Origin of the sequence: Neotabrizicola shimadae, assembly GCF_019623905.1 — a bacterium.
In the GTDB taxonomy this organism is placed as follows: domain Bacteria; phylum Pseudomonadota; class Alphaproteobacteria; order Rhodobacterales; family Rhodobacteraceae; genus Neotabrizicola; species Neotabrizicola shimadae.
In genome coordinates this window covers 677,735-734,627 of sequence record NZ_CP069370.1, presented here as the reverse complement: position 1 = coordinate 734,627, position 56,893 = coordinate 677,735, and the positions used below count along the sequence as shown (strand labels likewise).

Sequence of the window (56,893 nt, the reverse complement as noted above, 5' to 3'; positions counted from 1 at the left end):
GCAGATGGCAAGCGCCGACTGACGGCAGCCGGAAAGCGGGGTCAGACGATTTTCTGACCGGTCTTCGCCCAGTCCTTCAGGAACTGGTCCAGACCCTTGTCGGTCAGCGGGTGGCTCGCCAGCGACTTGATGACATTCGGCGGCGCGGTGATCACATCCGCGCCGATCAGCGCGCATTGGGTGACATGGTTCACCGTGCGGATCGAGGCGGCCAGGATCTCGGTCTTGAAATCGTAGTTGTCATAGACGGTGCGGATGTCGCCGATCAGCTCCATACCGTCCATGTTGATGTCGTCCAGCCGGCCCACGAAGGGCGAGATGAAGGTGGCCCCCGCCTTGGCGGCGATCAGCGCCTGGTTGACGCTGAAGCACAGGGTCACGTTCACCATGAAACCCTCGCCCGACAGCACCTTGCAGGTCTTCAGCCCGTCCCAGGTCAAGGGCACCTTCACCGCGATGTTCGGCGCGATGGCGGCCAGCTTGCGGCCCTCGGCGATCATGTCCTCGGACTTGGTGGCGACCACTTCCGCCGACACGGGGCCGGGAACGATCGAACAGATTTCCTTGGTGACTTCCAGGATGTCGCGGCCCGATTTCAGGATCAGCGACGGATTGGTGGTCACGCCATCCACCATGCCCAGGGCGTGAAGCTCGGCAATCGCCTCGACTTCGGCGGTATCGACAAAGAATTTCATGGATGCTGTTCCTCTAGGCGGTTGCGGCCGGACGCCCCCGCGTTTACCCCAAAGGTTCCCCGAACGAAAGGCGGATGCGAGCGCTCACATGGCCGACCGGACCTATGCCACGGGCGATCTGGTCGGCGTGCTGACCACCGAGCCGCTTGGCCGGATCCTGGATTACCGCGCCCCCGATGGCGGCTGCGGCGACGGCGATTTCGTCGAGGTGCCGCTTGGCCCGCGCAAGGTGCTGGGTGTGGTCTGGGGCCCCGGCCGCGGCGATTTCGACCCTGCGAAGGTCCGCCCGGTCTCGCGCCTCCTCGACGCCCGGCCCATGCGCGCCGAACTCCGCGCCTTCCTCACCCGCGCCGCCGACTACACGCTGACGCCGCTCCCCGCCATGCTGCGGCTCGCCACCCGCGCCCCCGGCCTCTTCGACCCGCCCGCCATGCGCCGCATCCTGCGCCCTGGTGCGGGCGACCCCACCCGCATGACAGAGGCCCGCGCCCGCGTGCTGGATGCGCTGGCGGCCTTCGGCGGCGCCCCGGTCACGCAAGCGGAGCTTTGCGCCGAAGCCGGCGTCACCCCCGGCGTCATCAAGGGCCTCGTGGCGCAGGGCGCCATCCGCGAGGAAGAAGCCCCCCGCGACCTGCCCTACCCGCCCCTCGACCCCGCCGGCGGCCGCCTCGTCGGCGCGCAAATCCCCGCCGCCGACCACCTGGTCGCCGCCGTGGCCCAGGCCGGCTTTTCCGCCACGCTCCTGAAGGGCGTCACCGGCTCCGGCAAGACCGAGGTCTATCTGGAAGCCGTGGCCGAAGCGATCCGCGCCGGCCGCCAGGCCCTTGTCCTCTTGCCCGAAATCGCGCTCACCGCCGATTTCCTCACCCGCGTCCAGGCCCGCTTCGGCGCCCGCCCCGGCGAATGGCACTCGGGCGTCACCTCCACCGAACGCCGCCGCCTGTGGAAGATGGCGGCCGAGGGCGGCGTGCAGATGGTCGTCGGCGCCCGCTCCGCCCTGTTCCTGCCCTTCCAGGACCTCGCCCTGATCGTCGTCGACGAAGAACATGACACCTCCTACAAGCAGGAGGAAGGCGTTCTCTACAACGCCCGCGACATGGCCGTCCTGCGCGCCTCCATCACCGGCTGCCCCGTCGTCCTCGCTTCAGCTACCCCCTCGCTGGAGACCTGGGTCAATGCCGACCAGGGCCGCTACCACCGCATCGACCTGCCCGCCCGCTTCGGCGAGGCGGTGCTGCCCGACCTGCGCACCATCGACATGCGCGCAGAAAAACTGGACGCCAACCGCTGGATCTCCGCCCCCCTCGCCCAGGCCATCCAGGACCGCATGGCAAAGGGCGAACAGTCGCTCCTCTTCCTCAACCGCCGCGGCTACGCCCCGGTCACGCTCTGCCGCGCCTGCGGCAACCAGGTCGGCTGCGACCACTGCGATGCCCGCATGGTCGAACACCGCTTTCTCAAACGCCTCGTCTGCCACCAGTGCGGCGCCACGAAACCCATCCCCCAGGCCTGCCCCTCCTGCGGCGCCGAAGGCCGAATGGCCGCCGTCGGCCCCGGCGTCGAACGCCTGGCCGAGGAAGTGGCCGCCCGCTTCCCCGAGGCGCGCACCGCCATCCTCTCCTCCGACCTCTTCGGCTCGGCCCGCGCGCTGAAAGAGCAGATCGAGACGATTGCCGAAGGCGGCGCCGATATCGTTATCGGCACCCAGATCGTCGCCAAGGGCCACAACTTCCCGCTTCTCACCCTCGTCGGCGTCATCGACGCCGATCTCGGCCTGCAAGGCTCCGACCTGCGCGCCGCCGAACGCACCTTCCAGCTCATGCGCCAGGTCTCGGGCCGCGCCGGCCGCGCCGAAAAGCCCGGCCTCGCGCTTCTGCAGACCCACCAGCCAGAACATCCCGTGATCCGCGCCATCCTGGGCGGCGAGGAAGATGCCTTCTGGCGTGCTGAGGCCGCAGGCCGCCGCGCCGCCGGCACCCCGCCCTTCGGCCGGCTCGCCGGCATCATCCTGTCCTCGCCCGACCTCGCCCAGGTCTTCGACACGGCAAACGACCTCGCCCGCCGCTCAGAACCGCTCACCCGCATCGGCGCCCAGGTCTTCGGCCCCGCCCCGGCCCCCATCGCCCGCGTCCGCGGCCGCCACCGCGTGCGGCTCCTGGTCAAGGCCGAACGCACCACCGCCCTGCAATCCGCCCTGGCCGAATGGGTGGGCCAGATCCGCCTGCCCGCCAACCTGCGGCTCGCCATCGACATCGACCCGCAAAGTTTCCTGTGAACACCCCGCCCGTGGCTTAGGAAACGCCTAACCCACGATACCGCTTTCCCTGCTTTATCCTTCGCCCTGACCGATGCAGGATCGGGCAGCGAACAGGAATGTCCGGCCAGACCCAGCCCCGCTGCGCTCAGGATGCGCCTTCGGTGCAGACAAGGCCCGGCATTTCCGCCAGCATGACACGGCCAATGTCACAGCCGAGGGAACCATGACCCGCCACGACACCGCCCTGACCCCGCTGGACGAGCTGCGCGCCAATGTCGCCCAGCCTTTCGAACGTGCCCGCGCCATGCCGAAATCGGTCTACACATCGCCCGAATTCGAACAGGCCGAACAGCGCCACATCTTCGCGCGCGAATGGCTCTGCGCCGGCCGCGCCGATGCGCTGAAAGAGCCGGGCGATTACATGACGATGGAAATCGCGGGCGAACCCGTCATCATCCTGCGCGACCGCGACGGCGCCCTGCGCGGCCTGTCCAACGTCTGCCGCCACCGCATGTCCACCCTGCTCGAAGGCCGCGGCTCGGTGCGCAGCATCGTCTGCCCCTACCACGCCTGGACCTACAACCTCGACGGCAGCCTCCGCGGCGCCCCGGCCATGTCGCTCAACGAAGGCTTCTGCAAGACCGACGTGGCCCTGCCGCAGGTCCGCGTCGCCGACTGGCTGGGCTGGATCATGGTCACGCTGAACCCCGATGCCCCCGACCCGGCCCTCGCCCTGAAGGATGTCGAAAACCTGGTGGGCTACCTCGACATGGCCAACTACCAGGAACACTTCCGGCAAGAGTTCCGCTGGCACACCAACTGGAAGGTGCTGGCCGAGAATTTCATGGAAAGCTACCACCTGCCGGTCTGCCATGCCGAAACCATCGGCGGCACGGTGGACCTCATGAAAATGACCTGCCCCGAAGGCTTTCCCACCTTCAACTACCACTGGATCGTCAAGAACGACAGCCTGCCCCTGACGCTAGCCCATCCCTCGAACACTCGGCTCCAGGGCGACGAACGCCGCATCACCTGGCTCTTGTCGATCTATCCGGGCCTCTTCATCACGCTCACGCCCGGCTATTTCTGGTATCTCAGCCTCACACCCGACGGGCCGGGCCATGTGAAGGTGCTCTACGGCGGCGGCATGAGCGCCGACTGGTGCGCCGACCCCGAGGCCAGCCGCCATCTCGACCAGCTTCGCCTGCTGCTGGATGACGTCAATCTCGAAGACAAGGGCTGCGTCGAACGGGTCTATCGCGGCCTCTGCGCCGGCCTGTCCGAACCCGGCGCGCTCAGCCACCTCGAACGCCCGAACTTCGAATTCGCGCAATACATCGCCAGCCGGATGCCCTGATCCGGCACCCCTTTCTGACAAGACCGAAGGACGTCATGGCCCATACCCGCCACCGCAAGTTCAACACCCGCGACACCTACCCCGAACAGAAGCTCGACAACGACCTCTGCCAGGCCGTGGTGGCGCGCGGCACCACGATCTTCCTGCGCGGCCAGTGCCCGCAGGATCTGGATACCGCGAAGAACATCAACAGCCACGACCCGGTGGAACAGACCCACAAGGTCATGCAGAACATCCGCCAGCTGATCGAGGAATGCGGTGGCCAGATGGAGCATCTGTGCAAGGTGGTGGTCTATCTGACCGATGTGCGCCACCGCGAGGCGGTCTATCGCACCATGGGCGAATACATCCGCGGCGTGCATCCGGTCTCGACGGGCGTGGTCGTCACCGCACTCGCCCGCCCCGACTGGCTTGTGGAGATCGACGCCACCGCCGTCATCCCCGACTGACCCGCCCTGCCCTGAACCTGCACTGAACCAGCACCGGCCGCCCGAGGTTCACACCCCAGGCGGCAGGGCAATCCAAGAGCCACCATGACCTTCTCGCTTCTCGCCCGTTGCCCTGAGACCGGCCGCTTCGGCATGGTGATCTCGTCCTCCTCGCCCGCCGTGGCCGCGCGTTGCGCCCATGCGCGGGCCGGGGTGGGCGTTGCGGCCAGCCAGAACATCACCGATCCCGCGCTTGGTCCGGCGCTGCTGGATGCGCTGGCGCGCGGACGGTCAGCGCCCGAAGCCATGGCCGAGGTGACGGCCATCGCGCCGCATATCCAGTATCGCCAGCTTCTCTGCGTCGATGCCGCCGGGCGCACCGCCCATTGGTCGGGGGAACGGATCCTCGGCACCTGGGGCGTGGCCGAAGGCGATGGCGCCGTGGCCGGCGGCAATCTTCTGGCCCATGACGGCGTTCCTGCCGCGATGGTCGCGGGCTTTGCCGCCGCGCGGGGCGACCTCGGCGACCGGCTGGTCGCGGCGCTGCGCGCCGGGCGTGATGCCGGGGGCGAGGCCGGGCCGGTCCATTCCGCCGGCCTCCTGATGGTCGATGCGGCAAGCTGGCCCGTGGCCAGCCTGCGCTGTGACTGGCTGGACCAAGGCTGCCCGATCGAAGCCGTCGCCCGCGCCTGGGATGTCTATGCCCCGCAGATGGCGGCCTATGTCCAGCGCGCGATGGACCCACGCGAGGCGCCCTCCTACGGTGTGCCCGGCGACGAATAGCGCCGCTTCCGTCCGCGCTCCGGCGCGGCTAGTCTCGCCCCCCATGCCCCTGCGCTTCACGCTTCGCCAGCTGGAATACCTGATCGCCGTCGCCGACACCGGCTCGGTCACGCTTGCCGCCGAGCGGGTGAATGTCTCCGCCCCCTCCGTTTCCGCCGCCATCGCGCAGCTGGAAGAAGGCTTCGGCCTGCAGCTCTTCGTGCGCCGCCATGCCCAGGGCCTGTCGCTGACCGAGGCCGGCCGCCAGTTCGTCGCCGCCGCGCGCCCGGTCCTGGGGGCCGCCGCCGGCCTCACCGACCGCGCGGCCGACATCGCTGGCCGGGTGGCCGGCCCCCTGGGCGTGGGCTGCCTCGTCACCTTCGCCCAGGTCGTGCTGCCGCGCCTGCGCGCCGAATTCCGCGACCGCTTCCCCGAGGTGGAGTTCCGCCAGGCCGAACACGATCAGGCCGCCCTGTTCGAGGAACTGCGCGCCGGCCGGCTCGACCTCGCCCTGACCTACGACCTCGGCCTTCCGCCCGAGCTCACCTTCCTGCCGCTCCTGTCGCTGCCGCCCCACGCGCTCCTGCCCCCCGGCCACCCGCTGACCGGCCGGCAAGCCGTCACCATGGCCGACCTCGCCCCCGAACCCATGGTGCTGCTCGACCTGCCCTTCTCGACCGACTATTTCCTCGGCCTCTTCACCGCCCACAAGCTCCGCCCCCGCGTGACCGAGCGCACCACCGACATGGGCGTGATGCGATCCATGGTCGCGCGCGGCTTCGGCTATTCCATCGCCAACATCCGCCTCGCCACCGACCTTGCCCCGGACGGCGGCCGCATTACATGCCGACCCATCGCCGATGCCGCGTCCATCCGCCTTGGCCTCCTGGTCGCCGGCGGAGCAGAGGCGCGCCGCACCGTGCGCGCCTTCATCGACCACTGCCGCGCCACCGTCACCCCCGCCTCCCTGCCGCCCTTCACCCCATGACCGCCCTTCTCGTCGCCCACGGCCAGCCCTCCGACCCCGGACCCGCCGCCCGCGCGCTGGATGCGCTGGCGGCCAAGGTCGCGTCCCACCTGCCCGGCCGCGAGGTCCGCGCCGCCACCCTGGCCGAACCCGGCGCGCTGGCCCGCGCCGTGGCAGGCCCGCCCGGCACCGTCCTGCCGCTCTTCATGGCCTGCGGCTGGTTCTCCGAAACCCACCTGCCCACCCGCCTGGCCCAGGCCGGCGGCGCCGCCTGGCACATCCTGCCCCCCTTGGGCTGCACGCCAGAGGTCCAGGACCTCACCGTCACCCTCGCCGCCGAGGCCGCGGCCGAAGGCGCCACCGCCCTCATACTCGCCGCCCACGGCTCGGGCCGCAGCCCGATGCCCGCCGCCGTCACCCGCCTTGTCGCCAGCCGCGTGTCCCGCGAAACCGCCATCGCCCGCGCCGAGGCCGCTTTCCTCGAACAGGCGCCCCGCCTGTCAGACATAGCGGGCAGCTTCCCTGAAACCACCGTCTGCCTGCCCTGGTTCGCGGCCGAGGGCGGCCATGTCGCCGAAGACCTGCCGGAGCTTCTGGCAGAAGGCGGATTCCGCGGCCGCATCCTTCCGCCCGTCGGGCTCGATCCCCGCCTGCCCGCGCTCATCGCCCGGTTGCTCGCCCGCCAAATGTAAAGCCTGCCAGGTGTAAAGCCTGCCAGGTGTAAAGCCTGCCCTAGGCCGCCGCCTTCAGCGCCGCCAGGCCGTCGCGCCACATCTCGGGCAGGCCCTCGGCCAGCGCCGCTGCCGCCGGCTCGTTGCCGCCCCGCAGCGCAGTCTCCAGCCGCCGCAGCCGGTCCGCCAGCCGCAACAGGCCAAAGCCCGCGCTGCTGCCCGCCAGCCGGTGACAGGCCGCGATGCGTGCCGCCGGCGGCCCCTCGGCCAGCACGGCCAAAGCGGCCATCCCTTCGGATTCCAGCGCCGCCACCAGTTCGGCCAGGCGTGACGGCCCCAGCTGCCGCGACAGCGCCGCCAGAGTCGGCGCATCGGCCTTGGCCGGCAGCGCCGCCGCCGCCCGCGCCACGGCCCGCGCCATCATCGTCTCGGTCACCGGCTTGATCAGGCAATCGTCGATGCCCGCGGCGCGGAACCGCTGCCGATCCTGCGGCAGCGCATGGGCGGTCAGCGCCACGATCCGCGCTCCGCCCGACGGTCCATCGCCCGACCGGATACGCCGCGCCACCTCCACCCCGTCAATGCCCGGCATCGAGATGTCGGTCAGGATCAGGTCGAACGCCCGCGTCTCAGACAGGGCCAGACCCGCCCGTCCGTCCTCCGCCTCCACGACGCGGTGCCCCGCCCCTTCCAGAAGCCGCACGGCAAGCACCCGGTTGATCCGGTTGTCCTCGATCACCAGGACCGACAGCGCCGCAGGCGCCGCCACCGCCGGCATCGCGGGCACTTCCGCCGCGCCGCCTGCTCGTGGCATCGGCACGCGCAGCCAGAACAGGCTCCCCTCCCCCGGCTCGCTTTCAACACCCACGGTGCCGCCCATCGCCCCCGCCAGCCGGCGCGAGATCGCAAGCCCCAACCCCGTGCCCCCCGCGCGGCGGCCATAGCTCGTGTCCAGCGTCACGAAATCCTCGAACACCCGTTCCAGATCCGCCTCGGCAATGCCGTCGCCGGTGTCGATGACGCGAAATTCCACCAGCCCCTCGGCCTCGCCCGGCCCCGGCGGATGCCGTTCCGCCTCCAGCGTGATCGCCCCGTCGCGTGTGAACTTCACCGCATTGCTCAGAAAGTTCAGCAGCACCTGCCGCAACCGCTGCGCATCGCCCCGCACCCGGCCGATCCGCCCCGCGGGATGCGAAAGCGACATGCGGTTGCCCGCCGCCGTTGCCAGCGCCGCCTGGCTCAAGAGGCAATCCTCCATCAACAGGTCGGCATCGAAGGTCTCCGTGGCCGGCACCACGGGCAGCGCCTCCACGCGCGACAGATCCAGCACCGAATTGACGTGGTCCAGCAGTATCTTGCCGGACACCCGCATCATCGACACCAGGTCGCGCTGGTCCGGTCGCAGCGGCGCATCGTCCAGAAGCGCCAGAGAGCCGAGCAGCCCGTTCAGCGGCGTGCGCATCTCGTGGCTCATCACCGCAATGAAATCGGCCTTCGCGCGCTCGCCGGCAAGCGCCCGGTCCCGTGCCTCGCGCAGCGCGTCCTCGTTCTGCCGCCGGTCCGAAATGTCGCGCACAAAGGCCACCGCCACCGAGCCCGACACCAGCCCCGTTGCCGCCAGCGCCACCTCGACCGGCAGGCGCGCGCCATCCTTGCGCGTCACGTCCAGTTCGATACGGAACGGCTCGATCTGGCCGTCCGCCGTCTCGATGGCCCGCCGCGCCAGCGCCAGCCGCTGCAATTCGTCCAGTTCCGGCGGAAAGAACATCGTCATGGCATTTCGCCCGACGACCTCTTCGCGCGCATAGCCGAAGATCCGCTCTGCCGCCGGGTTGAACTCCACGATCCAGCCGCCCCGGTTGGTCACCACGATCGCATCGGCCGAGGTCTTGATGATCGTCTCCAGCCGCAGGTTCGCGGCCTCCACCTCCCGCGCCTGGCGCTGGCCCATACGGTACTGGCGCAGCATCCCCACCAGCAGGGCCGCCATCGCCAGGATCAGAAGGCCGGTCAACACCGCCAGGCTCACAAGCGTGGCCTGTATCCCGGTGCGCCGCTCCTCGGATTGCGCAGCAAATTCCGCCAGCGCCACCAGCGTCATGCGCCGCGTCGCATCGCGCACCCTGGGCAGGTTCTCGGCCAGCGGCGGCAAGGCATCGCGCAGATTGCCGCCTGGACCGTCGATCGCCTTTGCCGTCTCGATCAGAAAGGTCTCGACCATGCTGTAGGGCCGCGAAAACTCGGGGATCTCCAGCAGCGGCCCATAGGTCTCGCTCGACCGGATCAGGTCCATCCGGCTGTACAGGATGTCGAACCACTGGCGCACGGGCGCCAGGTCGGCCTCCGGCCCTGCTTCCTGCGCGGCGGCCACGGCCAGCATCAGCTTCAGCGTCTCGACCTCGCTTTGCAGAACCACCCATTGCGCATTGTCCGAAGCCGAATCCTGCAAGGCGCGCAGCCTGTCGCTCACCTGCAGTGCCAGCAGCACCATGCCCAGCAACAGGGCGGGGATCAGCACCCCCACGATCACCAGCCGCGGCACCCACCGGCTCAGCCGACTGTCCGTCGCCATCCCGCTCCCCACCGCTGCGCCCTGACGGCCAATCCTGCCACGGCGGGCTTAACTTGGCCGGAAATGATGCTAGGGTCGCCGCCGAACAACGGATGCGCCCCCGAATGAAACTGCTGATCGCCGACGACCACGACCTTGTCCGCGAAACCCTGGCAGCCTTTCTTGTTGCCGAAGGCATGTCGATTGTCGACACCGTGGCTTCGCTGGACGATGCGCTGAAGGCCATGGGCGCATCAGCCTATGATCTGGTGCTTCTCGACTATGCCATGCCGGGGATGCGCGGCCTGGCCGGCCTGGCCGAGGCGGTGGACCTTTCGGCCGGGCGCCCGGTCGCGCTCATTTCCGGCACGACCTCGCGCGACCTGGCCGAAGCCGCGCTGAAATCCGGCGCTGCCGGCTTCGTGCCCAAGACGCTCGGGTCCCGCGCCATCGCCGCCGCGATCCGCCACATGGTCTCGGGCGAGGTCTTCGCTCCCATCGGCCTCCTCTCGGACGAGGCCCCGGTGACAGGCGACCTGTCCGCCCTCACCCGGCGCGAGGTCGATGTGTTGCGCGGCCTCTGCCGCGGCCTGTCGAACAAGGAAATCGCCCGCGACCTCGACCTGCAGGAGGTCACGGTGAAGCTCCACGTCAAGACGCTCAGCCGCAAGCTGGACGCCCGCAACCGCACCCACGCCGCCATGATCGCGCGCAGCGCGGGGCTCAGCTGAGGGCTCGGCAAGAGTTAAGTCCAAGTTAAGACGCCCGCGCAACCCTTTGAAATCGTTGCACCGGGAAAGGCGTCCGAGCTCGGACGCCCTCAGACCGTATACAGATACAGGTCGTAGTCCACCTCGGACACCGTCCGCATCACCCGGGCATATTCCGCGGCCTTGATGGCCGTGAAGGTCCGGTGCATGTCCTCGCCCAGGGCCTCCTTCAGGAAGGCCGAATTCTTCGCGGCCTCGATCGCCATCCGCCAATCCACCGGGATCGCCGGCGCATCCTCGCCGCCCTCATAGCCGTTGCCCGTGGTCTCCGGGCCGGGGTCGATCTTGTTCTTCAGCCCGTGCCGGATACCCGCCAGAACCGTGGCGGCCACCAGGTAGGGGTTCGCATCCACCCCAGCTGGGCGATGCTCGATCCGCCGCGCCTTGATATCCCCGGCCGGAATCCGCAGCGCGACCGACCGGTTGTTCACCCCCCAGGTCGGGCTGACCGGCGCATAAGACTGGCTCGCAAACCGCCGCCAGCTGTTGGCATGGGGCGCAAAGACCAGCATCGACTCGCCCATCGTGGCCCGCAGTCCGCCTAAAGCGTGAAGGATGGTCTCGTTCCACTTCCCCTCTGCCGCCTCGACAAAGACGTTCCGCCCCGAAGCGTCCCGCATCGAGACGTGGAAATGCATCCCCGACCCGGCATAGACCTCGTTGGGCTTGGCCATGAAGCAGGCCGTCACCCCATGCAGCCGCGCCTGCATCCGGACGATCCGCTTCAGCCGGATCAGGTCATCCGCCGCCTGCATGACGTCTTCCCGGTAATGCAGGGTCAACTCGTACTGGCCGGGGGCGTATTCCGAGATCATGGTCTCCGCCTTGATCCCCGCCTTCGCTGCCCCGGCATAGATGTCGTTGAAGAGCGGCAGCATCCCGTGCAGGTGGTCCACCGAATAGACCTCGGTCTTGTGGCTCGCCCGCCCGTCCAGCACGTCGGCCGCCGGCTGCACCTTGCCATCCGCCCCGCGCTGGTTCGACAGCAGGAAGAACTCCAGCTCGAACGCCCCCGCCGGATACAGCCCCTCCGCCGCCAGCGCATCCACCTGGGCCTGCAGGGCATGGCGCGGGTCCGAGGTCATCTTGGCGCCCTCCAGGTCGTACATCGACATGAAAAGCTCGCCACGCGGAGGCACGGTGCCGTGCAGCGGCACCAGCGTGCCGGGGATCGGCCAGGCGCGCAGGTCGCCGTCGCCCTGATCCCAGATCAGCCCGGTCTCGTGAACATCCTCGCCGCAGATGTCGAGCCCGAGGATCGAGATCGGAAGATGCCGGCCCGACTTGTACAGAGACAGCAGCTCATGCCGGCGGATGATCTTCCCCCGGCCGATGCCGTTCGAATCGTGCAGCACGATGTCGAAGGCCTCGATCTCGGGGTGGGCGGCAAGGAAGGCCTCGGCTTCGGCAACGGTCGAGCCGGAGGGGCTGGCGGTCAGGGTCATGTCGTTCATCTTCTGCAAAGGGCAGGCATCTCAGCCGAAAAGCTCGGCCATCACATCGTCGAAGGCGGCCACAAGCCGGTCGACCTGCCGTTTTCGCGTGGCTGGGCTGATCAGCATCATGTTGTGGAACGGTGCGATCAGGCAGCCGCGGTTCAACAGCGCCACATGCACCGCCAGCTCCACCTGCGGCACATGGGCGCCCGCCGCCTCGGCCCCATTCTTCAAGGGTCCCGGCGCACAGATGAATTCGACCCGCGCGCCCACGCGCACCACATGCCAGGGCGCCTTGTGCCGCTCGATGGACTTGCGCAGCCCGCGGCTCAGCCGCTCGGCCAGCTTTTCCATGTGCTCATAAGCCTTGGGCGTCATCACCTCGCCCAAGGTCGCCTTCAGGCAGGCGAACTGCATCGGGTTGGCCGAAAGCGTTGTGCCCATGCCGGAATGGCCGCTTTCGCGGTCGGCATTGACCACGCGGTAGCGTTCGGCCACCTCTTCCGTCATGCCCCAGACAGAGGTCGGCATCCCCCCCGCCACGCATTTGCCCACAACGAACATGTCGGGCGACAGCGAATGGACACGGGTGTAACCGCCAAGCCCCGACGAGATCGTATGCGTCTCGTCGATGATGAGAAGCGCCCCGTAGCGCCGCGAGAGCGTCCGCAGTCCGTCATGGAAACCCGCATCCGGCAGCACCATGCAGGAATTGGTCATCACCGGCTCGGTCAGGATCGCGGCCACGTCGCCCTTGGCCAGCGCCGCTTCAACCCCTGCAAGGTCGTTGAACTCCACGCAGACCGCGCCCCCGGTCAGGTCGTTGAACTGGCCCAGAAGGCCGGGGCGGTTGATGGTGTGGCCGGCCTCGTCCAACGTCACCATCGCGTCGTCCACGGTGCCATGATAGCAGCCGTTGAACACCAGGATCTTCGGCCGCCCGGTCACGGCGCGGGCAACGCGGATGGCAAAGCGGTTGGCATCGGTCGCGGTGGTGGCGATCTGCCAGCGGAAATCCCCGAACCGCTCCACCAGAAGCCGCCCGGCCTCCAGCGCCTCTTCGGTTGGCAGCATGTAGGTCAGGCCCCGCCCCGCCTGCCGGCGGATCGCGCGCGCCACCGGCTTCGGGGAATGGCCGAACATGCTGCCGGTATCGCCCAGGCAGAAATCCTCGACCCGGTTGCCGTCGATGTCCACCAGTACCGCGCCCTCGGCCTTGGCGACCAGCGGCAGATGCGGCATCGGCCAGTCCTTCATCCAGTGCAGCGGCACGCCATCCAGATAGACGCCCGCGCCACTGGCCAGCGCGGCCTGGGCCTTGGGATGCGCCTCGGCAAACCGCTTCGCCTCGCGGTCGGCAAGGGCTTCAAGACGGTCGCGGGATACACCGGCAATCAGATCGGTCGGCATGGGGCACTCCTTCGTCTCGCCCTCTATGCCTCGCGATTTGATCAAATTCAAGCGCGACAGAACGGCCCAAGCGCCCTTGCAGTTTCTGTTCCAAGGCGTCCTATGGGGGCTTCACACCCCCGCCGCCACGCCAGCCGCAGGCGCTCCGGCCTGCTCAGCCCTTCACATCCGCCGCGGCCGCGATCACGGCCTCGGCGATGAAATCCAGCTCGTCCCGCGTCAGGCGCACCGGCAGGCGCACGTCGCAGGCCCGCATCAGCATGGCGCGGGTCTTGGGCAGTTCGGGCAGATCACCCAGGAACTGCCAGTTCCAGTAGGCCCGCGCATTGCCCTCCGACAGACCGAAGACCTGGACCGAGACGCCGCGCGCCTTGGCCGCCGCCTGGAAGCCAAGCGCCTGCGCATCGGTCCAGTCGCCCGCCAGGTTGAACTGGATCGAATCGGGCGCGCGCTCTTCCGGCGCCAGGGGTTCGGGCACGCTCAGCCAGGGGCATTCGTTCAGCCGCGCCGCCACGTGATCATGGTTCGCCCGGCCCTTTTCCACCCGTTCCGCCACCAGGGGCAGCTGCGGCCGGATCACCGCCGCCGACAGGTTCTGAAGCCGCTGGTTGTACAAGGGCAGCTTGTTCTGCCAGTGGCCAAAGCTGTTCTGCAGGCCTGGATGCTTCTTCCAGTTCTGCTCATAGGCGCCCGACATGATGACCGCCCGCGCGGCAATCTCGGGATCGTCGGTGATCAGCATCCCGCCTTCGCCCGCATTCACCAGCTTGTAGGACTGGAAGCTGAAGCAGCCGACGCGGCCCAGGGTGCCGATCTTCTTGCCATGCCACAGCGTCCCAAGCGAATGGGCCGCATCCTCGATCACCGGCACGCCGGCCGCGTCGCACAGCGCCATGATCGCATCCATGTCGCTGGTATGCCCGCGCATGTGACTGATCATCACCGCATCCGCACCGGGCAGCTTGGCGGCGAAATCCGCCATGTCCACACGGTAGTTGTCGCCCACCTCCACCAGCACCGGCACACATTCGGCATGGACGATCGAGGACGGCACGGCGGCAAAGGTAAAGGCCGGGATCAGCACCTTCGCCCCCTTGGGCAGATCCAGCGCCTTCAAGGACAGGAACAGTGCGGCCGAACACGAGGCCACCGCCAGCGCGTAGCGCACACCCATCAACTCGGCGAATTCGGCCTCCAGCAGGGCCACCGGCGCCCCTTCCGGCGCGGTGTAACGGAACAGATCGCCCGACATCAGCAGCCGGTCGATCTCGGCCCGGGCGGCCTCCGGGATCGGTTCGGCATCATGGACATTGGGGGCAAGGGTCTGTCCGTCGGGGGCCATGTGCAGCCTTCCTTAATCTGTCTTTTCGGAATGCTGTAAATCACCCCTGCGCGACTCGCCAGTGGCAATCGCATGACGGGCGGATGACGCAACGTCTGCCAGCCGCCCCCCGCTCAGATCAGAAGCCCTGCCGCCCCCTCGCGCCGCAGAAGAAACACCTTCGTCTCGACCCCACCCGCGGCGGAAAATCCGCCCAGGCCCGTGGCTCCCAGCACCCGATGGCAGGGCACGATCACCGGCAGCGGATTGGCCCCGCAGGCCTGACCGACCGCCTGCGCCGGCACGCCAAGCCGCCGGGCAATCGCGCCATAGGTCGTGGTCTCGCCGAAGGGAATGGCCAGCATCGCGCGCTGCACCTCGCCCGTCAGCCCGGCAGACAACGCCAGCGGCAGGTCGAACACCTGCCGCACCCCCGCGAAATACTCGGCCAGTTGCGCCGCCGCCCGGTCCAGCAGGTCCGACCCGCCCTCCGGCTCCGCCCGAGACCAGGTCAGCCGCACCAGCCGCCCCCCGGCCTCTTCCACCAACAGCGGCCCCACCGGCGAGGCGACCGAAATCCTCATGCCCCCCGCCCCTCCGCCAGGGGCCGGAACGCCTCGCGCAACATGTCGGCCAACCCCTCCACCGCGGGCGAGGTCCCCAGAGGGTTGCGCCGCAATATCACCCGGGCCGAGTCGATCATCGGAAATCCGTCCGCAGCCGTCAGCTCGCGGCACCCCGGCGGGATGGTCGAACGCGAGATGGCGACAATGGCCAACCCGTTCGTCACCGCCACCCGCAGGGCGCCGGCATCGTTGCACTCGAAGGCCACGCGCCAGTCGAAACCCTGCATGTCCAGCGACCGCGCCGCAAAGTCGCGCCACCACTCCGACCCGATATAGGTCGCCACCGGCACCGGGCGACGCAGATGCTGGTCATGCGCCGTGGCGGTGGCCCAGATCGTGGGATCCACGCACAAAACCTCGCCTTCGGCGGTATAGGTCCAGTCGTAGATCACCGCGATGTCGATCTCGTCGCGCGCCAGCGCCTCCAGAAGCCGCTCGGTATGGTCGCAGCGCACCGAAACCGCCACATCGGCGTGGCGCTCGTCAAAAGCCGCCAACGCGCGGGGCAGCACCGTGCCGGAATACTCGTCCGGTATGCCCACCCGCACCGGGCCTGACAGCGGCTTTTCCCGCACCGCCTGCGCCGCCTCGTCCAGAAGCGCCACCACGCGACGCGCATAGGGCTCCAGCTGCCGCCCGCGCGGCGTCAGCTCCACCCCGCGCGGCAGCCGGTCAAACAGCGGCTGGCCCAGGCTTTCCTCCAGCCGCTTGATCTGCAGGCTGACGGCCGATTGCGTGCGCGACAACAGATGCGCCGCCGCCGTGACAGACCCGCTGTCCGCCACGGCCAGGAAAGACCGCATCAGGTCGCTTTCAAGCGGCGCTTGCATGAGCCGAACCATAAGTCGAATTCATGTCACCCATCAACTCTATTCGTTTGTCAAATGCCGCTCCCGCACCCATATGCAGGTGGCAAGAAGGAGTACCGCCATGTTGACCCGCCTGATTTCGCTGATGCAGCTGCGCCGCTCGACCGCGTTCCTGCTGGAGCGCGGGGATGACCGGCTTCTGGACGATATCGGTCTCAACCGCGCCGACCTCGAGGCCATGCACCTCGGCCTCGACCCGATGGCCGACCGCGCCAGCCTCCTGCGCCTGCATTCCCTTCCCTCGCGCCGCGCTCTCCCTGTGGCGGCGTAAGGTCTCATCGCGGGGGTCGCCCCCCGGCGCCCCCGCGAGTTTTTCCGTCAAACACACCCAGGCCCCGGCACCTGCCGGGGCCTCGGCGTTTGCGGCTCCCGTCTCGACAGATGCCGCCCCCGGCCTGCGCCGGGGCGGCACCGGTTCAGCCCAGAACCTCGTTGCAGCGTGCGCAGGTGCCGGCGTGCTTGTGGCTGCCCACATCCGGCAGCACCTTCCAGCAGCGCTCGCATTTCTGACCCTCGGCAAGCCTAAACTCGACATACCGAGCATGTGGCAGACTGCCTTGGTGCGAGGGACCTCCGGGTGGTACGCCCTGCTCGATCGTGATCCCTGACGTTATGCAGAAGTCCGCGAAGTCCTTCCCGAACTCTGCTGAGCCGCCGAAATGGTCGAGCATCGCTGCATCGGCGGCGAAATAGACTATCGGATGTGCCTCCAAGCTCGAACCGATGACCTTTTCCTGCCTCTTCGCTTCAAGCTGTTCAGTGACTTCCTTGCGAACTTGACGCTTGTACGCAACGCTGTGCCCCAGCGTCGGATCGAGCCATTCCGCCGGCGTGTCAGGCATATCCACCAGATGCACCGATGAATCTTCTCCCGGGAAGCGGCACAACCAGACTTCCTCCATTGTGAACACCAGAACCGGCGCCAGCCAGGTCACCAGGCGGTGGAACAAGAGGTCCATTACCGTGCGGCAGGACCGCCGCCGCAGCGACGCGGGCGCGTCGCAGTAAAGCGCGTCTTTGCGGACATCGAAGTATAGCGCCGACAGGTCGCTCGTGCAGAAGGTGAACAGCTTCTGGAACACGCCCTGGAAGTCATAGGCCGCATAGCCCGCGCGTACCTCGGCATCCAGTTCCGCCAACCGGTGCAGCACCCAGCGTTCCAGTTCCGGCATCTCGCTCGGGTCCACGCGCTCTGCCTCGGTAAAGCCCGCCAGCGCCCCCAGCATGTAGCGCAGCGTGTTGCGCAGGCGCCGATAGCTGTCGGCCACGCCTTTCAGGATCTCTTTCCCGATGCGCAGGTCGATGGTGTAGTCCGACTGGGCCACCCAAAGCCGCAGGATATCGGCGCCGTATTCGTCGATCACCTGTTGCGGCGCCACGGTGTTGCCAAGCGACTTGGACATCTTCATGCCCTTCTCGTCCAGCGTGAAGCCGTGGGTCAGCACGCCGCGATAGGGCGCACGGCCCTTGGTGCCGCAGGCCTGCAACATCGAGGAATGGAACCATCCCCGATGCTGGTCGGTGCCTTCCAGATACAGGTCGGCCAGCCCGTCCTCGGTCCCGTCCACCCGGTCGCGCAGCACGAAGGCATGGGTGGAGCCCGAGTCGAACCAGACGTCCAGCACGTCGAAGACCTGTTCATAATCGGACGGATCGACGATGCCTTTCAGCACCTCTTCCTTGAATCCTTGCACATACCAGACATCTGCGCCCTTCTCCTCGAAGGCGGCGGCGATGCGGGCGTTCACCTCGGCGTTCCTCAGCAGGAAATCCGCGTCGGTAGGCCTTGCCCCCTTCTTCACGAAACAGGTCAGGGGCACGCCCCAGGCCCGTTGCCGCGACAGCACCCAATCCGGGCGCGCCTCGATCATCGAATGCAGCCGGTTGCGGCCCGTGGCCGGGGTCCAGGTCACAAGCTGGTTGATCGAGTTCAGCGCCCGCTTGCGGATCGTGTCGCCATAGGTGCTCATGCCGTCATCCAGCGACTTGTCGATGGCGACGAACCACTGCGGCGTGTTGCGATAGATCAGCGGCGCCTTCGACCGCCAGCTATGCGGATAGCTGTGCTTCAGCTTGCCCTTGGCCAGCAGCGCGCCGGCATAGGCCAGCTGCTTGATGACGCTGACATTCGCCGGACCTTCCTTGCCATCGGGCTGGATGATCGCCTGCCCGCCGAACAGCGGCAGGTCCGCGCGATAGCTGCCGTCGGGTTCGACGTTGTAGGTCATCGGCAGACCGAACTTCAGCCCCAGCTGATAGTCGTCATCGCCGTGCGAGGGCGCGGTATGCACGAACCCCGTGCCCGCATCCTCGGTCACATGCTCGCCCGGCAGCATGGGCACGTCATAATCCCACTCGCCGTTGCCGCCTTCCACGCCACGGAAGGGGTGGTCAAGAACAAGTCCCCGGAATAGGGAGCCATCGATCCCGCGAACGCGCGTCCACTGCTCGACCTTTGCTGCGGTCTTAACGCTATCCGCAAGCGCGTCGGCGACAAAGATTCGTTCACCGATGAGCGCCGTTGAGTTTTCTCCAACGGAGTCAACGCGGTAAAGGCCATAGGTCACGCCGTCATTGTAGGCTACTGCTCGGTTTTGTGGGATTGTCCACGGGGTCGTTGTCCAGATAACGATCGATGCGTCAGCGAAGTCAGGCGCAAACCTGTTCATCTCGTCAAGTGAAAGCAGGTCATTGACGTGTCTGTCTCCTGGCCAAGTCAGGCCATTCGAGACGGGCACAAGGGCGTCCGGCCGGAAACCCTTGACCTTGAACCGCACCCAGACCTGATGGCTCGTATGGTCGTGGTACTCCACCTCCGCCTCGGCCAAGGCAGTCTTCTCCACCGGCGACCACATCACCGGCTTCGAGCCCTGGTAAAGCGTGCCATTCATCAGGAACTTCATGAACTCCTGCGCGATCACCGCCTCGGCGTGGTAATCCATCGTCAGATAAGGATCGGCCCAGTTGCCTGTCACGCCCAGGCGCTTGAATTCCTCGCGCTGGATGTCGATCCAGCCTTCCGCAAAGCGGCGGCATTCCTGGCGGAAGGCCACCACGTCCACGTCGTCCTTGTTCAACCCCTTGGCGCGATACTGCTCCTCGATCTTCCATTCGATCGGCAGCCCGTGGCAGTCCCAGCCCGGCACATAGCGGGCATCGCGGCCCATCATCTGCTGGCTGCGCACCACCATGTCCTTCAGCACCTTGTTCAGCGCATGGCCGATGTGCAGGTGCCCGTTGGCGTAGGGAGGGCCATCGTGCAGCGTGAAGGGCGCGCGGGCCTGACCCTGCGGCCCCTTCTTCTCGCGCAGGCGGTCATAGACCCCGATGCGCTCCCACCGCGCCAGCCATTCAGGCTCGCGCTGCGGCAGGCCCGCACGCATGGGAAATTCGGTTTCAGGCAGGAAGACGGTCGAACGATAGTCGGGCATGTCGGCGCACATGAGGGCCAGTCCTTCGGAAACAAGGGGATCGGGTCGGGCCGCGGAGCCATCCGCAGGCCAAGGCTCCCGGCGTCCGCGTCAGGACGCCGGGCCGATAATTCGGAAGCTGATCGCAATCATGCGTCGCATGGGCGGCCTTATAAGGGCGCGCCGCCACAGGGTAAAGCCCGCCCCTTATCGCACGCCCTGCCCTTCGCTCTGCCGCCCCGCCCAGCGGTTCAGCCAGGCCAGCCCCGCCAGCGCCAGCCCCAGCCCCAGGAAGCTCGCCACCCGCGTCAGCCCCGACAGGCCCGAGGCATCCACCAGGAACACCTTGGCAATCGCCAGCGCGATCACCCCGGTCGCCACGCGCCGCAATCCGGGCGACCGCGCCGCGACCGACTGGTACAGAAGCCCCGCCCCCACCAGGATCAGCGCCACGGAATAGCTGTACAGCTCGCCCTGCCCCGTGGGCCGCCCCAGGCTGATCCCCGCCCCCTGCCAGACGTGGCGGATCTCGGTCCCCGCCCACAGCGCCAGAAGCCCTACCCCCGCCAGCCCCAGGCCCATCCGCACCGGTCCCGCCAGCCGCGGCATCTTCCAGGCCGCCACCGCCAGCACCAGCCCCGGCAGGCCATAGCCCACGAACAGGCTGCTCAGCACCGGCCAGCCCAGCACCCGCTCCTGATCCGACCCGACAAAGCCGTAAAGCGGGTTGCCCAAAGTGACCCCCAGGCCCAGCAACAGCGCCGCCCAGGCCCCGATCACCCCGGCCAGCGTGCGGTGGAACATGGCCAGCCAGCCCCCGACCGATCCCTTGTGCAAAAGCCCAAGCGCGATGCCAATCCACGGCAGCGCCGCCAGCGTGAACCGCCAGTGCGAGGTGAAGGCCCCCTCGCCCCAGACCGACAGCAGCCACCGCTCCACCAGCACATTGACCAGAAGCCCCGCCAGCACCAGCCCCGAAGCCTCCAGCGCCGCGCGCGCCACACGCCGCTCCAGCGGCGCGATCTGCCACAAAGCCACGCCAATCGCCGTCAGCACCCCGCCAAAGGTCACAAGGATCGACGACAGCGGCGCGTCGATCAGCCAGCCCTCCGACACAGGCCCCCAGAAGCGCCAGCCCACAAGCGCCAGCCCCGCGACAACCGCCACGCCCATCTCGGGCAGGCGGAACCGCCGGTCGAGCGCCGCCGCCGCCGCCACCATCGCGGCCAGGGCCAGCGTCAGCGGCGTGTCGGCCAGCATCAGCACCAGCGCCAGCGCGATCATCGCCATCGCCGCCAGCACCGCCCAGGCGGTGCGCCGGTGATCCGCGCCATCCGCCCGCGCAAAGGCCAGCGCCAGCCCGGCGCACAGCACCGCCACCGCCATCACATGAAAGGCCCAAGCCCCCGCGCCCAGAACCGCCACCGGTCCCCAGACCCGGTGCAGCACCAGAACCGCTATGGGCGCCAGCACCACCGCCCCCGCGCTGTGCCCCAGCACCGCCCAGGACTCGTCCTCTGCCGCCGGCCGCAGTGCCCGCCAACCTGCGGCCAGCGCCATCGCCACCGCCAGCCCCAGAAGCCAGGTCGCCGTCAGGGGCGGCGCCGTCTCGGGCGCGCGCAGCAGGATCGCTCCGGCCCGGAACTGCTCGGCCAGGGGCATCCCCGGCACGCCGGCCAGCGCAAGCCCGACCAGCCACATGCCGGCCGGCATCACAGCCAGCCCGGTCAGGCCCGGCGCACGGTCGGCCCACAGCAGCATCAGCACGGCCAGCCCCCCCAGCACGGCAAAGGCCAGCATCGCCTCGCCCGCCGGCCCGCCCACCTGCAGCACCACGCCAAGCGAGGCCACCAGCAAGGCCCCCGCCGCCAGCCGCACCGGGAACACCGGCCATCTCCCCTGCGACGCACCAAACAGCGCCGGCCCCTCGTGCCGCGGCACGACCTGCATCACCGGCACCACCACCGCCAGCAGCACCAGCCCCACCATCATCGCCAGGAACCAGACCGTGCCACCCCCGGCAAGCAGCACCAGCCAGCCGCCGCCAAAGCCGATGGCCAAGGCAAGCACCGAGATCCAGGCCCACCGCCGCACCGCATCCACCGCCAGCCCGGTCGCCGCGATCACCGCGAAATATCCGTAAAGCCAGGCCCCCGCCTGCCCGCTGCCCGAAACGATGAAGGGCGCAGCCCCCGCACCCAACAGCCCCATCGCCGCCATCAAGGGACCGTGCCGCCAGCCCAGCCCGATGGCCAAGGCGGACACCGCCACCAGCCCGGCCAACGCCGCTTCCGGCCCGATCAGCCCGTACAATTGCCGCGCCGCCAGCACGGCGGCAAACAGCGTCACCACACCCGCCGCGGAAAACACCGAAGGCAGATAGGCCGTGCTCGCCTCGGGCGCATCGCCCCACCGCCGACGGATCCACTCGCCCGCCGCGATCAGCACCGCACCCAGACCAAGCGCCGCCAGAACCCGCAGCCCCGGCGGCACCAGCCCGCGTTCAATGCCGTATTGCACCAGGAAAATCCCGGCCAGGGCCAGCGAGGCGGCAGACACCGCATAGAACCAGTTCATCCGCAGCCAGCCCATCAAGGCCGAAGCCCGGTCGGCGCGGAACACGATGGCCCGGTCCGGTCCCAGTTCCGGCTCCGGCAGCGAATCCGGCGGCTCCACAGGCGGCTTTACAGGCGGCGGGCGCATCCCCGACCAGGGCCCCGCGACCACCTCCGCCGCAAGCGCGGCCTCCTCGCGCGGCGGCGCCTCCGCCTTTGCCGGCTCATCCACCGCAATGGTGGCGGGCGGCGGCACCGACGGGACCAAAGGCGCAGCGGTGTCCGGTTTAACCACGACCCTGCGCCGCGTCTCGGCCAGATCCCGCTCGGCCTCCGACAACCGCCGTTCCAGCCCCTCGACGCGCCGCTTCACCCGCGACAGGCCGACGACCAGCGCAATCACGGTGATCGGAAGCCCCAGCACCACAGCCAGGGCAAGGATCACGCCCATGATCTCCAGCATCGCGGCACTCCCCCTGCGTCGGCGTCATGAGGCGCCCGCATCACCGCCGCGTCAAGGCCGACGCCCCGTCACGCCAAAACGCCGCGGAAGCACCGGGCTGGATCACCGGGCCTGACTACCAGGCCTGATCACCGGGGCTTGCACACGCAGCCCCGCAGGCGGATGCTGGCCATGAACCCGAACACAGGCGAGGCGCATCATGGACCCTTCGATCAACGTGCTCGGCGGCCCGCTCGAACCCTGCTCCACCTCGCCCATGACGGGTTTCTACCGCAACGGCTGTTGCGATACGGGCGCCGCCGACATGGGCCGCCACACCGTCTGCGCCCTGATGACGGCCGAGTTTCTTGCCCTGTCCAAGTACCTCGGCAACGATCTCTCCTCCCCTCGCCCGGAATACGGCTTCGCGGGGCTGAAGCCGGGCGACCGCTGGTGCCTGTGCGCCACCCGCTTCCTTCAGGCGGCCGAGGAAGGTGCCGCCCCCCATGTGCGCCTCAAGGCCACCCATCTCGCCACGCTGGACATCGTGCCGCTCGAACTGCTGAAGGCCCACGCCGTCGATGCCTGAGCCTGCGACAACGGAGCCGGTTTCCTCGCCCGATCAAGGGGCAGAAAATGGCCCTATGAGATCGCTTGAAAACGCCACCCCCGTCCCGCCCCGCTTCGACATCACCGCCGACCAGATCGACGCCGTGGTGGCCGAATTCTACGCGGTTGTGCGAAGCCATCCCGGCATGGGTCCGGTGTTTGCCGCGCATGTCACCGACTGGCCCGCGCACGAAGCAAAGATCGCCCGCTTCTGGCGCAATGCGATCCTTTTCGAACGCAGCTACGACGGCAATCCGATGGTGGTCCACCGCGCCGCGGGCAATGTCCGCAGCCCGATGTTCGATGTCTGGCTCGGCCTGTTCGATTCCGTCCTGCGGCGCGAACTTGCCCCAGAGACGGCCGCCGCCTGGTCAGCCCTGGCGCACCGCATCGGTCGCGGCCTGCGCATGGGCGTGGAAGACCGCGACCATCCGGTGCCGAGCCTTCGCTGAGAAGCCAAAGGTAAAGTCCAAGTTAATCCGGGCTCGCAAGCCATTGATTTTCCTTGGTCTGACCAGGCGTCCGAGCTCGGACGCTCAGTCCTGGACGCAGACCTGCCGCTGGTTGCCCAGCCCCTCGATCCCCAGTTCCACCACATCCCCCGCCTTCAGGAAGGTCGGTGGCTTCATCCCCAGCCCCACACCCGGAGGCGTCCCGGTCGAGATGATATCGCCCGGATGCAGCGTGAAGAACTGGCTGAGGTAGGACACCAGATGCGCCACCCCATAGACCATGGTCTTGGTGGACCCGTCCTGCATGGTCTTCCCGTTCACGGTCAGCCACATCTTCAGGTCCTGCGGATCGGCCACTTCGTCGGTCGTCACCAGCCAGGGCCCGGTCTGGCCAAAGTTGTCGCAGCTCTTGCCCTTGGTCCACTGCCCCGAGCGCTCGGTCTGGAACGCCCGCTCCGACACGTCATTAATGACGCAATAGCCGGCCACATGGTTCAGGGCGTCGGCCTCGGTCACATACTTGGCCGCCTTGCCGATCACCACGCCCAGCTCGACCTCCCAGTCGGTCTTGACCGACCCGCGCGGGATCAGGATCGGGTCATGCGGCCCACAGATGGCCGAGGTCGCCTTCATGAAGATGATCGGCTCCGGCGGCACCTTCGCCCCGGTCTCGGCCGCATGGTCCGAATAGTTCAACCCGATGCAGATGAACTTGCCCGTCCCGCCCACGCAGGCGCCCAACCGCGGATTGCCCTCCACCAGCGGCAAGCCTTCGACGTCCAGATGCTTCAGGTCGCCAAGCCGCGTCAGCACCTCGCCCGAGATGTCGCCCACGATCCCCGAAAGATCGCGGATCTGGCCCGCAGCATCCAGCACACCCGGCTTCTCGGCCCCGCGCGGCCCATAACGCAGCAGTTTCATCGACATTCTCCCGTCACGATTCGGGCGGCAGACTAGCCGCCCTCTCCCGCGGCTGCACCCCCCTAACGTCAGGGCAAGGGCGGCAGACCCGCCGCTGCGCGCAGCCCGGCATCGCGCACGTCCAGCTCCTGCCCGGCCAGTGCCGCCGCCGCCGGTCCGCACAGCCAGGCAATCGCCCGGGCGGGTTCTTCCGCCGGAGCCAGCGCCGCCCGCGGGATCTGCGACACTTCATTGATGCCCGAGGCGCGGATTTCGCCCTGCATCCCCGTATCCACCACGCCCGGCGCAAAGCCGAAGATGCGGATACCCGCCGCGCCATATTCCAGATGGACCGAGCGGGTCAGCATGGCCAGCCCCGCCTTGCCCGCGCAATAGGCGCTCCAGCCTTCCAGCGGCCGCCGGGCCGCACCCGAGGACAGGTTGACGATCACCCCGCCGCCGCGCGGCTCCATCATCCGCACCGCCGCGCGCACCACGGCATAGGCGCCCACCAGGTTCACCGCGATGTTGCCGGCCCAGTCGTCCACCGCGACGTCGGCAATGCGCCCGATGGGTCCGATCACCCCGGCATTGTTCACGACGATGTCAAAGCCCTCGGCCACCAGCGCCTCGATTCCGACCGTGTCGGTCGCTTCGCAGACCACGCCCCGCGCGGCAGGGCCGGCCGCGGTGGTGCCCGCGGCGCGGCGGCAGGTGAAGGTCACTTCGGCCCCGCGCGCCGCCAGTTCCTGCGCCACCGCCAGCCCGATGCCGCGGTTGCCGCCCGTCACCAGTGCGCACTTGCCTGCCAGATCGCCCATCCCAGCCTCCGGTTCCATTGCGGCGGTCACCAAAGCCGCGGCGCCGGGGGCTGTCAACCGCGCGGCTCTCCCGCCGGATGGCCCCGCCCCCAGGTGCCCGCCGCATCGCGTCGCAGCATCGCCGCCTCGGTCCCCTCCAGTCGCGCGATGGCAGCCTCGACCGACCCGCTTTCCGCCAGCGCCCGCTGCCAGATGCGCAGCGCCGATTGCGGGCTCCAGGGCAGGGCCGCGCCAGCCAGCCAGCGACGCAGGTCGAGCGGCAATCCGTCAAAGCTGCGCATCGCGTCGGGTCGCGGGCGGCCCTTCAGCCCCGTGCGCAGATTGCGCCGCATCGGCTCAGACCACCGCCCGCCCCCAGGCCGGGAAGGGATCGTCCAGCCGCGACCAGCGTTCGGGCCGCATTCTTTCGTCATCGACCAGCGCCCCGTCCAACGCCACCGTGATCGCCGCCCGGTCCAACCCCGCGCCGATGAACACCAGCTCTTGCCGCCGGTCGCCCCAGGGCTCTTGCAAGTTCCGGGCAATCTCCGCCTGCGCCTCGGGATGGTCCGGCCGCCGCGCCTCGGGCACCGCCGCCCACCAGCGACCAAGCGGCGAGACCGAAGACATTGCCCCGGCCAGCGAGAACTCTGCCGCCCAGTCGGGCCGCGTGGCGATCCAGAAATGCCCCTTCGCGCGGATCACCCCCGGCAGAGGCCCGTTCAGAACCCGGTGCAACCGCGCGGGATGGAACGGCCGCCGGGCCCGGTACACGAAGGAGGCGATGCCGTATTCCTCGGTCTCGGGCACATGGTCGCCAAAGCCGTACAATTCCTTCGCCCACATCGGATGCATATGCGCCCGGTCAAAGTCGAAGAGCCCCGTCCCCAGGATCGCCCCCGGCGGCACCCGGCCGAAATCCGTCTCGATCACCCGCGCCTCGGGGTTCAGCGCGCGCAGGATCGTCCGCGCCGCCGCCGCGCGCTCAAAGCCTGCCGCGCCCACCTTGTTCAGCACGATCACATCGGCGAACTCGATCTGGTAGGTCAGCAGGTTCACAAGGCTGCGCTCGTCGCCCTCGCCCGCTACCTCGCCGCGGTCTGCCAGGAAATCGTGGCTGGAATAATCGGCCAGCAGGTTCACCGCATCCACCACCGTCACCATCGTGTCCAGCCGCGCCACATCGGCCAGGCTCTGCCCCTCGGCATCGCGGAAGTCGAAGGTCGCGGCCACTGGCAGGGGCTCGGCGATCCCGGTCGATTCGATCAGGAGGTGCTCGAACCGCCCCGCCTCGGCCAGCCGCCGCACCTCGACCAAGAGGTCGTCGCGCAGCGTGCAGCAGATGCAGCCGTTGGTCATTTCCACCAGCTTCTCCTCGGTGCGGCTCAACCCCGCCCCCTCGCGCACCAGATCGGCGTCGATGTTCACCTCGGACATGTCGTTCACGATCACGGCCACCCGCAGGCCGTCGCGGTTGTTCAGCACATGGTTCAGAAGCGTGGTCTTGCCGGCCCCCAGAAAGCCGGACAGCACGGTGACGGGAAGGCGTTGGTCGGTCATGGCGCACCTGTAATGTTATACAATAACAATACAGGCCCCGGCAGCAGGGGCAACCCCCCGGCCCGACCGCTTCAGCCGATGATCTCGAAGCGGTCCACGTCCACCAGCCCCCGGTCGGTGATCTTCAGATGCGGAATCACCGGCAGCGCCAGGAAGGCCAGTTGCAGGAAGGGCTCCTCCAGCACTACGCCCATGCTCTTTGCCGCCGCGCGCAGGTCGACCAGCCGGTCATGCACCACCTCGAACGGCTCAAGGCTCATCAGCCCCGCCACCGGCAGCGCCAGTTCCGCCAGCACGCGGCCCCCCAGCACCACGACGAACCCGCCCTCGATCTCGCGCAGGCGGTTCGCCGCCAGTGCCATGTCGGCATAATCCGCCCCCACCACCGCGATGTTGTGATGGTCGTGGCACACGGTCGAGCCGATCGCCCCGCGCTGCAACCCGAAGCCCTTCACGAAACCCGTCGCCCGGTTGCCGTTCTTCCCGTGCCGCTCGATCACCGCGATCTTCACAAGGTCGCGCGCCACGTCCGGCCGCTTGTCGCCATCCACCGGCGCGATGTCGAAACTCAGGTGCTCGGTGATGATCTTGCCCGGCAGGATGCCGATCACCGGCGTCTCGGCCCGGTTGCCGCCGGTGCGGAAATCCTCCGCCACGACCTGCCCGGCCTTCACCGACCCCCGCGCCACCGGCTCCACCCACCCGCGCGCCGCAAAGGCCGCGGCATCGGCCACCACGCCGCCCGCCAGCACAAGGCTCGCATGGCACCCCTCCAGCGAGTCGATCACCGCAATGTCGGCCCGCTTGCCCGGCGCGATCAGCCCGCGGTCCTTCAGGCCGAAGGCTTCCGCCGCCGAAAGCGAGGCCGCGCGATAGACCGCCAGCGCAGGCTGTCCCATGGCAATCGCCGTGCGGATCATATGGTCCAGATGCCCGTGCTCGGCGATGTCCAGCGGGTTGCGGTCATCGGTGCACAGGCACAGATAGGGCGAGAACCGCTCGGTCAAAAGCGGCGCCAGCGCGTGCAGGTCCTTCGACACCGACCCCTCGCGGATCAGCACCCGCATCCCCTTGCGCAGCTTCTCCAGCCCCTCTTCGTAAGTCGTGGCCTCATGCTCGGTGCGGATGCCCGCCGCCAGATAGCCGTTCAGGTCATTGCCCCGCAAAAGCGGCGCATGGCCGTCGATGTGCCGGCCCCGGAACGTCTCCAGCTTGGCCAGACAGCCCTCGTCCTTCATCAGCACGCCGGGAAAGTTCATGAACTCGGCAAGGCCAATGACCTTGGGGTGATCCATCAGCCCCACCAGATCCGCCGCCTCCAGCCGCGCGCCGGCCGTCTCCATATGTGTCGAGGGCACGCAGGACGACAGCTGCACCCGCAAATCCATCACCAGATGCGCCGAGGCTTCCAGGAAGTACCGAATCCCCGCCAGGCCGCAGACATTGGCAATCTCGTGCGGATCGCAGATCGCCGTGGTCACGCCGCGCGGACAGACGCAGCGGTCGAACTCGAAGGGCGTCACGGCCGAGCTCTCCACATGCAGATGCGTGTCGATGAATCCCGGCACCAGCACGCGGCCCGCCAAGTCGATCTCGCGCCGCCCCTGATAGGTTCCAAGGACCCCGACGATGGTATCGCCGCAGATCGCCACGTCGGTCTCGACCAGATCGCCCGACACCAGGTCGAAGACGCGCCCGCCCTTCAGCACAAGATCGGCGGGCGCGACCCCGCGCCCCTGGTCGATAAGGTCGGCAAGTGCGGGACGGGTCATGGCTGGCTCCTTTTGCGGCAGCAAACCCCAAGCCCCGCCCGCCGTCCAGCCCTCGCCCCGGCGCAGGCCCCTCGCTCCGTCAGAACGCCCGCCTGGGCGCCGCCCAAGCCAGGCGCCCTCTTGCATCCCCCCGCCCGGAATGAGACGTCTCGGCCAAGGAATCCCCCATGTCTCCCCTGCGCGGCATCGCCTTCAAACTGGCCTCGGTCCTGGTCTTCATCGTGATGTCCGCGATGATCAAGGCCACCGCCCCCCATGTGCCAGGGGGCGAGGCGGTGTTCTTCCGGTCCTTCTTCGCCATTCCGGTCATCGTGATCTGGCTCGCCTACCGGCGCGAGCTGCGCACCGGCTTCAACACCGTCAACCCGATGGGCCATGTCTGGCGCGGCTTTGCCGGCACGGTCGCCATGGGGCTCGGCTTCTCGGCGCTCGGCTTTCTGCCGCTGCCCGAGGTCACGGCACTCGGCTACGCCGCGCCGCTCCTGACCGTGATCTTCGCCGCCATGTTCCTGGGCGAGGATGTGCGCTTCTTCCGCATGGCCTCTGTGGCGCTTGGCCTGGTCGGCGTGATGATCGTCCTCTCGCCCCGCCTCACCCTTGTCAGCGGTGACACCGCCGGCCAGCGCGAGGCTTTCGGCGCCATGCTCGTCCTGGGCAGCGCGGTCTTCGCCGCGCTCGCACAGGTCTTCGTGCGCAAGCTCGTCCACACCGAACAGACCGCCGCCATCGTGTTCTGGTTCTCGCTGACCGCCACCTGCCTGTCGCTCATCACCCTTCCCTTCGGCTGGGTCGTGCCCACGCCTTGGGAAGCGGCGCTACTGGTGGGGGCCGGGCTTCTGGGTGGGGTCGGGCAGATCCTTCTCACCTCCAGCTACCGCCACGCCGATGCCTCGCTGGTCGCGCCCTTCGACTATGCCTCGATGCTCTTCGCCCTTGCCTTCGGCTATTTCTTCTTCGCCGAAACGCCGACCTGGACCATGCTCGGCGGTGCCGCGTTGATCGTGACGGCGGGCATCCTCATCATCTGGCGCGAACGCAGGCTTGGCCTCGAACGTGCCCGCCAGCGCAAATCGATGACCCCGCACGGCTAGGGCCCGCCCCGACCGCCGCGCCGCAGTCAAGCGTGGCAATCCGCACCAGACACCCGCGGCCTTCGCACCCAGGCATGACGCGCAGCAAGACCCCGGTCAGGTGGCGCGCCTCCTGGCGCCGCCCCGCCCAGGAACCCTGCTGCTGCCCTGGCCAAGGGCGCTCCGCCCTCCCCGATTCTTGCCCGCCGGCAGAAAAGTCCAGCATCCGCGCGTCTGGCAGGCTCGGCAATTCTTACCGCCGAGTTAATGCGTGACTGCAAGCCATTGAAATCATTACATCCAACCAAGCGTCCGAGCTCGGACGCCTCCCCGCCGCATGGCCACGGCCCCGCGGCCCTGCCATGATGCCCCTATGGCCCAGCCCCATGCCCAAGCCTCGGCCGAGGACCGCGACCTCCTCCTGACCGCCCTCACCGTCGCGGGCCTCTTCCTGGGCTTTCTCGCCCGCACCGCCGGCGACCTCCCCTTCCAGTGGGCGGGCTTCACCCTCGCCTACCTAGCAGGCGGCGTCCCCCCCGGCCTCTCCGCCCTGCGCTCCCTCACTCGGGACCGGGTCCTCGACATCGACCTCCTCATGGTCGTGGCCGCCCTCGCCGCCGCCTGGGTCGGCGCCCCGCTGGAAGGCGCCGTCCTCCTCACCCTCTTCAGCCTCTCCGAGACCCTCGAACACCGCGCCATGGGCCGCGCCCGCCGCGCCGTCGAGGCCCTCATGGCGCTGCGCCCCGACACCGCCCTGAAGAAGACCCCCACCGGCGTGACCGAGATCCCGACCGCCAGCCTCCTGCCCGGCGACCTGGTGATCCTCCGCCCCGGCGCCCGCGTCCCCGTGGACGGGGTCATCCGGTCCGGCGAGGGCGGCTTCGACGAGGCCACCATCACGGGCGAATCCATGCCCGTCCACCACGCCCCCGGCCAGCCGGTGCTGGAGGCCACGGTGAACCTGTCGGCCGTGATCGAAATGGAGGTCACCCGGCCCACCGCCGAAAGCACCGTGGCCCGGATGATCCGCCTGGTCACCGAGGCGCAGGCCGCCCGCTCCCCCTCGGAACGCTTCTCCGACTGGTTCGGCCAGCGCTACACCGTGGGCGTCCTCGCGGGTTCAGTCGCGGCCTGGGCTCTGTTCCGCTGGACAGGCACTCCTCCCGACCAGGCGCTCTATCGTGCCGCCACCCTGCTGGTCGCCGCCAGCCCCTGCGCCGTGGTGATCTCGGTCCCATCCGCGATCCTCTCCGCCCTCTCCGCCGCCGCCCGCGGCGGGGTGCTGTTCAAGGGCGGCACCGCGCTGGAGACCCTGGCTGCGGTCAAGTCCTTCGCCTTCGACAAGACCGGCACCCTGACCACGGGCAAGGCCGAGGTCACGGGCCTCGCTGCTCCGGGTATGGAGGAGGGCGCGTTCCTTGCCCTCTTCGCGGGGCTCGAAGCCCAGTCCGAGCATCCCATCGCCGGCGCGATCCGGCGGGCGGCCGAGGCGCGGGGCGTGACCGTCGTGCCGGCCGAGGCGGTGCGGGCCTTGCCGAGCGAGGGGATCGTGGCGGGCGATGGCGCGGCGCCGCTGTGGGCCGGCAACCGGCGGATGCTGGCGCGGATGGGGGTGGAGGCGGTGCCGGACGGGATCGAGGCGCTGGCCGACGGGGCCGAGACGGTGGTCTGGCTGGGACGCGGACACCGGGTGCTGGGGGCGGTGACGGTGGCCGACCGCCCGCGGGAAAGCTCGGCCGCTGGGCTGGCGGCGCTGCGCACGGGGGGCGTCAGCCGGATCGCCATGATGACCGGGGACCGGCGGGCGGTGGCCGAGCGGATCGGGCGCGACCTGGGGCTGGCGCCGGAGGAGATTCACGCCGACCTCTTGCCGGGAGGGAAGGTGGATCTGGTGGCGGGGCTCGCTTCGGCGGGGCGGGTGGCCTTCGTGGGGGACGGGGTCAACGATGCCGCCGCGCTGGCCCGGGCGGATGTTGGGATCGCCATGGGGGTGGGGGGCAGCGAGGTGGCGCTCCAGACCGCCGATGTGGCCCTTCTGTCCGAGGACATGACCCGGCTGGCCGAGGCGCACCGGCTGGCCCGGCGCACGGCCGGCGTGATCCGGCAGAACCTGGCCTTTGCCCTGGGGGCCATGGTCCTGCTGGTCACGGGGGCCCTGTTCCTTGACCTGCCCCTGCCCCTGGCGGTCGTTGGGCATGAGGGGGGCACGGTCCTGGTGGTGCTGAACGGGCTGCGGCTGCTGGCCGACCCGATCCGGGGCAAGGGCTAGGCGTCCGAGCTCGGACGCCTAGCCGGACTCAATTTTTTCAATAGGTTGCAAGTCCGAATTAACTTGGACTTCACACTTTTCGCTGCCAAACTCGCTCGAACGAACTTGCGGGTTTCTTCCAGAAAACCTGCCTCCCCCTCTACCGTTCGGCCCGTGATCGGAGCCGCGTCTCGATGTGACGCAGGGCGAGGCTGAGGGTGATGGTGATCGTCAGGTAGATCAGCGCCACCACGTTGTAGGTCTCGAAGTAGCGGAAGTTGCCCGCCGCCGTGACCTTGCCCAACTGGGTCACGTCTGTGACGCCCAGAACGGAGACCAGCGAGGAGTCCTTCACCATGGCCACGAAATCGTTGCCCAGGGGCGGCAGGACCATGCGGAAGGCCTGGGGAAAGACGATGAAGCGGAAGCGCTGCCAGCCGTTCAGGCCAAGCGCCTCGGCGGCCTCGATCTGGCCCTTGTCCACCGCCTGCAACCCGGCACGGAAGATCTCGGCCAGGAAGGCGGAATAGGCGAGCGCCAGCGCCGCCACGGCGCGCCACAGAAGCGGCACGTCGCGCGCCCGTGCCGTGGGCAGGCCGAACCAGTTCCACGCCCATACGAGCGCGGGCACGGCGACGAAGGCCACATAAAGCAGAAGCACGATGATCGGGACGCCGCGCATCACCTCGATGTACAGCCGGCAGGCCTGGCGCAGGACGATCCAGCGCGACAGGCCGCCGAGCGCGAGCAGAAGCCCCAGGATGCAGGCGGTGACATAGGCGATCAGGGTGACAAGGATCGTGATCCGGATCCCCTTGGACAGCGTGGCCAGCGCCTGGGCATAGACCTCGTCGGAGAGGACCTCCCAGAACAGGTAAAGGCCCGTCACCACGACGATGACGAGCCACCAGGGAAAATCCTTGTCCGGTTGGGAATTGGGAGTCATGAGAAGAGGCCCCGGCCTACGCCGGGGCGGGGGTCTCACTCACCCATCTTGTAGTCGAGGAACCACTTCTTGTTCAGCGCCTCGAAGGTGCCGTCGGCCTTGAGTTCGGCGATGGCGGCGTTCATCGGGGCCACCAGGTCGGAGCCTTTGGGGAAGATGAAACCGAAATCTTCCGAGGCGAGCGGCTCGCCGATGATCTTCAGTCCGCCGTTCGAGGCGGCGACATAGCCGTTCGCGGCGGTGGAATCCGACAGCGTGAGATCCACGTCACCGGTCTTCAGCGCCTCAAGCCCCGCGCCGAAGGTTTCGAACTTGATGACGCGGGGGTTTTCCTCGTTGCCGTCGAGGATGTTGTAGATCGCGGCATAGAAGGGCGAGGTGCCCGGCTGGGCCGAAACCAGCAGTTCGGGGTTGGCCGCGAAGCTGGCCGCGTCGGTGAAGCGGGCTTCATCGCCACGCACGATCATCAGCATTTCCGACCGCATGTAGGGCTCGGAGAAATCGACCTTTTCCTTGCGGTCTTCCTTGATGGTGATGCCGGTCATGCCCATGTCGTACTGGCCTTCGGCCACCGCCGGGATCATCGCATCCCAAGACGTGTTTTCGTACTTCACGGTGATGTTGAGCTTCTTCGCGATGGCGTCCATCGCGTCGTACTCCCAGCCGATCGGCTTGCCCGCCTTGTCGAGGAATTGCAGCGGCGGATAGGCGTTTTCGGTCACCACGGTCACTTCGCGGCCGCCGAGGTCGGGCACTTCGGCGAAGGCGGGGGCGAAGGCGGCGGTCAGGGCCAGCGTCAGGCCGGCGAGGGCAAGTTTCATCGGGGACTCCCTGTGGTTCTTGAAGGCGTCTTTTCTGGCGGCAGACTATGGCAGCAGGCCGGGGGAAAGGGCAAGTGACCGCGCAAGCAGGATGGCGGGACCGTTCAGTATCGCGCGTCCTCCAGCCCGCAGAACGGATCGTGCGGCGGCGTGCCGGCAAAGGGCGCGCGGCCCAGAAGGCAATCGACCACCGCCGCCTGCATCGAGGGCATCGAGGCATAGGCGTTGACGTAAGCGGGCACGCGTGGGGCATCGTAGAGGTAGTAGGGGAAGCCGAACGAGACCATCAGCGTGGGGATCTCGTGCCAGTGCCGTTCCATCGCCGGGCCGAAGCCGCCCATGACCTTGGCCCAATCCAGGAAGATGCGCCCACGGGTCAGCAACGTTTCTTCGGCGAAGGCAAAGACCATCAGGTCCCAGTCGGCAGGGTGCATGTGCTGGCCGGGCTGGAACAGCGTGATCTCGAACCCTTCGGCGCGCATCAGGTCGGGCAGGTCGAGCGGGATGGGATGCGGGAAGAAGGGTTGCACCACCCCACCGGAGACCATCAGCACGCGGCGGTGTCTCGCGGGGGACAACGGCAGAAGGCCCTTCACATCCTTCACCAGCGTCGGCGCACGCGCGGTGACGGCGCGGGCGGTGGCGCGGTCCTGCGGCTGGCCGAGTTTCGCGAGGTTCGAGACGGGGCGGGCCTTGTGCAGGCCAAGAGCGGCCTTCAGGCCAAGCGTGCGCGTCAGCGCCTCGGTGAGCCTTTGTTGCGGGATGCGTCCATCGGCGATGGCGGCTTCGATGAGCGCGAGGTCGCCCTCGGGATCGTCGGAGAAGAGGATCAGGTCGCAGCCGGCGGTGATGACCTGCGGCAACATCTCGCTGCGCGCGGCCCAGGCGCAGAAGCCGGCCATGGGCGTGGCATCTGACACGATGACGCCGTTGAAGCCGAGCCTGTCGCGCAGAAGCGTGGTGGTCAGGGTGTGGCTTACGGTGGCGGGGCGGAAGGCCTCGATCCCCGCCTGGGGGTCGATGGAGCGCACGAAGGCCGGAAAGGCAATATGCGCCGACATGACCGATTTCACGCCCGCCGCGATGGCGGCGCGGTAGAGGCGGCCATGCGTCGCCTCCCACGCCTCGACCGAAAGGGGGTTGATGGTGGTGACAAGGTGCTGGTCGCGGTCGTCATGCCCCTCGCCCGGCCAGTGCTTGACGGTGGCGGCGACGCCGGCCGCCTGGAACTCGGCGATCTGGGCCAGCGCCTGCGCCTCGATCTTGTCGACCTCGGCGCCGAAACCGCGGGTGGCGACGATGGCCGAGCGGAAGGCGGCGTTGATGTCGATGACGGGCGTGAAGGTCCAGTTCACGCCGATGGCGCGGGCTTCCTCGGCCATGATGCGGGCGATCTGGCGGCTGGCCTGGATGTCGTTCACCGCGGCCAGCGCCAGCGGGTTCGGCACTTCGGTGCCGAAGGGCAGGCTCATGCGCGAGCCTTCGAGATCGGAGGAGACGAGGAGCGGCAGCTTCGCCTGGGCCTGGGCGGCGGTGAGGAAGGCAGCCTCGCCGGGGCCGTCGGGGCTGAAGAAGCGGGTGATGCCGGCGGGGGCGAGTGCGCCCAGGCGGGGCAGTTCCGCCGGGTCGAAGCCGCGCGAGAGATGGACGAAGAGATGCCCCGCCTTTTCGCGCGGGGTCATGGCGGCGAGGGTGGATTGCACCCAGGCGATGCCCTCTGCATCCAGCCCGAAGGGCGCGGCGGTGAGGTCGATGGTCATGTCTTTCCTCCATGCAGGTGGCCGCAGACCGGGCAATCCGGGTTCCGCGAGGTGCGGATCACCCGGGCCTCGGCGTAGAGCCCGTCGTAGATCATCATCCGGCCCGCCAGCGTCTCGCCCGCGCCGGTCAGGTGCTTCACCGCCTCCATCGCCATCATCGAGCCGAGGATCCCCGGCAGGGGCGCGGCCACGCCGACCTCGGCGCAGGTGGGGACCATGCCGGGGGCGGGGCGGTCTGGGAAGACGCAGGCATAGCAGGGCGTGCCGCGGGCGGGATCGTAGAGCGCGATCTGGCCTTCCCACTGCGTGAGGGCGGCGGCGATCAGCGGCTTGCCGGCGGCCACGGCGGCGGCGTTCACGGCGTAGCGGGTGTCGAAGTTGTCGGAGCCGTCCAGGATCAGGTCGCAGGCCGGGAACAGCTCGGCGGCGGCGGAGGCGTCCAGCCGGCGGCGATGGGGCACCACGGTGACATGGGGGTTCAGCGCGCGCATCGCCTCGGACGCCGAGGCGACCTTGGGCTGGCCGATGCGGTCGCCCGAATGAATGATCTGGCGCTGGAGGTTCGAGGCATCTACCACGTCGTCGTCGATGACATGGATCGTGCCCACCCCGGCCGCGGCCAGGTACAGAAGCGCGGGCGAGCCAAGGCCCCCTGCCCCGACCACCAGCACGGTCGCGTCCTTCATGCGGCGCTGGCCGGGGCCGCCGATCTCACGCAAGAGGATATGGCGGGCGTAGCGGTCAAGCTCGGCGGGGCTGAACGGGCCGGGAGCTGCCGGCGCGGCAGGCATGGCGGCGGGCTTTGCCCGCGCGCGAAGGTGCAGAAGCAGGGCGCGGTAGCCGATCACCAGCGCCGCCAAGCCGCCGAGGACCGCCCAGGGTTCGACCTGGCCGCCGGTGGCAACCCGCAAGGGATGGCCGGCGGGCAGCAGCAGCTGCACCAGCACCACCCCGGCCCAGATCAGCGCAAGCCCGGCAATCCGCAGGCGGGTGGGCAGGCCGATCAGCCAGCCCAGGCCCCAGACCGCCGCCATCAGGATCAGGACCGGCAGCATCCGCGCCTCACGACCGCCCGGTCGAGCCGAAGCCGCCCTCGCCGCGCCCGGTATCGGACAGGCGGTCCACCACGCGGAAGCCCGTCTGCACAACCGGGGCCACGATCATCTGCGCGATGCGGTCGCCGTGGTGGATGGTGTAGGGCGCAGGTCCAAGGTTCACCAAGGCCACGCCAAGCGGCCCGCGATAATCGCTGTCGATGGTGCCGGGCGTGTTGGGCAGGGTGATCCCGTGCTTGGTGGCCAGGCCGGAGCGCGGGCGGATTTGCATTTCGAAGCCCGGCGGGATTTCCACCCGGATGCCGGTCGCCACGATGCGCCGTTCCATCGGCGCCAGCGTCACGCCTTCGGCGCGCTCGTTGGGCGGCAGGTTGGCGCGGATGTCGGCCCCGGCGGCGCCAGGGGTTTCATAGGCGGGCAAGGGCAGGCCGCGGTCGGCCCAGTCCTCGAACAGGATCAGCACTTCGGGAATCATCACGCCCCTGCCCGTTTCTTCTGTGCCCAAATACTCATTCGGTCCGCGGGACTTGTGCGGCGCTGGACCGACAGGAGCCAGGATTCTTCGAAGGATTTTGCAGCCCGCCCTGCCGTCACGCCAGCGCCCCGGCGATGCGCTGTGCCAGGCGGCGGGCGACCTCGTCCTTGCCCATGCGGGGCCAGCTTTCCGCGCCCGCGCCGTCGATGACTGTCACCGCATTCTCGGCCCCGCCCATCACGCCGCTTTCGGGCGAGACGTCATTGGCCACGATCCAGTCGCAACCCTTGCGCAACCGCTTGGCACCGGCATGGGCCACGACAGACTCGGTCTCGGCGGCGAAGCCCACCACCAGCCGGGGCCGGCCCTCGCCCATCTGCGCCACGGTCGCAAGAATGTCCGGGTTCTCGGCAAATTCCAGCGCGGGGGCCTTGCCCGAGCCATCCTTCTTCATCTTCTGCCCGGCGGCATTGGCCACGCGCCAGTCGGCCACGGCAGCGGCAAAGACCGCCGCATCGGTGGGCAGCGCCGCCTGAACCGCCGCCAGCATCTCGCGCGCGGTTTCCACCTTCACCACGGTCACGCCCGGCGGCGGCGGTACGGAGGCCGGGCCGGTCACGAAGGTCACGCGCGCGCCAAGGTCGCGCAGCGCGGCAGCCAGCGCCGTGCCCTGCGCCCCAGAGGACCGGTTGGCGATATAGCGCACCGGATCGATGGGTTCATGCGTGGGACCAGAGGTCACCAGCACATGCCGGCCCTTCAGCGGCCCGTCCGCCAGCGCGGCCTCGATGGCCGCGACGATCTCCAGCGGTTCCGCCATGCGGCCCGGCCCATATTCGCCGCAGGCCATCTCGCCCGCGTTCGGCCCGACCGACAGCACGCCGTCGGCGGCCAGATGTGCGACATTGCGACGGGTCGCCGGATGATCCCACATGCGGACATTCATCGCGGGCGCCACCAGCACGCGCGTGTCGGTGGCCAGGAGCAGGGTCGAGGCCAGGTCATCGGCCCGCCCGGTCGCCATCTTGGCCATCAGGTCGGCGGTGGCGGGGGCGACCACGATCAGGTCGGCCACGCGCGACAGCTGGATATGGCCCATCTCGGCTTCGGACGTCAGGTCGAAGAGTTCGGAATGCACCTTCTCGCCGGCCAGCGCCGCCACGGACAGGGGTGTGACAAACTCGGCCCCCGCCCTGGTGAGAACCGGCGTGACCGCTGCCCCGCGTTCCTTGAGTCGGCGGATCAGGTCCAGCGCCTTGTAGGCCGCTATGCCGCCGCCGATCACCAGAAGGATGCGCTTGCCCGCCAGCATCTTGTCTCTCCCTGCCGCGCCCCCAAGCTGTAGGGGCGCGGACAGGTAAACTCAATCTGGCAAACTCACGTGGTGAGGAACAGCCGCGCCTCGCCCGACTGGGATTCGATGCTGCGGCGCAGCTTGGCAAAGGCCGCAGCCTCGAGCTGGCGCACCCGCTCTTTCGACAGGCCCAGTTCCTCGCCAAGCGATTCCAGCGTGCGGCCCTCGCCCTTGAGGCGGCGTTCCGTCACGATCAGACGTTCACGCGGGTTCAGTGCGGCCAGCGCCTTGGCCAGCCAGCTGCGCAGGCGCCCGGCGTCGTGGGCGGCGGCCACCTGTTCGGCGCTGTGAGGACCTTCGTCCTCCAGCGCATCCACCCAGGCGCGGCCCTCTTCGTCGCTGCCCTGCGGCGCGTCCAGCGACAGGTCCGAGCCAGCAAGCCGGCCGTCCATCATCTCGACCTCGGCTTCGGTGACGCCCAGTTCCTCGGCGATGCGCTGGCGCAGGGCATGGCCTTCCAGGGTTTCGCCCCGGTCGCGGGCCTCGCGCTGAAGCCGGGCCTGCACACGGCGCAAGTTGAAGAACAGCGATTTCTGCCCGGTGGTCGAGCCTGTTCGCACCAGCGACCAGTTGCGCATCACATGATCCTGGATGGCGGCACGAATCCACCAGGCAGCATAGGTGGAAAACCGCACGCCGCGGTCGGGATCGAAGCGTTCCGCCGCCCGCATCAGGCCCAGCGAAGCCTCCTGGATCAGGTCTTCCATCGGCGCGCCATAGCGGCGGAACTTGGCCGCCATCGAGATCGCCAGCCGCATATGGGCCGTGACCAGCCGGTGCAGCGCGGCTTCGTCGGCCCGGTCTCGCCAGGCGCGGGCGAGGCGTTCCTCGGTCTCCGCGTCCAGCAGTTCTGCTCGGGCGGCTTGGCGGGACATGCCCCGCCCGGTATATCCGTCAAATGCCATGTCCGTTCCCCCTGTCGTGGGCGCGCCTGGCCTTCGCGCAACTGACCCTTCTACGGACGCAACCCTTGACCGGATCAATCCTTCCGAAACTATCCCTTGTGATCGGAGGCGCCCGGTCGGGAAAGTCATCCGTGGCCGAACGGCTGGTGCGCCTGACCGCCCGGCCGCGCCGCTACATCGCCACCGCCGAGGCCTGGGATGACGAGATGCGCGACCGTATCGCCCGCCACCGGGCCGACCGCGGCGGCGACTGGATCACCGCCGAGGCGCCGCTGGATCTGTGCGGCGCGCTGGCTGCGGCAGGGGCGGAGGAGGTGGTGCTGGTCGATTGCGCGACCCTTTGGCTGACGAACCACCTTCTTGCCGAACATGACCTGGAGGCCGAGGCGGCGGCGCTGCTGGCGGCGCTGGCCGCCTGCGCCGCGCCGGTCGTCGTGGTGTCGAACGAGGTGGGCTGGTCCATCGTGCCGGAAAACGCGCTGGCGCGGGCGTTCCGCGATGCCCAGGGCCGGCTGAACCAGCGCCTCGCCGGATCGGCAGAGCTGGTGGTGGCGGTGATGGCGGGGCTGCCGCTGGCGCTGAAGGGCGGCCTGCCCCAGGGGCTGGCATGAGCCGGTTCTTCTGGGTGCGCCACGGCCCCACCCATTCGCGTGCCCTGATCGGGCGCACCGACCTGCCCGCCGACCTGTCGGACCGCGCCGCGCTGGACCGGCTGTCGGCCTTCCTGCCCGAGGGGGCGCTGGTCGTCTCGTCCGACCTCCGCCGCGCCGTGGCCACCGCCGATGCGATCCAGGCAACGCGCCAGCGCCTGCCGCACGAGCCCTCGTTCCGCGAGTTCGATTTCGGCGCCTGGGAGGGTCTGCCCGCCGCCGAGGTGGCCGAACGCTGGCCCGAAGACTCCCGCGCCTATTGGGATCGCCCGGGCGATACCGCCCCGCCCGGCGGCGAAAGCTGGAACGCCGCCGCCGCCCGCGTCAGCGCCGCCGCGGCCCGGCTGCGGGCCGCCCATCCCGGCCGCGACATCGTGGCGGTCGCGCATTTCGGCGTGATCCTGACGCAGCTGCAGCGCGCCCGTGGATGCACGGCCTACGAAGTGCTGGCACAACGGATCGAGCCGCTCTCGGTCACCTGCCTGACCCTTGGCCGTGAGGGCTGGACCGTGGCCGAGATAAATCACCGTCCGTGATGGATGCGGCCACAATTCATCGCTTTTTCCCCGGCTCGCGCCCCCCTAGCCTGCCGCGAAACCGGAGTGTGACATGACCTACGACCTTGTGATCGGCGACCGCGGCTATTCGTCCTGGAGCCTGCGCGGCTGGCTTCTGTTCGATGCCTTCGGGATCCCGGTGAAGACCCATTCCGCGCGGCTTTACACGGACGAGTTGCCGAAGATGCTGGCCGATGGCTTCTTCCCCGGCCGAACCGCGCCCACCATGCGCACGCCCGACGGCGTGGTGGTGCCCGAGACCATCGCCATCGCCGAGGAACTGGCCTCGCGCCACCCCGAGGCCGGGCTCTGGCCCGCCGACCCCAAGGCCCGCGCCGTGGCGCGCGTGCTGGCGGCCGAGATGCACGCGGGCTTCACTGCCCTGCGCAACCATTGCCCGATGAACCTGCGCGTCAGCTATACCACCTGCGAGCCGCCCGAGGCGGTGCTCGCCGACCTGGAGCGGCTGGAAACCATTTGGGCCTGGGCGCGCAGCCAGACCGGATCGCCCGGCCCCTGGCTTTGCGGCGCCTATTCGGCGGCGGATGCCTTCTTCGCCCCCGTGGCCACGCGCATCGCCACCTACAACCTGCCGGTCCGGCCGGAAGCCATGGCCTATGTGCAGGCGCATCTGGCGCATCCCTCCTTCCGCAAATGGCGGGCGATGGGTCTGGTCGACGGCGCCGACCAGGAGTTCTACCGCCGCGACTGGCAGCGGCGCGACTGGCCGGGGCCACGACCGCTTCCTGCCCGCGCCGTGGACGGCACCGAGGCCGAAAACGCCGCCTGTCCCTATTCGGGCAAGCCCGTCACCCATGTTCTGGAACTCGAAGGCCGCCGCTTCGGCTTCTGCAACGCCTTCTGTCGCGACAAGACCGTGGCCGACCCGGAAGCCTGGCCGGCCTTTATCAAGATTTACAAAGCGTAAACCATTTGGAGCCTATCCCTGAACCGGGGCGTCAGGGGTAGTTCGATGGTGGCACGGGCCTTCACGGTGGCCTTCGAAGGGGTCGAGGCCCGGCCGGTCGAAGTGCAATGCGCCGTCGCCCCCGGCCTGCCGGCCTTTTCCATCGTCGGCCTGCCCGACAAGGCGGTCAGCGAGGCGCGCGAACGGGTGCGCGCCGCGCTGGCCGCCATGTCCATCGCGCTGCCGTCAAAGCGCATCACCGTGAACCTCTCGCCCGCCGACCTGCCCAAGGAAGGCTCGCATTTCGACCTGCCCATCGCGCTGTCGCTGCTGGCCGCGCTGGAGATCCTGCCGCGCGACGAGGTCGAGGCGACGGTGGCGCTTGGCGAATTGTCGCTAGACGGGCGGCTCATTCCGGTGGTGGGCGCGCTGCCCGCCGCGATGGCCGCCGCTGAACAGGACCGCGCGCTTCTTTGCCCGCGCGCCTGCGGCGCCGAGGCGGCCTGGGTCGGCGCGGCCCAGGTGCTGGCCGCCGCCTCGCTGGACGAGGTGGTGCGCCACTACACCGGGCAAAGCGCCCTGACCCCGGCCGAGGCCGGCGAGGTCAGCGCCGGCCCCGCCGCCCGCGACCTGCGCGAGGTGAAGGGCCAGGAACGCGCCAAGCGTGCGCTGGAAATCGCGGCCGCGGGGCGGCACCACCTGCTGATGGTCGGCTCTCCCGGATCGGGCAAATCCATGCTGGCGGCCCGCCTGCCCGGCATCCTGCCGCCGCTCACCGCCGTCGAGGCGCTGGAAACCTCGATGATCCATTCGCTCGCCGGGCTTCTGGACGAAGGCGGCATCAGCCGGGTGCGTCCCTTCCGCGAGCCGCATCACACCGCCTCGATGGCGGCGATCGCCGGCGGCGGCAAGGGGGCGAAGCCGGGCGAGGTGAGCCTTGCCCACAATGGCGTGCTGTTCCTGGATGAATTGCCCGAGTTTCCAAGGCAGGTGCTCGACACGCTGCGCCAGCCCATCGAAACGGGCGAGATCATGGTGGCGCGTGCCAATGCCCATGTGCGCTATCCCTGCCGGTTCCTTCTGGTGGCGGCGGCCAATCCCTGCCGCTGCGGCCATCTGGCCGACCCGGCCCGCGCCTGCGGCAAGGCACCCCTTTGCGGCGACGACTACCTGGGCCGCATCTCCGGCCCGCTGATGGACCGGTTCGACCTGCGCATCGAGGTGCCGCCGGTCGCCTTCAGCGACCTGGATCTGCCCGCCACGGGCGACACCTCGGCCACGGTCGCCGCCCGTGTTCGGGCGGCGCGCGACACCCAGGCGGCGCGCTTCGCCGGGCGGCCGGAGCTGCGGGTGAATGCCGACCTGTCCGGCGCGCTGCTGGAAGAGGCGGCAAGCCCCGATGCCGAGGGCCGCGCGTTCCTGACGCGCGCGGCCGAACGTTTTGGCCTGTCGGCCCGAGGCTACCACCGCATCCTGCGCGTGGCGCGCACCATCGCCGACCTGGCCGAAAGTGCCGAAGTGCGCCAGCCGCATGTGGCCGAGGCGCTGAGCTACCGCATCGCCATCGGCACCGCGCGGTGACGCGGCACCCGCGGATGTGGCGCGGCCATGGCCCGCGCGCGGGCCGCATGATGTTGAAGGAACGGGTTCACACCGCCCTTCACTCAAGGTCGGAAACCGCAGCGGTTTCCGGCGCTCGGCCTCAGCCCCGCCGCTTCGCCTCGATCGCTTCCCAGATCTTCGCGGCGGCATTGGTGCCGTCGAACCGCTCCAGTTCCTGGATGCCGGTCGGCGAGGTCACGTTGATCTCGGTCAGCCAGGTGCCGATCACGTCGATGCCGACAAAGACCTGGCCCTTTTCGCGCAGCACCGGGCCGATGCGGGCGCAGATTTCCAGGTCGCGCTCGGTCAGGCCGATCTTTTCGGGCCGCCCGCCCACATGCATGTTCGACCGCGTCTCGCCCGCCTGGGGCACGCGGTTGATCGCCCCCACCGGCTCGCCATCGACCAGGATCACGCGCTTGTCGCCCTTGGCGACATCGGGCAGGAACTTCTGCACGATCATCGGCTCGCGGCTCATCGAGGTGAAGAGCTCGTGCAGCGAGGCAAGGTTGCGGTCGTTCGGATCCAGCCGGAACACCCCCGCCCCGCCATTGCCGTAGAGCGGCTTCAGGATGATGTCGCCGTGCCGCGCCTTGAAGGCGCGGATCGTGGCCAGGTCGCGGGCGATGGCGGTGGGGGGCGTCAGGTCAGGAAAGCTGAGGACCAGGAGCTTCTCGGGCGAGTTGCGCACCCAGAAGGGATCGTTCACCACCAGTGTCCTGGGGTGGATCATCTCCAGCAGATGCGTGGTGGTGATGTACCCCATGTCGAAGGGCGGATCCTGCCGCAGCCAGACCACGTCGAACTCGGCCAGGTCCACTTCGGTCTCTGGCCCATAGCTGACGTGATTGCCCTGCTCGCGGCGCAGCTCGATCGGCCAGCCGCGCGCGATCACGCGGCCCTCGACAAAGGCCAGCCGGTCGGGGGTGTAGTAGAACAGCGAATGCCCGCGCGCCTGAGCCTCTAGCCCGATGCGGAACGTGCTGTCCCCGTTGATGTTCACCGACCCGATCGGGTCCATCTGCAGGGCGACCTTCAGCGCCATGGCCAACTCCATCCGTTGCCGTCATCCGGGGCTTCCTGAATGGCGCAAGCGGAGGGCGGGCGCAATCCGCCGTCAGGCGGCGAAGGCGTTCTCGATCACCTCGATCCGGCCCTGGCCATCGACCAGCGCCACGTCAAAGCGCGAGGGCGTGGCCTGGCCAAGGGGTTCGCCGGCCAGGAACTCCGAGGCCGCCGACCAGATGCGGCGCATCTGCCGTTCGCCCAGATGCAGCGCGGCCTCGGCATGGCTATGGCTTTGCTTCACTTCGATGAACACCGTGTTGCCGTCGCGGTCGCGGACCACAAGGTCAATCTCGCCCGAGCGGCCGCGCCAGCGCCGCGCGGCCAGGCTGGCCCCTTCGCCGGCGTAGCGCCGCGCCACCGCCTCTTCGGCTGCCAGTCCTGCCCAATAGGAAACCGCACCGCCCATGTCGCCCTCACGCCTCGCCTTCTCCGAGTCGTAAGGCCATTTGATAAAGCATTCGTTTATTCAGTCCGGTTTTCGCCGCCACTTCCGCCGCCGCATCCTTCACCGAAAGCCGCTCCAGCGCCTGCCGCAGCGCCGTCTCGGCCTCTTCGGCGCTGGCTTCCGCGGCCTCGGGCTTGCCAAGCAGGACCACGACCTCGCCCTTCACCTCGCGCTCTGCAAAGGCATCGGCCAACGCGCCCAGGGGGCCGCGCACCACCTCTTCGAAGCGCTTGGTCAGTTCGCGGCACAGCACCGCGGGGCGGGCCGGTCCGTAAAGCACCGCCATCTCGGCCAGCAGCCGGCCGACCCGGCGCGGCGATTCGTAGAGCACGAGCGTCGCGGGCACCGCGCCCACCTCCTGCAGGAAGCGCAGCCGCGCGCCCTCGGCCGGGGGCGGGAAGCCCGCGAAGAAGAACCGGTCGGTCGGCAGGCCCGAGACGGTCAGCGCGCAGAGCACCGCCGAAGCCCCCGGCGCGGCATGGACGGGCAGGCCCGCCTCTATCGCCGCACGGCCCAGCTGGAAGCCGGGGTCGGCCACGAGGGGCGTGCCCGCCTCCGAGGCATAGGCCACCGACTTGCCCTCCTGAAGCGCGCGGATCAGCCGGGGGCGGGCCTGTTCGCCATTGTGGTCGTGATAGGCGACCAGCGGCCGGTCGCCCAGCCGCACCCCGTGGATCTCCATCAGCCGGCGCAGCGTGCGCGTGTCCTCGGCCGCCAGCACATCGGCCCCGGCCAGAATATCCAGCGCGCGCAGCGTGATGTCGCGCGCGGCACCTATGGGCGTCGCCACGAAATGCAGCCCCGGCGCCACCCCGGCCCCGGCAAAGCGCCCCTCTTCCGCCTCCGGTCCGGCTGTCACGCCCGCCTCCCGCAATTTACTTCCGCAGCGGAACCGCATAGGCTCCGCGCCATTGCCTGCCTTTTGCCCCTGCTTCGAGGAACATCCCATGTTGTCGGTTCTGGCCCGTGCCCGCAAGTCGATCGGACGCGCTGCCCTGGCGCTTGCCGCCCTTGCGCTGGCGGCCTGCCAGCCCACCGGCGGCGGTGGTCCCACCGTCAGCCAGGGCGAGGCCGTGCCGGTCGCGCTCCTCGTTCCCGGCGGGTCGGGGCAAAGCTCGGACGACGTGCTGGCACAAAGCCTGCAGAACGCCGCCCGCCTGGCCGCGGCCGATCTGGGCGGCGTGAAGATCGACCTGCGCGTCTACAACACCAAGGGCAGCCCGGCCGAGGCGCAGGCCATGGCCACCCAGGCCATAGCCGAGGGCGCGGTCGTCATCCTTGGCCCGGTCTATGCGCAGGAGGCCAATGCCGTGGGCGCCGTGGCCGCGGCCAGCGGCGTGAACGTCTTGTCCTTTTCGAACAACCCCGCCGTCGCCGGCGGCAATGTCTTCGTGCTGGGCAACACCTTCCTCAACACCGCGCAGCGGCTGGCCGGCTATGCCGTGCGCAACGGGATGCCGCGCATCATGGTCGTGTCCGACCAGAATGCCGCGGGCGAGGCCGGCAAGGCCGCGATCACGGCGGCCATCCCGCAGGCCGGTGGCACGGTCGCGGGGTCGGCCTCGTATGAATTCTCGCAAAACGGCATCGTGCAGGCCGCCCCGACCATCGCTGCCACCGCGCAATCCTCGGCCGCGAACGCGATCTTCCTGACCGCCGAAACCGCGGGCGCGCTGCCACTTCTGACCCAGCTTCTGCGCGAAAACGGGCTGGCGGCCGACCAGGTGCGCTTCCTTGGCCTTACCCGCTGGGACATCCCGGCCGAGGCGGTGGCGCTGCCCGGCGTGCAGGGCGGCTATTTCGCGCTGCCCGACCCCGCGCTGTATGGCCAGTTCCAGCAGCGCTACCAGGCGGCCTATGGCACGGCGGCCCATCCGATCGCGAGCCTCGGCTATGACGGCGTGGCCGCCATCGGCGCGCTGGCCAAGCGCGGCAAGGGCTTCTCGGCTTCGGCGCTGACCCAGGGGTCGGGCTTTGCCGGCGTTACCGGCATCTTCCGCTTCCTGCCCGATGGCACCAACCAGCGCGGCCTGGCCGTGGCGCAAATCCAGAACCGCCAGGTCGTGGTCGTGGATGCGGCGCCCCGCAGCTTCGGCGGCTTCGGGTTCTGATCGCCGCCATGGGCTCCGCCGTTCCGTCCTCTCCGGCCGCGGTTCCGGCCGGCTCCGGCGCTGAGGCCGGCGAAATCGGCCTGCCCCGCACCATCGACACCGCGGCGCTTTTCGCCGCCATCGCCGGCGAAATCGCCACCGCGCCCGCCGGCGCCACGCCGCGCGCCATCACCGTGCGCCACCTTGCCGCCGCCAAGGCCGAGGCCAATGCCGCGCTGGAAGCGGCCTTTGCCACGCATCCCCGCACCGCCGGCGTCCAGGTCCGCGCCCAAGCCGCGCTGACCGATGCGCTGGTCATCACCGCCTTCGCCGTTGCGACCCGCCTGATCCATTCCGTTCCCAATCCGACCCAGGCCGAACGCCTGACCGTGCTGGCGGTCGGCGGCTATGGCCGGGCCGAGATGGCGCCCTTCTCGGATGTGGACCTTCTGTTCCTGACACCGTGGAAAATCACGCCCTGGGCCGAAAGCGTGATCGAATCCATGCTGTACATCCTGTGGGATCTGAAGCTGAAGGTCGGCCATTCCAGCCGCACCGTGCGCGACTGCGTCCGCCTGGGCAAATCCGACATCACCATCCGAACCGCGCTTCTGGAACACCGCTACATCGCCGGGCACGAACCGCTGGCGACCGAACTGGGCGAACGGCTCTGGCAAGACCTGTTCCGCACGACGGGACCGGAGTTTCTGGAGGCAAAGCTCGCCGAACGGGCCGAACGGCACAAACGGCAGGGTGGCCAGCGCTATGTGCTGGAGCCCAACGTGAAAGAGGGCAAGGGCGGCCTGCGCGACCTGCAGACGCTGTACTGGATCGGCAAATATCTCAATCGCGTGGCCAGCCCGCAGGGCCTTGTCTCCGTCGGGCTGTTCACTGCCGAGGAATATGCCACCTTCGCCGCCGCCGAAGATTTCCTCTGGGCCGTGCGCTGCCACATGCATTACATCGCCGGCCGCGCCTCGGACACGCTCACCTTCGATGCGCAGGTCGAGGTCGCGCGCCGCATGGGCTATGCCGATGCCGAAGGGCGGCGCGGCGTAGAACTCTTCATGCAGGACTACTTCCGCCACGCCACCCGCGTGGGCGAACTGACCCGCATCTTCCTGACCGAGCTGGAGGCGCGGCACGTCAAGTCCGACGCCTCGCTGTCCGGCTTCTTCCGCCACCGCCGCAAGACGGTCGCAGGCTACCAGATCGTCCAGGGCCGGCTCGATGTGCCCGACCATGCGGCCTTCCTGCAGGACCCGCTGAACATCCTGCGCGTCTTTGAAGAGGCTTTGCGGTCAGGCTATCTGCTTCACCCCAACATCATGCGCGTGATCGCGGCCAATCTGGACCTGATCGACGATGACGTGCGCGACAACCCCGAGGCCGCGCGCATCTTCCTGCGGCTGATGCTGGATCATGGCAACCCCGAACGCGCGCTGCGCCGCATGAACGAGTTGGGGGTTCTGGGGGCCTATATCCCGGAATTCGAACGCATCGTCGCCATGATGCAGTTCAACGTCTACCACCACTACACGGTGGACGAGCACATCATCCAGTGCATCTCGGTCCTGGCCCAGATCGAAAGGGGCGAACTGGTCGAGGATCTGCCGCTCTCCTCCTCGATCCTTCAGGCCGGGGTGAACCGCCGGGTTCTGTATGTGGCGCTTCTGCTGCACGACATCGGCAAGGGCCGGCCCGAGGACCATTCGATCATCGGCGCACAGATTTCCCGGCGCGTTGCGCCACGCCTCGGGCTGGACCCCGAGGAATGCGAGACGGTGGAATGGCTGGTGCGCTATCACCTCCTGATGTCCGACACCGCGCAAAAGCGCGATATCGGCGATCCCCGCACGGTGCGCGATTTCGCCAAGGCGGTGAAATCGAAAAAGCGGCTGGACCTGCTGACGGTGCTGACCGTCTGCGACATCCGCGGCGTCGGCCCCGGCACCTGGAACAACTGGAAGGCCATGCTCCTGCGCTCGCTTTACGGCGAGACGGCGAAGGCGCTGGAAGGCGGGCTTGAAGTCCTGAACCGCGAGAACCGCGAAGACGAGGCGCGCGAGGCGCTGCGCGCCCGTCTGACCGGCTGGACCGCACCCGCCATAGAGGCCGAACTCGCCCGCCACTACGCCCCCTACTGGCAGGGTCTGCCCACCGTCACGCACGAGGTCTTCGCCCGGCTGCTGGTGGACCTGCCCGATGACGTGATCCGCATCGACCTGCACCCCGATCCCGACCGCGACGCCACCCGCGCCTGCTTCGCCCTGGTGGACCACCCCGGCATCTTCTCGCGCCTGGCCGGCTCGCTGGCGCTGGTGGGGGCCAATGTGGTGGACGCGCGCACCTATACCTCGAAGGACGGCTACGCCACCGCCGTGTTCTGGGTGCAGGACGGCGAGGGCAAGCCCTACGAGGTCTCGCGCCTGCCGCGCTTGCAGAAGATCATCGAACGCACCCTGAAGGGCGAGGTCGTGGCGCGCGAGGCGCTGAAGGACCGCGACAAGGTGAAGAAGCGCGAGCGGGAATTCCGCTTCCCCACCCATGTCACCTTCGACAACGAAGGGTCCGAGATCTACACGATCATCGAGGTCGATACCCGCGACAGGCCGGGCCTTCTGTATGACTTGACCCGCACGCTGGCCAACAACAACATCTACATCGCCTCTGCCGTGATCGCGACCTATGGCGCGCAGGTGGTGGACAGCTTCTATGTCAAGGACATGTTCGGCCTGAAACTCCATTCCAAGACCAAGCGCGACGCGCTGGAGAAGAAGCTGCGCCAGGCCATCGCCGAAGGTGCGGAACGGGCGCAGGGCTGATGCAACCCATCCGCCTTGTCCGCGGCTTCCTGACGGTCGGCGGCTGGACGCTGATGTCGCGCGGCGCGGGCTTCGTGCGCGACGTGATGATGGCGGCCTACCTGGGCGCGGGCCCGGTGGCCGAGGCCTTCCTGGTGGCCTTCTCGCTGCCCAACATGTTCCGCCGCTTCTTCGCGGAAGGCGCCTTCAACTTCGCCTTCGTGCCGCTCTACTCGAAGAAGCTCGAGGCGGGCGAGGATGCCAATGCCTTCGCCAACGATGCCTTCAACGGCCTGGGCGGCGTGCTGGTTGTCGTCACGCTGATCGGCACGCTGGCCATGCCCTGGCTGGTCTGGGCCATGGCCTCGGGCTTCGTGGGCGACGAACGCTTCGACCTCGCCGTGCTCTACGGTCGCATCGGGTTTTCCTACCTGCTCTTCATCTCGCTGGTCGCGCTCCTCTCCGGCGTGCTGAACGCCTGGGGCCGGTTTACCGAGGCCAGCTTCGTGCCCGTGCTAATGAACCTGATGTTCATCGCCGCCATGCTGCTGGGCGACCGGCTCGGCTGGGACATGGGCCTCACGCTCGCCTGGACCGTGCCGCTCACCGGCATCGCACAGCTGGCCTTCACCTGGGTCTCTGCGGCCCGGGCGGGCTTCTCCCCCCGCCTGCGCCTGCCCCGCTGGACACCGGAACTCAAGCGCCTGCTCATCATCGCCGGCCCCGCCGTCCTGTCGGGCGGCGTGGTGCAGGTCAACCTGCTCGTCGGCCGCCAGGTCGCCTCCTTCACCGAAGGCGCCGTCGCCTGGCTCTCCTACGCCGACCGGCTCTACCAGCTGCCCCTCGGCGTCGTGGGCATTGCCATCGGCACCGTGCTCCTGCCCGACCTCTCGCGCCGCCTGCGCGCGGGCGATGCCGAAGGCGGCCGCGCCTCCTTCAACCGCGGGGCCGAATTCGCCCTTGCGCTGACTTTCCCCGCCGCCGTCGCCCTCGTCGTCATCGCGCTGCCGCTCTGCGAAGTGCTGTTCCAGCGCGGCGCCTTCGGCCCCGACGACACCGCCGCCACGGCGCTGGCGCTGGCCGCCTATGGCATCGGCCTGCCCGCCTTCGTGCTGCACAAGGTCCTGCAACCCCTGTTCTACGCCCGCGAGGACACGCGCTCGCCCTTCCGCTATGCCGTGATCTCGATGGTGGTGAACGCCGCCTTCGCCGTGGGCTTCCTCCCCGTGATGGGCTTCATGGCCGCGGCGCTGGCCACCACCGTCTCGGGCTGGGTCATGGTCGCCCAGCTCTGGTGGGGCTCGCGCCGCATGGGGGCCGAGGCGCGCTTCGACGACCGCTTCCGCGCGCGCGCCCCCCGCATCGTCCTCGCCGCGCTCCTCATGGGCGCCGTGCTCTGGGGCAGCGCCATCCTCCTTGGCCCGATGATCGGCACGCCCGGCTGGCGCTACCTCGCGCTCCTGATCCTCGTCACCCTTGGCAGCCTCGCCTATTTCGCCTTCGGCACCCTGACCGGCGCCTTCCGCCTGTCGGAATGGCGCGCCGCCCTCACCCGCCGCCGCCCATGATCCGGCCCGCCCCCGTCGTCCTCGCCACGCGCGGCTGGCTGGCCGAACAGGACGAAGACCTGCGCCAGTCCATCCTCGCCGCCGCCCGCTGGAAGACCCTCGCCCGCGGCGAAAGCCTCTATGCCGTGGGCGACGAGCCGAACGGCCTCTTCGGCCTGGAAGAGGGCTTCCTCGACATCGCCATCCCCATCTCCGAAGACGAGGAAGTGGTGATCCACCGCGCGCCCCCCGGCTTGTGGATCGGCGATTCCGCCCTGCTGGCCGGCACCACGCGCAGCCTGACCCTCACCGCCGCCACCCCCGCGCAGGTCGTGGCCCTGCCCGCCGCCACCCTGCGCCGGCTTCTGGCCGAGAGGCCCCACCACTGGCCCGCCTTCGCCGCGCTCGCCCACCGCAACGGCACGCTGGCCATCCAGGTGCTGGCCGAGGCGCTGGCCCTGCCGCCCCGCGCCCGCTTCGCCCGGCTTCTCCTGCGCATCGCCGATACCGATGGCAATGTCCGCGCCACGCAGGAAGACCTGGGCCGCCTTGCGGGCATGAGCCGCGCCGCCTTCCGCCGGGCCTTTGGCGACCTGATCGCCAATGGCGTCGTCCAGCTTGAATATGCAGGGCTCCGCATCGTCGATGCCACCGCCCTCCAGGCCGAGGCGGATCGCCGCTGATCACCAGGAGTTCACCGGCCGACTGCGACATCCGTGGCAGACTTTGGCCCTGATCCGGTATCATCCTCGCACCGCTTCCACGCCCGAGCGTGTCGAGGCCCGAATCTGTCAGTTTCCGACGAAGGAGCCTTACCATGACCACCCGCCGCCAATTCCTCGGCGCCCTGCCCGTCACCGGCGCGGCCTTCGCCATCGGCAGCCAGGTGATCTTCGACGAAAGTCAGGCCCGCGCGCAGGAAACCGCGCCCCATCCGGGCCACTTCCATCCCAAGGGCAAGGCGCCGTCCGAGTTCACCCTGAAGGTGCTGCAAGAGGCCAAGGCCACCCTGCCCTTCGCCGACACCCGCGATTTCGACGAACTGAAGAAGGGCTTCATCGCCCCCATGCCAGACCTGAAGATCATGGCCGATTCCGGCCATGTCGCCTGGGACATGGAACGCTTCCAGTTCCTCAACGAAGACCGCGACTTCGATTCGATCCACCCGTCGCTGGTCCGTATCTCGCGGCTGAACAACAACTACGGTCTCTACGAGGTCGTCCCCGGCATCTACCAGGTGCGCGGCGTCGACCTCTCGGACATCACCTTCATCCGCGGCAAGACCGGCTGGATCGTCTTCGACCCGCTGGTCTCGGCCGAACCGGTGCGCGCGGCGACCAAGCTCTTCCGCGAAAAGGTCGGCGGCGATCTGCCGATCGTGGCGGTGATCTATTCCCACACCCACGGCGACCATTTCGGCGGCGTGCGCGGCCTGGACCTGAAGGAAGAAGACATCGCCTCGGGCAAGGTGCAGATCATCGCGCCCGGCGATTTCATGGACTTCACCGTTTCGGAAAACGTCTATGCCGGCAACGCCATGAACCGCCGGCTGTTCTATCAGTATGGCCTGCTGCTGCCCGCCTCGCCCTATGGCTATGTCGGCCAGGGTCTGGGCCAGGGGGTTTCCGCCGGCGCCACCGGCCTGATCGCGCCCACGCGCTCGGTGCGCGAACCGATCGAGACCTTCGAGGTCGACGGTCTGGAAATGGTGTTCCAGAACACGCCCAACACCGAAGCCCCGCGCGAGATGAACACCTACATCCCGTCACTGAAGGCACTGTGGATGGCGGAAAACGTGACCGCCACGCTGCACAACATCTACACCCTGCGCGGTGCCCAGGTGCGCGACCCGCTGCGCTGGTCCAAATACATCGCCGAGGCGCTCTATCTCTTCGGGCAGGAAGCCGAGGTGATGTTCGCCTCGCACCACTGGCCACGCTGGGGCAACGAGCGGATTCAGGAAGTGCTGCGCGACCAGCGCGACCTTTACGCCCATTTCAACAACCAGGTGCTGAACCTTGCCAACCAGGGCGTGACGATCAACCAGATCCACAACGTCTATGTGCAGCCCGAGTCGATCCTGCAGAAGTGGCATTGCCGGGGCTACCACGGCTCGGCGCAGCACAATGCCCGCGGCGTGGTGCAGCGCTATCTCGGCTACTGGGACGGCAACCCCGCCACCCTCGTGCCGCTCTCGCCGGAAGACTCCGCGCCGCTCTATGTCGAGATGATGGGCGCGGACAGGATCATGTCGCGCGGGCAGGAACTGCATGACGAGGGCAAGTATCTGTTGGCGATGGAGATCGTGAACAAGCTGGTGCAGGCCCAGCCCGACAACCAGCCCGCCAAGGACCTTCTGGCCGACATCTTCGAACAGCTCGGCTACCAGAACGAAAATCCAGGCCTGCGCAACAGCTATCTCGCTGCGGCTTACGAACTGCGTACCGGGATTCCCCAAGGCGCCACGGCCGACAGCTCCTCGCCCGACATCATCCGGGCGATGTCGACCGAACTGTTCCTGAACTTCCTCGGCATCCGCATGGACAGCCGCAAGGCGGAAGGCATGGCCTTCACCATGAACCTCGTCACGCCCGACAATGGCGAGAAATTCCTGGTGGAACTGTCGAACGCGACGCTCACGAACATCGCGGGCTTCCAGTCCGACGAGGCCGATCTCACGCTCACCATCAACCGCGCCGATCTGGAGCTTGTGATGATGGGGGTGCGGCAACTGGAAGAGGTGATCGCCGATGGCACGGCGCAGATCCAGGGCGACCCCACCATCCTGGGCAAGCTCGCCGCCACGATGGTCACCTTCGACCCGCGCTTCCAGATCATGCCGGGCACCAAGTCCCCGTCCGTGGCCGAGGAACCCGCCTTCGAGGCCACCGTGGGCCTCATCTCGCCCGAGTGACGCCAGAACCGGCCAACGCACACCGCGCTTCCCCTCCCCCTCGTGGGGAGGGATGGGGAGGGGGGGCATCGGGGCGGAACATCGTCGGCGGCTGGCATCTGTGCCCGGCAGGGCCAGCGGGCCAGCCCCCATCGTGCTCGGGCAAGTGTTAAGTCCAAGTTAAGATGGTCACACAACCCATTGATTTCATTGCGACCGGCAAAGCGTCCGAGCTCGGACGCTCACCTTGCCCGGATGCGGTCCCGCACCCGTGCCCAGCCTCCGGGCACGAGCACGAAGGACAGAAGGAACCCGGTCGCGAACCCGCCCAGGTCCGAAACCCAGTACCATCCCCCCCCGAACAACAGCCCGAACAGAAGCTGAACCCCCAGAAGCATCCCGATCAGCGTGAAGGCCCGCGCCGCATTGGCCCCCACCGCCGTCAGCCGGACCCACAGCAGAAAGGTGAAGGCCCCGATCAGCCCATAGTCGGGCGGATAGGCCCCGAACACCGGATCATCCAGCCCCACCAGGGTATGCAGCACCACCCCCCCGATGGCCGACCCGAAGAACACCGCCAGCACCGCCCAGGGTCGGAACACCTCGGCCACCATCTTGCCCAGGGCCAGGAGGAACACCACGGCAAAGACCGTATGGGTCACGCTGCCATGGACGAAGGGATAGGTCACGAACCGCGCCACCCCCTCCAGCGGAAACTGCCGGTTCTCGACCATCCAGCGCACCAGTTCGGGCGAGAAGGCAAAGCGGTTCACGGCCTCCAGCCGCCAGCCGATCGCTGCCGGCCCCCCCACCAGCCCGGATGCCCCGGCACTGACCACCACCTCCATCGCGATCATCGGCAGCGCCAGCAGCCAGATCACCCAGGGGATCGGGTTCAGGAATGGCGCCTTGTGGTCCGTCTGCATCCGTCTCTCCTGCGGCAATTGACGCCTTCCGGCCCATGGATTACGCGGTTGGGCCAGCCTTTTCCAGATGGAGCATCCCATGGCCGAGCCGGTCCAAACGCCTCAGGCTTCCTTCCCGCCGCGCATTTTCTCGGGCATCCAGCCCTCCGGCGGCCTCACCCTCGGCAACTACCTCGGCGCCCTTAAGCGTTTTGTCGAGAAGCAGGACGAGGGCATCGAGACGATCTACTGCCTCGTGGACATGCACGCCATCACCGTCTGGCAGGACCCCGCCAAGCTGCGCCACGCCACGCGCGAGGCGGCGGCCGGCTTCCTCGCCGCCGGCATCGACCCGTCGCGCTCGATCCTGTTCAACCAGAGCCAGGTCTCGGCCCATGCCGAACTGGGCTGGATCTTCAACTGCGTCGCCCGCATGGGCTGGATGAGCCGCATGACGCAGTTCAAGGACAAAGCCGGCAAGAACAGCGAGAACGTCTCGCTTGGCCTCTTCGCCTATCCCTCGCTCATGGCGGCCGACATCCTGGTCTACAAGGCGACGATGGTACCGGTGGGCGAGGACCAGAAGCAGCACTTGGAACTGACCCGCGACATCGCCATCAAGTTCAACAACGACTATGGCGTCGACTTCTTCCCGGTGGTGGAACCGCTGATCGAGGGCGCCGCAACCCGGGTCATGTCCCTGCGGGACGGCACGAAGAAGATGTCGAAGTCCGATCCCTCGGACCAGAGCCGCATCAACCTGACCGACGATGCCGACACGATCTCGAAGAAGATCCGCAAGGCCAAGACCGACCCGGAACCGCTGCCCGATCATCTGGACGGCCTGAAGGACCGGCCCGAGGCCAAGAACCTTGTGAACATCTACGCGGCCCTTTCCGGCCACAGCCCTGCGAAAGTGGTCCACGACTTCGCCGGGGCGCAGTTCGGGACGTTCAAACCGGCGCTGGCGGACCTGGCCGTGGCGAAGCTTGAGCCGATCACCACCGAGATGAACCGGCTGATGCAGGACCCGGCCGAGATCGACCGCATCCTCGCGCAGGGGGCCGAGCGGGCCGATGCCATTGCCCGGCCCATCCTGGAGCAGGTCTACGACATCACCGGCATGATCCGGTCGCGCTGGCGCTGAGGCCTCGTTCACGGGGCTGTCACGGCCCCGATTCAATACGCGGCCACTCTGCCTCGAGCGGCGAACGCGCCGAATCGGGGCGGACCCTTCCCAGATCCCTTGCGGCTTCCCCTCCGCAACACCGCCCCCACTGCCCCCGGACCCTCCCCGGTCCGGGGGCGCCTTGCGCGCGACGACCTTGGTCTCCTGCGCCACGCGGTGCCATGGACAGGTGACGAGGCTTCGGACAATATCCCGAGCGCGGAGGTCGATTATGCGAAAGTTTCTGGTCGTTCTGGACGACACGAGGGAGTGCCTCAATGCCATGCGGTTCGCGGCGATGCGGGCGGCGCATACGGGTGGGGGGGTGACGATCCTTTCGGTGATCCCGCCCGAGGAGTTCCAGCAGTGGTTCGGCGTGGCCGATGTCATGCGGGCGGAGGCGAGGGAGAGGATCGAGGCCCATTTCGAGGTCTTTGCCAAATGGATGCGCGACCGGCAGGGGGTGAACCCGGAGCTGGTGATCCGCGAGGGCGACCCGGTGGCCGAGATCCTGAGCCTGATCAAGGACAGCCCGGAGATCGGGGTTCTGGTCCTGGGGGCCGGGACCGAGAAGAATGGGCCCGGGCCCCTGGTCACGGCGATGAGCCGCGCCTCGGGCAGCCTGCCGGTGCCCATCACCATCGTGCCGGGGGACATGTCCAAGGAGCGGCTGGAGAGCATCACCTGAGCGTCCGAGCTCGGACGCTTCATCCAGATCAATGATTTCAATGACTTGCGAGCGCGGCTTAACGAATCGTTCATATATGCGCGCAAGGGGCGCGGGTCTGGGGCGCGGATTGGCCCTGGCGCTTGCGCTGAGCCTGCCGCTGGTTGCCATGGAGGCCGGGCCGGTGGCGGCTGAAGTCGGCGGGGCTGCAGTCACGCTGGACCTGTTCGATCCCTCGGACCTGGCCGCCGAAGAACGGCTGTTTCTTCAGGCGGCGCTGGCCCTGAGCGGCGACTATACCGGGGTGCTGGACGGCGACTGGGGCGAGGACAGCCG

The 56,893-nt window shown here is 68.6% G+C and carries 50 protein-coding genes (2 of these 50 cut by a window edge); 25 read left to right on the top strand and 25 right to left on the bottom strand.

What is annotated here, in order from left to right:
* Positions 1-22, top strand: the 3' end of a protein-coding gene (locus JO391_RS03445; protein ID WP_220662808.1) for a DUF1194 domain-containing protein. 704 nt of this gene lie to the left of the window's left edge; the window shows 22 of its 726 coding nt (coding positions 705-726); its start codon lies off the left edge, out of view; the stop codon is at positions 20-22.
* Positions 23-41: 19 nt separating this feature from the next.
* On the opposite strand, the gene fsa is transcribed toward JO391_RS03445, so the two are convergent.
* Positions 42-695, bottom strand: coding sequence for a fructose-6-phosphate aldolase (fsa, locus tag JO391_RS03440; RefSeq protein ID WP_220662807.1), 654 nt, complete (start codon positions 693-695; stop codon positions 42-44).
* 88 nt (positions 696-783) lie between these two features.
* Here fsa and JO391_RS03435 point away from each other — a divergent pair, with 88 nt between their 5' ends.
* From JO391_RS03435 to JO391_RS03410, 6 genes are all read left to right on the top strand, one after another.
* Complete coding sequence (locus tag JO391_RS03435) at positions 784-2,970, top strand: primosomal protein N' (protein WP_220662806.1); 2,187 nt, start codon at positions 784-786, stop codon at positions 2,968-2,970.
* Between the two features lie 205 nt (positions 2,971-3,175).
* On the top strand, positions 3,176-4,309 hold the full coding sequence (locus JO391_RS03430) for an aromatic ring-hydroxylating oxygenase subunit alpha (protein WP_220662805.1): 1,134 nt from the start codon (positions 3,176-3,178) through the stop codon (positions 4,307-4,309).
* Positions 4,310-4,344: 35 nt separating this feature from the next.
* Positions 4,345-4,758, top strand: coding sequence for a RidA family protein (locus tag JO391_RS03425; RefSeq protein WP_220662804.1), 414 nt, complete (start codon positions 4,345-4,347; stop codon positions 4,756-4,758).
* A gap of 84 nt (positions 4,759-4,842) precedes the next feature.
* Complete coding sequence (locus JO391_RS03420) at positions 4,843-5,520, top strand: DUF1028 domain-containing protein (protein WP_220662803.1); 678 nt, start codon at positions 4,843-4,845, stop codon at positions 5,518-5,520.
* 43 nt (positions 5,521-5,563) lie between these two features.
* Positions 5,564-6,487, top strand: a complete 924-nt coding sequence (locus JO391_RS03415) for a LysR substrate-binding domain-containing protein (RefSeq protein WP_220662802.1) — start codon at positions 5,564-5,566, stop codon at positions 6,485-6,487.
* Entirely contained in the window at positions 6,484-7,158 is a 675-nt protein-coding gene (locus tag JO391_RS03410) for a CbiX/SirB N-terminal domain-containing protein (protein WP_220662801.1), read from the top strand. The genes JO391_RS03415 and JO391_RS03410 overlap by 4 nt, the downstream gene beginning before the upstream one ends.
* A 40-nt stretch (positions 7,159-7,198) precedes the next feature.
* On the opposite strand, the gene JO391_RS03405 is transcribed toward JO391_RS03410, so the two are convergent.
* Complete coding sequence (locus JO391_RS03405; RefSeq protein WP_220662800.1) at positions 7,199-9,709, bottom strand: PAS domain-containing hybrid sensor histidine kinase/response regulator; 2,511 nt, start codon at positions 9,707-9,709, stop codon at positions 7,199-7,201.
* A gap of 104 nt (positions 9,710-9,813) precedes the next feature.
* Here JO391_RS03405 and JO391_RS03400 point away from each other — a divergent pair, with 104 nt between their 5' ends.
* Positions 9,814-10,419, top strand: a complete 606-nt coding sequence (locus tag JO391_RS03400; RefSeq protein ID WP_220662799.1) for a response regulator transcription factor — start codon at positions 9,814-9,816, stop codon at positions 10,417-10,419.
* 89 nt (positions 10,420-10,508) lie between these two features.
* Here JO391_RS03400 and JO391_RS03395 read toward each other — a convergent pair whose 3' ends face one another.
* The 5 genes from JO391_RS03395 to JO391_RS03375 form a co-directional block, all read right to left on the bottom strand.
* Entirely contained in the window at positions 10,509-11,903 is a 1,395-nt protein-coding gene (locus tag JO391_RS03395; protein WP_220662798.1) for a glutamine synthetase family protein, read from the bottom strand.
* 30 nt (positions 11,904-11,933) lie between these two features.
* On the bottom strand, positions 11,934-13,304 hold the full coding sequence (locus JO391_RS03390) for an aspartate aminotransferase family protein (RefSeq protein ID WP_220662797.1): 1,371 nt from the start codon (positions 13,302-13,304) through the stop codon (positions 11,934-11,936).
* Between the two features lie 154 nt (positions 13,305-13,458).
* Positions 13,459-14,646: a DegT/DnrJ/EryC1/StrS family aminotransferase gene (locus JO391_RS03385; protein ID WP_220662796.1), complete on the bottom strand. Its 1,188-nt coding sequence runs from the start codon at positions 14,644-14,646 to the stop codon at positions 13,459-13,461.
* 113 nt (positions 14,647-14,759) lie between these two features.
* A complete protein-coding gene (locus JO391_RS03380; protein ID WP_220662795.1) occupies positions 14,760-15,209 on the bottom strand; it encodes a methylated-DNA--[protein]-cysteine S-methyltransferase in 450 nt (149 codons plus the stop codon).
* Positions 15,206-16,081, bottom strand: coding sequence for a LysR family transcriptional regulator (locus JO391_RS03375; protein ID WP_220662794.1), 876 nt, complete (start codon positions 16,079-16,081; stop codon positions 15,206-15,208). The genes JO391_RS03380 and JO391_RS03375 overlap by 4 nt, the downstream gene beginning before the upstream one ends.
* 100 nt (positions 16,082-16,181) lie before the next feature.
* Here JO391_RS03375 and JO391_RS03370 point away from each other — a divergent pair, with 100 nt between their 5' ends.
* Complete coding sequence (locus tag JO391_RS03370) at positions 16,182-16,391, top strand: hypothetical protein (RefSeq protein WP_220662793.1); 210 nt, start codon at positions 16,182-16,184, stop codon at positions 16,389-16,391.
* 145 nt (positions 16,392-16,536) lie between these two features.
* On the opposite strand, the gene ileS is transcribed toward JO391_RS03370, so the two are convergent.
* The gene (gene ileS / locus JO391_RS03365; RefSeq protein WP_220662792.1) at positions 16,537-19,563 is read right to left on the bottom strand and encodes an isoleucine--tRNA ligase; all 3,027 of its coding nucleotides are present in this window, start codon (positions 19,561-19,563) and stop codon (positions 16,537-16,539) included.
* A 174-nt stretch (positions 19,564-19,737) separates the two neighbouring features.
* On the bottom strand, positions 19,738-22,548 hold the full coding sequence (locus JO391_RS03360; RefSeq protein ID WP_220662791.1) for a DUF2339 domain-containing protein: 2,811 nt from the start codon (positions 22,546-22,548) through the stop codon (positions 19,738-19,740).
* Between the two features lie 199 nt (positions 22,549-22,747).
* Here JO391_RS03360 and JO391_RS03355 point away from each other — a divergent pair, with 199 nt between their 5' ends.
* Together JO391_RS03355 and JO391_RS03350 are read left to right on the top strand one after the other, a co-directional pair.
* Positions 22,748-23,116, top strand: coding sequence for a DUF2237 family protein (locus tag JO391_RS03355; RefSeq protein WP_220662790.1), 369 nt, complete (start codon positions 22,748-22,750; stop codon positions 23,114-23,116).
* A gap of 55 nt (positions 23,117-23,171) precedes the next feature.
* Complete coding sequence (locus tag JO391_RS03350; RefSeq protein WP_220662789.1) at positions 23,172-23,588, top strand: group III truncated hemoglobin; 417 nt, start codon at positions 23,172-23,174, stop codon at positions 23,586-23,588.
* Positions 23,589-23,672: 84 nt separating this feature from the next.
* Here the strand turns inward: JO391_RS03350 and JO391_RS03345 are convergent, their stop codons facing one another.
* From JO391_RS03345 to ade, 5 genes are all read right to left on the bottom strand, one after another.
* Positions 23,673-24,509 carry a fumarylacetoacetate hydrolase family protein gene (locus tag JO391_RS03345; protein ID WP_220662788.1) on the bottom strand — a complete coding sequence of 279 codons (837 nt, stop codon included), beginning with the start codon at positions 24,507-24,509 and terminating at the stop codon, positions 23,673-23,675.
* Positions 24,510-24,577: 68 nt separating this feature from the next.
* The gene (locus JO391_RS03340; RefSeq protein ID WP_220662787.1) at positions 24,578-25,309 is read right to left on the bottom strand and encodes an SDR family NAD(P)-dependent oxidoreductase; all 732 of its coding nucleotides are present in this window, start codon (positions 25,307-25,309) and stop codon (positions 24,578-24,580) included.
* 53 nt (positions 25,310-25,362) lie between these two features.
* Positions 25,363-25,641 (bottom strand): DUF6525 family protein, encoded by a 279-nt coding sequence (locus JO391_RS03335; RefSeq protein WP_220662786.1) that lies wholly within the window; start codon positions 25,639-25,641, stop codon positions 25,363-25,365.
* 4 nt (positions 25,642-25,645) lie between these two features.
* On the bottom strand, positions 25,646-26,848 hold the full coding sequence (locus JO391_RS03330) for a GTP-binding protein (RefSeq protein ID WP_220662785.1): 1,203 nt from the start codon (positions 26,846-26,848) through the stop codon (positions 25,646-25,648).
* Positions 26,849-26,919: 71 nt separating this feature from the next.
* Entirely contained in the window at positions 26,920-28,620 is a 1,701-nt protein-coding gene (gene ade, locus JO391_RS03325) for an adenine deaminase (RefSeq protein WP_220662784.1), read from the bottom strand.
* A gap of 167 nt (positions 28,621-28,787) precedes the next feature.
* Here ade and JO391_RS03320 point away from each other — a divergent pair, with 167 nt between their 5' ends.
* Both JO391_RS03320 and JO391_RS03315 read left to right on the top strand, forming a co-directional pair.
* The gene (locus JO391_RS03320) at positions 28,788-29,711 is read left to right on the top strand and encodes a DMT family transporter (RefSeq protein WP_220662783.1); all 924 of its coding nucleotides are present in this window, start codon (positions 28,788-28,790) and stop codon (positions 29,709-29,711) included.
* A gap of 352 nt (positions 29,712-30,063) precedes the next feature.
* Positions 30,064-31,959, top strand: coding sequence for a heavy metal translocating P-type ATPase (locus JO391_RS03315; RefSeq protein ID WP_220662782.1), 1,896 nt, complete (start codon positions 30,064-30,066; stop codon positions 31,957-31,959).
* 139 nt (positions 31,960-32,098) lie between these two features.
* Here JO391_RS03315 and JO391_RS03310 read toward each other — a convergent pair whose 3' ends face one another.
* From JO391_RS03310 to JO391_RS03280, 7 genes are all read right to left on the bottom strand, one after another.
* Positions 32,099-32,884 carry an amino acid ABC transporter permease gene (locus JO391_RS03310; RefSeq protein WP_220662781.1) on the bottom strand — a complete coding sequence of 262 codons (786 nt, stop codon included), beginning with the start codon at positions 32,882-32,884 and terminating at the stop codon, positions 32,099-32,101.
* Positions 32,885-32,919: 35 nt separating this feature from the next.
* Positions 32,920-33,705, bottom strand: coding sequence for a transporter substrate-binding domain-containing protein (locus JO391_RS03305; RefSeq protein ID WP_220662780.1), 786 nt, complete (start codon positions 33,703-33,705; stop codon positions 32,920-32,922).
* Between the two features lie 104 nt (positions 33,706-33,809).
* Complete coding sequence (locus JO391_RS03300; protein ID WP_220662779.1) at positions 33,810-35,465, bottom strand: glycoside hydrolase family 3 protein; 1,656 nt, start codon at positions 35,463-35,465, stop codon at positions 33,810-33,812.
* Positions 35,462-36,520, bottom strand: coding sequence for a HesA/MoeB/ThiF family protein (locus tag JO391_RS03295; RefSeq protein ID WP_220662778.1), 1,059 nt, complete (start codon positions 36,518-36,520; stop codon positions 35,462-35,464). The genes JO391_RS03300 and JO391_RS03295 overlap by 4 nt, the downstream gene beginning before the upstream one ends.
* 7 nt (positions 36,521-36,527) lie before the next feature.
* Positions 36,528-36,995 carry a dUTP diphosphatase gene (gene dut / locus JO391_RS03290; RefSeq protein ID WP_220664428.1) on the bottom strand — a complete coding sequence of 156 codons (468 nt, stop codon included), beginning with the start codon at positions 36,993-36,995 and terminating at the stop codon, positions 36,528-36,530.
* Positions 36,996-37,110: 115 nt separating this feature from the next.
* Positions 37,111-38,307, bottom strand: coding sequence for a bifunctional phosphopantothenoylcysteine decarboxylase/phosphopantothenate--cysteine ligase CoaBC (coaBC, locus tag JO391_RS03285; protein ID WP_220662777.1), 1,197 nt, complete (start codon positions 38,305-38,307; stop codon positions 37,111-37,113).
* 65 nt (positions 38,308-38,372) lie between these two features.
* Positions 38,373-39,254 (bottom strand): RNA polymerase factor sigma-32, encoded by an 882-nt coding sequence (locus tag JO391_RS03280; RefSeq protein ID WP_220662776.1) that lies wholly within the window; start codon positions 39,252-39,254, stop codon positions 38,373-38,375.
* A gap of 131 nt (positions 39,255-39,385) precedes the next feature.
* Here JO391_RS03280 and cobU point away from each other — a divergent pair, with 131 nt between their 5' ends.
* The 4 genes from cobU (at position 39,386) to JO391_RS03260 (ending at position 42,949) form a co-directional block, all read left to right on the top strand.
* Positions 39,386-39,865 (top strand): bifunctional adenosylcobinamide kinase/adenosylcobinamide-phosphate guanylyltransferase, encoded by a 480-nt coding sequence (gene cobU / locus JO391_RS03275; RefSeq protein ID WP_375155681.1) that lies wholly within the window; start codon positions 39,386-39,388, stop codon positions 39,863-39,865.
* A complete protein-coding gene (locus JO391_RS03270; protein ID WP_220662774.1) occupies positions 39,862-40,440 on the top strand; it encodes a histidine phosphatase family protein in 579 nt (192 codons plus the stop codon). Before cobU ends, JO391_RS03270 begins: the two co-directional genes overlap by 4 nt.
* Positions 40,441-40,513: 73 nt before the next feature.
* Positions 40,514-41,389, top strand: a complete 876-nt coding sequence (locus tag JO391_RS03265; RefSeq protein WP_220662773.1) for a glutathione S-transferase — start codon at positions 40,514-40,516, stop codon at positions 41,387-41,389.
* Positions 41,390-41,434: 45 nt separating this feature from the next.
* A complete protein-coding gene (locus tag JO391_RS03260) occupies positions 41,435-42,949 on the top strand; it encodes a YifB family Mg chelatase-like AAA ATPase (RefSeq protein ID WP_220662772.1) in 1,515 nt (504 codons plus the stop codon).
* 121 nt (positions 42,950-43,070) lie between these two features.
* Here the strand turns inward: JO391_RS03260 and gshB are convergent, their stop codons facing one another.
* From gshB to rsmI, 3 genes are all read right to left on the bottom strand, one after another.
* On the bottom strand, positions 43,071-44,015 hold the full coding sequence (gene gshB / locus JO391_RS03255; protein ID WP_220662771.1) for a glutathione synthase: 945 nt from the start codon (positions 44,013-44,015) through the stop codon (positions 43,071-43,073).
* Between the two features lie 72 nt (positions 44,016-44,087).
* Positions 44,088-44,444 (bottom strand): YraN family protein, encoded by a 357-nt coding sequence (locus JO391_RS03250; protein WP_220662770.1) that lies wholly within the window; start codon positions 44,442-44,444, stop codon positions 44,088-44,090.
* Between the two features lie 7 nt (positions 44,445-44,451).
* Complete coding sequence (gene rsmI, locus JO391_RS03245; RefSeq protein ID WP_259444813.1) at positions 44,452-45,342, bottom strand: 16S rRNA (cytidine(1402)-2'-O)-methyltransferase; 891 nt, start codon at positions 45,340-45,342, stop codon at positions 44,452-44,454.
* Positions 45,343-45,430: 88 nt separating this feature from the next.
* Between rsmI and JO391_RS03240 the strand changes: the two genes are divergently transcribed.
* The 5 genes from JO391_RS03240 to JO391_RS03220 all read left to right on the top strand — a co-directional run bounded on the left by JO391_RS03240 (position 45,431) and on the right by JO391_RS03220 (position 53,838).
* On the top strand, positions 45,431-46,594 hold the full coding sequence (locus tag JO391_RS03240; RefSeq protein WP_220662768.1) for a penicillin-binding protein activator: 1,164 nt from the start codon (positions 45,431-45,433) through the stop codon (positions 46,592-46,594).
* 8 nt (positions 46,595-46,602) lie between these two features.
* A complete protein-coding gene (locus JO391_RS03235; RefSeq protein WP_220662767.1) occupies positions 46,603-49,398 on the top strand; it encodes a [protein-PII] uridylyltransferase in 2,796 nt (931 codons plus the stop codon).
* Positions 49,398-50,945 carry a murein biosynthesis integral membrane protein MurJ gene (gene murJ, locus JO391_RS03230; protein ID WP_220662766.1) on the top strand — a complete coding sequence of 516 codons (1,548 nt, stop codon included), beginning with the start codon at positions 49,398-49,400 and terminating at the stop codon, positions 50,943-50,945. The genes JO391_RS03235 and murJ overlap by 1 nt, the downstream gene beginning before the upstream one ends.
* Positions 50,942-51,607, top strand: coding sequence for a Crp/Fnr family transcriptional regulator (locus tag JO391_RS03225; protein ID WP_220662765.1), 666 nt, complete (start codon positions 50,942-50,944; stop codon positions 51,605-51,607). Before murJ ends, JO391_RS03225 begins: the two co-directional genes overlap by 4 nt.
* 134 nt (positions 51,608-51,741) lie before the next feature.
* Positions 51,742-53,838: an alkyl/aryl-sulfatase gene (locus JO391_RS03220; protein WP_220662764.1), complete on the top strand. Its 2,097-nt coding sequence runs from the start codon at positions 51,742-51,744 to the stop codon at positions 53,836-53,838.
* 221 nt (positions 53,839-54,059) lie between these two features.
* Here the strand turns inward: JO391_RS03220 and JO391_RS03215 are convergent, their stop codons facing one another.
* Positions 54,060-54,743, bottom strand: a complete 684-nt coding sequence (locus JO391_RS03215; protein ID WP_220662763.1) for a rhomboid family intramembrane serine protease — start codon at positions 54,741-54,743, stop codon at positions 54,060-54,062.
* A gap of 79 nt (positions 54,744-54,822) precedes the next feature.
* Between JO391_RS03215 and trpS the strand changes: the two genes are divergently transcribed.
* The 3 genes from trpS to JO391_RS03200 form a co-directional block, all read left to right on the top strand.
* Positions 54,823-55,869, top strand: a complete 1,047-nt coding sequence (gene trpS, locus JO391_RS03210; RefSeq protein WP_220662762.1) for a tryptophan--tRNA ligase — start codon at positions 54,823-54,825, stop codon at positions 55,867-55,869.
* A 253-nt stretch (positions 55,870-56,122) separates the two neighbouring features.
* Entirely contained in the window at positions 56,123-56,578 is a 456-nt protein-coding gene (locus JO391_RS03205) for a universal stress protein (protein ID WP_220662761.1), read from the top strand.
* Between the two features lie 109 nt (positions 56,579-56,687).
* Positions 56,688-56,893: the beginning of a S1C family serine protease gene (locus JO391_RS03200; protein WP_220662760.1), read on the top strand. It continues 1,267 nt past the right edge of the window; the window shows 206 of its 1,473 coding nt (coding positions 1-206); its start codon is at positions 56,688-56,690; its stop codon lies off the right edge, out of view.

Bases quoted from the DNA above. Each gene is read 5' to 3' on its own strand.
- fsa (WP_220662807.1), bottom strand. From the start codon at position 695: ATGAAATTCTTTGTCGATACCGCCGAAGTCGAGGCGATTGCCGAGCTT.
- JO391_RS03435 (WP_220662806.1), top strand. From the start codon at position 784: ATGGCCGACCGGACCTATGCCACGGGCGATCTGGTCGGCGTGCTGACC.
- JO391_RS03430 (WP_220662805.1), top strand. From the start codon at position 3,176: ATGACCCGCCACGACACCGCCCTGACCCCGCTGGACGAGCTGCGCGCC.
- JO391_RS03425 (WP_220662804.1), top strand. From the start codon at position 4,345: ATGGCCCATACCCGCCACCGCAAGTTCAACACCCGCGACACCTACCCC.
- JO391_RS03420 (WP_220662803.1), top strand. From the start codon at position 4,843: ATGACCTTCTCGCTTCTCGCCCGTTGCCCTGAGACCGGCCGCTTCGGC.
- JO391_RS03415 (WP_220662802.1), top strand. From the start codon at position 5,564: ATGCCCCTGCGCTTCACGCTTCGCCAGCTGGAATACCTGATCGCCGTC.
- JO391_RS03410 (WP_220662801.1), top strand. From the start codon at position 6,484: ATGACCGCCCTTCTCGTCGCCCACGGCCAGCCCTCCGACCCCGGACCC.
- JO391_RS03405 (WP_220662800.1), bottom strand. From the start codon at position 9,709: ATGGCGACGGACAGTCGGCTGAGCCGGTGGGTGCCGCGGCTGGTGATC.
- JO391_RS03400 (WP_220662799.1), top strand. From the start codon at position 9,814: ATGAAACTGCTGATCGCCGACGACCACGACCTTGTCCGCGAAACCCTG.
- JO391_RS03395 (WP_220662798.1), bottom strand. From the start codon at position 11,903: ATGACCCTGACCGCCAGCCCCTCCGGCTCGACCGTTGCCGAAGCCGAG.
- JO391_RS03390 (WP_220662797.1), bottom strand. From the start codon at position 13,304: ATGCCGACCGATCTGATTGCCGGTGTATCCCGCGACCGTCTTGAAGCC.
- JO391_RS03385 (WP_220662796.1), bottom strand. From the start codon at position 14,646: ATGGCCCCCGACGGACAGACCCTTGCCCCCAATGTCCATGATGCCGAA.
- JO391_RS03380 (WP_220662795.1), bottom strand. From the start codon at position 15,209: ATGAGGATTTCGGTCGCCTCGCCGGTGGGGCCGCTGTTGGTGGAAGAG.
- JO391_RS03375 (WP_220662794.1), bottom strand. From the start codon at position 16,081: ATGCAAGCGCCGCTTGAAAGCGACCTGATGCGGTCTTTCCTGGCCGTG.
- JO391_RS03370 (WP_220662793.1), top strand. From the start codon at position 16,182: ATGTTGACCCGCCTGATTTCGCTGATGCAGCTGCGCCGCTCGACCGCG.
- ileS (WP_220662792.1), bottom strand. From the start codon at position 19,563: ATGTGCGCCGACATGCCCGACTATCGTTCGACCGTCTTCCTGCCTGAA.
- JO391_RS03360 (WP_220662791.1), bottom strand. From the start codon at position 22,548: ATGCTGGAGATCATGGGCGTGATCCTTGCCCTGGCTGTGGTGCTGGGG.
- JO391_RS03355 (WP_220662790.1), top strand. From the start codon at position 22,748: ATGGACCCTTCGATCAACGTGCTCGGCGGCCCGCTCGAACCCTGCTCC.
- JO391_RS03350 (WP_220662789.1), top strand. From the start codon at position 23,172: ATGAGATCGCTTGAAAACGCCACCCCCGTCCCGCCCCGCTTCGACATC.
- JO391_RS03345 (WP_220662788.1), bottom strand. From the start codon at position 24,509: ATGAAACTGCTGCGTTATGGGCCGCGCGGGGCCGAGAAGCCGGGTGTG.
- JO391_RS03340 (WP_220662787.1), bottom strand. From the start codon at position 25,309: ATGGGCGATCTGGCAGGCAAGTGCGCACTGGTGACGGGCGGCAACCGC.
- JO391_RS03335 (WP_220662786.1), bottom strand. From the start codon at position 25,641: ATGCGGCGCAATCTGCGCACGGGGCTGAAGGGCCGCCCGCGACCCGAC.
- JO391_RS03330 (WP_220662785.1), bottom strand. From the start codon at position 26,848: ATGACCGACCAACGCCTTCCCGTCACCGTGCTGTCCGGCTTTCTGGGG.
- ade (WP_220662784.1), bottom strand. From the start codon at position 28,620: ATGACCCGTCCCGCACTTGCCGACCTTATCGACCAGGGGCGCGGGGTC.
- JO391_RS03320 (WP_220662783.1), top strand. From the start codon at position 28,788: ATGTCTCCCCTGCGCGGCATCGCCTTCAAACTGGCCTCGGTCCTGGTC.
- JO391_RS03315 (WP_220662782.1), top strand. From the start codon at position 30,064: ATGGCCCAGCCCCATGCCCAAGCCTCGGCCGAGGACCGCGACCTCCTC.
- JO391_RS03310 (WP_220662781.1), bottom strand. From the start codon at position 32,884: ATGACTCCCAATTCCCAACCGGACAAGGATTTTCCCTGGTGGCTCGTC.
- JO391_RS03305 (WP_220662780.1), bottom strand. From the start codon at position 33,705: ATGAAACTTGCCCTCGCCGGCCTGACGCTGGCCCTGACCGCCGCCTTC.
- JO391_RS03300 (WP_220662779.1), bottom strand. From the start codon at position 35,465: ATGACCATCGACCTCACCGCCGCGCCCTTCGGGCTGGATGCAGAGGGC.
- JO391_RS03295 (WP_220662778.1), bottom strand. From the start codon at position 36,520: ATGCTGCCGGTCCTGATCCTGATGGCGGCGGTCTGGGGCCTGGGCTGG.
- dut (WP_220664428.1), bottom strand. From the start codon at position 36,995: ATGATTCCCGAAGTGCTGATCCTGTTCGAGGACTGGGCCGACCGCGGC.
- coaBC (WP_220662777.1), bottom strand. From the start codon at position 38,307: ATGCTGGCGGGCAAGCGCATCCTTCTGGTGATCGGCGGCGGCATAGCG.
- JO391_RS03280 (WP_220662776.1), bottom strand. From the start codon at position 39,254: ATGGCATTTGACGGATATACCGGGCGGGGCATGTCCCGCCAAGCCGCC.
- JO391_RS03270 (WP_220662774.1), top strand. From the start codon at position 39,862: ATGAGCCGGTTCTTCTGGGTGCGCCACGGCCCCACCCATTCGCGTGCC.
- JO391_RS03265 (WP_220662773.1), top strand. From the start codon at position 40,514: ATGACCTACGACCTTGTGATCGGCGACCGCGGCTATTCGTCCTGGAGC.
- JO391_RS03260 (WP_220662772.1), top strand. From the start codon at position 41,435: ATGGTGGCACGGGCCTTCACGGTGGCCTTCGAAGGGGTCGAGGCCCGG.
- gshB (WP_220662771.1), bottom strand. From the start codon at position 44,015: ATGGCGCTGAAGGTCGCCCTGCAGATGGACCCGATCGGGTCGGTGAAC.
- JO391_RS03250 (WP_220662770.1), bottom strand. From the start codon at position 44,444: ATGGGCGGTGCGGTTTCCTATTGGGCAGGACTGGCAGCCGAAGAGGCG.
- JO391_RS03240 (WP_220662768.1), top strand. From the start codon at position 45,431: ATGTTGTCGGTTCTGGCCCGTGCCCGCAAGTCGATCGGACGCGCTGCC.
- JO391_RS03235 (WP_220662767.1), top strand. From the start codon at position 46,603: ATGGGCTCCGCCGTTCCGTCCTCTCCGGCCGCGGTTCCGGCCGGCTCC.
- murJ (WP_220662766.1), top strand. From the start codon at position 49,398: ATGCAACCCATCCGCCTTGTCCGCGGCTTCCTGACGGTCGGCGGCTGG.
- JO391_RS03225 (WP_220662765.1), top strand. From the start codon at position 50,942: ATGATCCGGCCCGCCCCCGTCGTCCTCGCCACGCGCGGCTGGCTGGCC.
- JO391_RS03220 (WP_220662764.1), top strand. From the start codon at position 51,742: ATGACCACCCGCCGCCAATTCCTCGGCGCCCTGCCCGTCACCGGCGCG.
- JO391_RS03215 (WP_220662763.1), bottom strand. From the start codon at position 54,743: ATGCAGACGGACCACAAGGCGCCATTCCTGAACCCGATCCCCTGGGTG.
- trpS (WP_220662762.1), top strand. From the start codon at position 54,823: ATGGCCGAGCCGGTCCAAACGCCTCAGGCTTCCTTCCCGCCGCGCATT.
- JO391_RS03205 (WP_220662761.1), top strand. From the start codon at position 56,123: ATGCGAAAGTTTCTGGTCGTTCTGGACGACACGAGGGAGTGCCTCAAT.